The organism is Floridaenema flaviceps BLCC-F50 (assembly GCF_041929275.2).
Classification (GTDB): domain Bacteria; phylum Cyanobacteriota; class Cyanobacteriia; order Cyanobacteriales; family Aerosakkonemataceae; genus Floridanema; species Floridanema flaviceps.
On sequence record NZ_JBHFNR020000003.1, the window covers coordinates 344,953 to 402,623 of the forward strand.

50 protein-coding genes and 4 pseudogenes (2 of these 54 only partly in view) are annotated in these 57,671 nt (G+C 40.7%); 23 read left to right on the plus strand and 31 right to left on the minus strand.

All coding sequences use genetic code 11. The annotated features are described in order from the left end of the window. From ACE1CI_RS30665 to surE, 3 genes are all read right to left on the minus strand, one after another. Positions 1–207, minus strand: partial view of a hypothetical protein gene (locus ACE1CI_RS30665; RefSeq protein ID WP_413266814.1) — the 5' end (the start) only. It extends 213 nt beyond the left edge of the window; only the first 207 of its 420 coding nucleotides appear in the window; its start codon is at positions 205–207; its stop codon lies beyond the left edge, outside the window. Positions 208–547: 340 nt separating this feature from the next. After that, positions 548–1,480 (minus strand): NAD-dependent epimerase/dehydratase family protein, encoded by a 933-nt coding sequence (locus tag ACE1CI_RS30670; RefSeq protein ID WP_496615932.1) that lies wholly within the window; start codon positions 1,478–1,480, stop codon positions 548–550. A 76-nt stretch (positions 1,481–1,556) separates the two neighbouring features. Further along, on the minus strand, positions 1,557–2,234 hold the full coding sequence (gene surE, locus ACE1CI_RS30675) for a 5'/3'-nucleotidase SurE (protein WP_413266816.1): 678 nt from the start codon (positions 2,232–2,234) through the stop codon (positions 1,557–1,559). A 195-nt stretch (positions 2,235–2,429) separates the two neighbouring features. On the opposite strand from surE, the gene ACE1CI_RS30680 reads away from it, so the two are divergent. The 3 genes from ACE1CI_RS30680 to ACE1CI_RS30690 all read left to right on the plus strand — a co-directional run bounded on the left by ACE1CI_RS30680 (position 2,430) and on the right by ACE1CI_RS30690 (position 4,714). After that, entirely contained in the window at positions 2,430–4,046 is a 1,617-nt protein-coding gene (locus tag ACE1CI_RS30680) for a tetratricopeptide repeat protein (protein ID WP_496615933.1), read from the plus strand. 87 nt (positions 4,047–4,133) lie between these two features. Next, positions 4,134–4,502 (plus strand): GIY-YIG nuclease family protein, encoded by a 369-nt coding sequence (locus tag ACE1CI_RS30685; RefSeq protein WP_413266818.1) that lies wholly within the window; start codon positions 4,134–4,136, stop codon positions 4,500–4,502. A gap of 5 nt (positions 4,503–4,507) precedes the next feature. Beyond that, entirely contained in the window at positions 4,508–4,714 is a 207-nt protein-coding gene (locus ACE1CI_RS30690; RefSeq protein WP_413266819.1) for a hypothetical protein, read from the plus strand. Between the two features lie 159 nt (positions 4,715–4,873). Here ACE1CI_RS30690 and ACE1CI_RS30695 read toward each other — a convergent pair whose 3' ends face one another. The 5 genes and pseudogenes from ACE1CI_RS30695 to ACE1CI_RS30715 form a co-directional block, all read right to left on the minus strand. Continuing rightward, a complete protein-coding gene (locus ACE1CI_RS30695; RefSeq protein ID WP_413266820.1) occupies positions 4,874–5,110 on the minus strand; it encodes a hypothetical protein in 237 nt (78 codons plus the stop codon). A 116-nt stretch (positions 5,111–5,226) separates the two neighbouring features. Next, entirely contained in the window at positions 5,227–6,513 is a 1,287-nt protein-coding gene (locus tag ACE1CI_RS30700; RefSeq protein WP_413266821.1) for a pentapeptide repeat-containing protein, read from the minus strand. A 247-nt stretch (positions 6,514–6,760) separates the two neighbouring features. Continuing rightward, positions 6,761–7,265, minus strand: a pseudogene (locus ACE1CI_RS30705) (sugar transferase); the annotation flags it as partial. Positions 7,266–7,303: 38 nt separating this feature from the next. After that, positions 7,304–9,220, minus strand: coding sequence for a hypothetical protein (locus tag ACE1CI_RS30710; protein ID WP_413266822.1), 1,917 nt, complete (start codon positions 9,218–9,220; stop codon positions 7,304–7,306). 38 nt (positions 9,221–9,258) lie between these two features. Further along, positions 9,259–10,572 carry a hypothetical protein gene (locus tag ACE1CI_RS30715; RefSeq protein WP_413266823.1) on the minus strand — a complete coding sequence of 438 codons (1,314 nt, stop codon included), beginning with the start codon at positions 10,570–10,572 and terminating at the stop codon, positions 9,259–9,261. Positions 10,573–11,048: 476 nt separating this feature from the next. Here ACE1CI_RS30715 and ACE1CI_RS30720 point away from each other — a divergent pair, with 476 nt between their 5' ends. From ACE1CI_RS30720 to cobT, 3 genes are all read left to right on the plus strand, one after another. Beyond that, positions 11,049–11,729: a Crp/Fnr family transcriptional regulator gene (locus tag ACE1CI_RS30720; protein ID WP_413266824.1), complete on the plus strand. Its 681-nt coding sequence runs from the start codon at positions 11,049–11,051 to the stop codon at positions 11,727–11,729. Between the two features lie 25 nt (positions 11,730–11,754). Then, entirely contained in the window at positions 11,755–12,459 is a 705-nt protein-coding gene (locus tag ACE1CI_RS30725; protein WP_413266825.1) for a DUF2232 domain-containing protein, read from the plus strand. Between the two features lie 137 nt (positions 12,460–12,596). Continuing rightward, positions 12,597–13,712 carry a nicotinate mononucleotide-dependent phosphoribosyltransferase CobT gene (gene cobT / locus ACE1CI_RS30730; protein ID WP_413266826.1) on the plus strand — a complete coding sequence of 372 codons (1,116 nt, stop codon included), beginning with the start codon at positions 12,597–12,599 and terminating at the stop codon, positions 13,710–13,712. 18 nt (positions 13,713–13,730) lie between these two features. On the opposite strand, the gene ACE1CI_RS30735 is transcribed toward cobT, so the two are convergent. Continuing rightward, positions 13,731–14,102, minus strand: a complete 372-nt coding sequence (locus tag ACE1CI_RS30735; RefSeq protein ID WP_413266827.1) for a hypothetical protein — start codon at positions 14,100–14,102, stop codon at positions 13,731–13,733. A 307-nt stretch (positions 14,103–14,409) separates the two neighbouring features. On the opposite strand from ACE1CI_RS30735, the gene ACE1CI_RS30740 reads away from it, so the two are divergent. Continuing rightward, the gene (locus ACE1CI_RS30740; protein ID WP_413266828.1) at positions 14,410–15,606 is read left to right on the plus strand and encodes an extracellular solute-binding protein; all 1,197 of its coding nucleotides are present in this window, start codon (positions 14,410–14,412) and stop codon (positions 15,604–15,606) included. Here the strand turns inward: ACE1CI_RS30740 and ACE1CI_RS30745 are convergent. The 3 genes from ACE1CI_RS30745 to ACE1CI_RS30755 all read right to left on the minus strand — a co-directional run bounded on the left by ACE1CI_RS30745 (position 15,564) and on the right by ACE1CI_RS30755 (position 17,887). Further along, positions 15,564–16,079 carry a hypothetical protein gene (locus ACE1CI_RS30745; RefSeq protein WP_413266829.1) on the minus strand — a complete coding sequence of 172 codons (516 nt, stop codon included), beginning with the start codon at positions 16,077–16,079 and terminating at the stop codon, positions 15,564–15,566. The two genes, ACE1CI_RS30740 and ACE1CI_RS30745, sit on opposite strands and share 43 nt — an antisense overlap. Before the next feature lie 88 nt (positions 16,080–16,167). After that, on the minus strand, positions 16,168–17,292 hold the full coding sequence (locus ACE1CI_RS30750) for an aldo/keto reductase (protein WP_413266830.1): 1,125 nt from the start codon (positions 17,290–17,292) through the stop codon (positions 16,168–16,170). Between the two features lie 91 nt (positions 17,293–17,383). Beyond that, entirely contained in the window at positions 17,384–17,887 is a 504-nt protein-coding gene (locus ACE1CI_RS30755; protein WP_413266831.1) for a bifunctional nuclease family protein, read from the minus strand. A 340-nt stretch (positions 17,888–18,227) separates the two neighbouring features. Here ACE1CI_RS30755 and ACE1CI_RS30760 point away from each other — a divergent pair, with 340 nt between their 5' ends. Further along, positions 18,228–18,881: a riboflavin synthase gene (locus ACE1CI_RS30760; RefSeq protein ID WP_413266832.1), complete on the plus strand. Its 654-nt coding sequence runs from the start codon at positions 18,228–18,230 to the stop codon at positions 18,879–18,881. A 122-nt stretch (positions 18,882–19,003) separates the two neighbouring features. Here the strand turns inward: ACE1CI_RS30760 and ACE1CI_RS30765 are convergent, their stop codons facing one another. Together ACE1CI_RS30765 and ACE1CI_RS30770 are read right to left on the minus strand one after the other, a co-directional pair. Further along, positions 19,004–20,839: a peptidoglycan DD-metalloendopeptidase family protein gene (locus ACE1CI_RS30765; RefSeq protein ID WP_496615934.1), complete on the minus strand. Its 1,836-nt coding sequence runs from the start codon at positions 20,837–20,839 to the stop codon at positions 19,004–19,006. A gap of 35 nt (positions 20,840–20,874) precedes the next feature. Beyond that, positions 20,875–21,687, minus strand: a complete 813-nt coding sequence (locus tag ACE1CI_RS30770) for a biotin--[acetyl-CoA-carboxylase] ligase (protein ID WP_413266834.1) — start codon at positions 21,685–21,687, stop codon at positions 20,875–20,877. A 97-nt stretch (positions 21,688–21,784) separates the two neighbouring features. Between ACE1CI_RS30770 and pgeF the strand changes: the two genes are divergently transcribed. After that, positions 21,785–22,630 (plus strand): peptidoglycan editing factor PgeF, encoded by an 846-nt coding sequence (pgeF, locus tag ACE1CI_RS30775; RefSeq protein WP_413266837.1) that lies wholly within the window; start codon positions 21,785–21,787, stop codon positions 22,628–22,630. Between the two features lie 105 nt (positions 22,631–22,735). Then, positions 22,736–23,566, plus strand: a complete 831-nt coding sequence (locus ACE1CI_RS30780) for a DUF4351 domain-containing protein (protein WP_413268056.1) — start codon at positions 22,736–22,738, stop codon at positions 23,564–23,566. Positions 23,567–23,644: 78 nt separating this feature from the next. Here the strand turns inward: ACE1CI_RS30780 and ACE1CI_RS30785 are convergent, their stop codons facing one another. From ACE1CI_RS30785 to ACE1CI_RS30795, 3 genes are all read right to left on the minus strand, one after another. Then, entirely contained in the window at positions 23,645–25,102 is a 1,458-nt protein-coding gene (locus tag ACE1CI_RS30785) for a tetratricopeptide repeat protein (RefSeq protein WP_413268057.1), read from the minus strand. Beyond that, a complete protein-coding gene (locus ACE1CI_RS30790) occupies positions 25,099–26,493 on the minus strand; it encodes an AAA family ATPase (RefSeq protein ID WP_413268058.1) in 1,395 nt (464 codons plus the stop codon). Before ACE1CI_RS30790 ends, ACE1CI_RS30785 begins: the two co-directional genes overlap by 4 nt. A gap of 122 nt (positions 26,494–26,615) precedes the next feature. Further along, positions 26,616–26,792 (minus strand): hypothetical protein, encoded by a 177-nt coding sequence (locus tag ACE1CI_RS30795; RefSeq protein WP_413268059.1) that lies wholly within the window; start codon positions 26,790–26,792, stop codon positions 26,616–26,618. On the opposite strand from ACE1CI_RS30795, the gene ACE1CI_RS30800 reads away from it, so the two are divergent. The 3 genes from ACE1CI_RS30800 to ACE1CI_RS30810 all read left to right on the plus strand — a co-directional run bounded on the left by ACE1CI_RS30800 (position 26,784) and on the right by ACE1CI_RS30810 (position 28,837). Continuing rightward, positions 26,784–27,809: an XDD3 family exosortase-dependent surface protein gene (locus ACE1CI_RS30800; protein ID WP_413268060.1), complete on the plus strand. Its 1,026-nt coding sequence runs from the start codon at positions 26,784–26,786 to the stop codon at positions 27,807–27,809. The genes ACE1CI_RS30795 and ACE1CI_RS30800 overlap by 9 nt on opposite strands. 231 nt (positions 27,810–28,040) lie before the next feature. Next, a complete protein-coding gene (locus ACE1CI_RS30805; protein ID WP_496615935.1) occupies positions 28,041–28,535 on the plus strand; it encodes a C39 family peptidase in 495 nt (164 codons plus the stop codon). Between the two features lie 2 nt (positions 28,536–28,537). Continuing rightward, entirely contained in the window at positions 28,538–28,837 is a 300-nt protein-coding gene (locus ACE1CI_RS30810; protein WP_413268062.1) for a hypothetical protein, read from the plus strand. Positions 28,838–28,899: 62 nt separating this feature from the next. Here ACE1CI_RS30810 and ACE1CI_RS30815 read toward each other — a convergent pair whose 3' ends face one another. Next, complete coding sequence (locus tag ACE1CI_RS30815) at positions 28,900–29,862, minus strand: beta-barrel domain-containing protein (protein WP_413268063.1); 963 nt, start codon at positions 29,860–29,862, stop codon at positions 28,900–28,902. 171 nt (positions 29,863–30,033) lie between these two features. Between ACE1CI_RS30815 and ACE1CI_RS30820 the strand changes: the two genes are divergently transcribed. Next, a complete protein-coding gene (locus ACE1CI_RS30820) occupies positions 30,034–30,285 on the plus strand; it encodes a hypothetical protein (protein ID WP_413268064.1) in 252 nt (83 codons plus the stop codon). Positions 30,286–30,489: 204 nt separating this feature from the next. Continuing rightward, the gene (locus ACE1CI_RS30825; protein ID WP_413268065.1) at positions 30,490–32,634 is read left to right on the plus strand and encodes a peptidase domain-containing ABC transporter; all 2,145 of its coding nucleotides are present in this window, start codon (positions 30,490–30,492) and stop codon (positions 32,632–32,634) included. Between the two features lie 47 nt (positions 32,635–32,681). On the opposite strand, the gene ACE1CI_RS30830 is transcribed toward ACE1CI_RS30825, so the two are convergent. From ACE1CI_RS30830 to ACE1CI_RS30870, 9 genes and pseudogenes are all read right to left on the minus strand, one after another. After that, positions 32,682–33,137, minus strand: coding sequence for a DUF29 family protein (locus ACE1CI_RS30830; protein ID WP_496615936.1), 456 nt, complete (start codon positions 33,135–33,137; stop codon positions 32,682–32,684). Positions 33,138–33,153: 16 nt separating this feature from the next. Beyond that, positions 33,154–33,609, minus strand: coding sequence for a response regulator (locus tag ACE1CI_RS30835; RefSeq protein ID WP_413268067.1), 456 nt, complete (start codon positions 33,607–33,609; stop codon positions 33,154–33,156). 134 nt (positions 33,610–33,743) lie between these two features. Next, complete coding sequence (locus ACE1CI_RS30840; RefSeq protein ID WP_413268068.1) at positions 33,744–36,026, minus strand: ATP-binding protein; 2,283 nt, start codon at positions 36,024–36,026, stop codon at positions 33,744–33,746. A gap of 10 nt (positions 36,027–36,036) precedes the next feature. Next, positions 36,037–38,574, minus strand: a complete 2,538-nt coding sequence (locus ACE1CI_RS30845) for an ATP-binding protein (RefSeq protein ID WP_413268069.1) — start codon at positions 38,572–38,574, stop codon at positions 36,037–36,039. A 123-nt stretch (positions 38,575–38,697) separates the two neighbouring features. After that, entirely contained in the window at positions 38,698–40,293 is a 1,596-nt protein-coding gene (ndhD1, locus tag ACE1CI_RS30850) for a photosynthetic/respiratory NAD(P)H-quinone oxidoreductase subunit D1 (protein ID WP_413268070.1), read from the minus strand. A 263-nt stretch (positions 40,294–40,556) separates the two neighbouring features. Then, complete coding sequence (locus ACE1CI_RS30855) at positions 40,557–42,647, minus strand: NAD(P)H-quinone oxidoreductase subunit 5 (RefSeq protein ID WP_413268071.1); 2,091 nt, start codon at positions 42,645–42,647, stop codon at positions 40,557–40,559. A 315-nt stretch (positions 42,648–42,962) separates the two neighbouring features. Then, positions 42,963–43,491 (minus strand): annotated as a pseudogene (locus ACE1CI_RS30860) (RNA-guided endonuclease InsQ/TnpB family protein); the annotation flags it as partial. A 223-nt stretch (positions 43,492–43,714) separates the two neighbouring features. After that, positions 43,715–44,095, minus strand: a complete 381-nt coding sequence (locus ACE1CI_RS30865) for a thioredoxin family protein (RefSeq protein ID WP_413268072.1) — start codon at positions 44,093–44,095, stop codon at positions 43,715–43,717. Between the two features lie 385 nt (positions 44,096–44,480). Next, complete coding sequence (locus ACE1CI_RS30870) at positions 44,481–45,194, minus strand: NnrU family protein (RefSeq protein WP_413268073.1); 714 nt, start codon at positions 45,192–45,194, stop codon at positions 44,481–44,483. Between the two features lie 205 nt (positions 45,195–45,399). Between ACE1CI_RS30870 and ACE1CI_RS30875 the strand changes: the two genes are divergently transcribed. From ACE1CI_RS30875 to ACE1CI_RS30890, 4 genes and pseudogenes are all read left to right on the plus strand, one after another. Further along, the gene (locus ACE1CI_RS30875) at positions 45,400–46,425 is read left to right on the plus strand and encodes a LysR family transcriptional regulator (RefSeq protein WP_413268074.1); all 1,026 of its coding nucleotides are present in this window, start codon (positions 45,400–45,402) and stop codon (positions 46,423–46,425) included. Between the two features lie 41 nt (positions 46,426–46,466). Beyond that, a pseudogene (locus ACE1CI_RS30880) lies at positions 46,467–47,426 on the plus strand (protein kinase domain-containing protein); the annotation flags it as partial. A 34-nt stretch (positions 47,427–47,460) separates the two neighbouring features. After that, a pseudogene (locus tag ACE1CI_RS30885) lies at positions 47,461–47,922 on the plus strand (PstS family phosphate ABC transporter substrate-binding protein); the annotation flags it as partial. Positions 47,923–48,025: 103 nt separating this feature from the next. Further along, positions 48,026–50,623 carry an ATP-binding protein gene (locus tag ACE1CI_RS30890; protein WP_413268077.1) on the plus strand — a complete coding sequence of 866 codons (2,598 nt, stop codon included), beginning with the start codon at positions 48,026–48,028 and terminating at the stop codon, positions 50,621–50,623. Between the two features lie 131 nt (positions 50,624–50,754). Here the strand turns inward: ACE1CI_RS30890 and ACE1CI_RS30895 are convergent, their stop codons facing one another. After that, entirely contained in the window at positions 50,755–51,486 is a 732-nt protein-coding gene (locus ACE1CI_RS30895; protein WP_413268078.1) for a Crp/Fnr family transcriptional regulator, read from the minus strand. A 207-nt stretch (positions 51,487–51,693) separates the two neighbouring features. On the opposite strand from ACE1CI_RS30895, the gene ACE1CI_RS30900 reads away from it, so the two are divergent. Beyond that, positions 51,694–52,731 carry a DALR anticodon-binding domain-containing protein gene (locus tag ACE1CI_RS30900; protein ID WP_413268079.1) on the plus strand — a complete coding sequence of 346 codons (1,038 nt, stop codon included), beginning with the start codon at positions 51,694–51,696 and terminating at the stop codon, positions 52,729–52,731. A gap of 300 nt (positions 52,732–53,031) precedes the next feature. On the opposite strand, the gene ACE1CI_RS30905 is transcribed toward ACE1CI_RS30900, so the two are convergent. Together ACE1CI_RS30905 and ACE1CI_RS30910 are read right to left on the minus strand one after the other, a co-directional pair. Beyond that, complete coding sequence (locus ACE1CI_RS30905; protein ID WP_413268080.1) at positions 53,032–53,892, minus strand: Cof-type HAD-IIB family hydrolase; 861 nt, start codon at positions 53,890–53,892, stop codon at positions 53,032–53,034. A 262-nt stretch (positions 53,893–54,154) separates the two neighbouring features. After that, the gene (locus tag ACE1CI_RS30910) at positions 54,155–54,664 is read right to left on the minus strand and encodes a helix-turn-helix transcriptional regulator (RefSeq protein WP_413267578.1); all 510 of its coding nucleotides are present in this window, start codon (positions 54,662–54,664) and stop codon (positions 54,155–54,157) included. Positions 54,665–54,835: 171 nt separating this feature from the next. Here ACE1CI_RS30910 and ACE1CI_RS30915 point away from each other — a divergent pair, with 171 nt between their 5' ends. The 3 genes from ACE1CI_RS30915 to ACE1CI_RS30925 all read left to right on the plus strand — a co-directional run bounded on the left by ACE1CI_RS30915 (position 54,836) and on the right by ACE1CI_RS30925 (position 57,538). After that, entirely contained in the window at positions 54,836–55,804 is a 969-nt protein-coding gene (locus ACE1CI_RS30915; protein ID WP_413267579.1) for a serine O-acetyltransferase, read from the plus strand. A 77-nt stretch (positions 55,805–55,881) separates the two neighbouring features. Further along, complete coding sequence (locus ACE1CI_RS30920) at positions 55,882–56,763, plus strand: pyridoxal-phosphate dependent enzyme (protein WP_496615937.1); 882 nt, start codon at positions 55,882–55,884, stop codon at positions 56,761–56,763. Continuing rightward, entirely contained in the window at positions 56,756–57,538 is a 783-nt protein-coding gene (locus ACE1CI_RS30925) for an alanyl-tRNA editing protein (protein WP_496615938.1), read from the plus strand. Before ACE1CI_RS30920 ends, ACE1CI_RS30925 begins: the two co-directional genes overlap by 8 nt. Before the next feature lie 16 nt (positions 57,539–57,554). Here ACE1CI_RS30925 and ACE1CI_RS30930 read toward each other — a convergent pair whose 3' ends face one another. Continuing rightward, positions 57,555–57,671, minus strand: partial view of a hypothetical protein gene (locus ACE1CI_RS30930; protein ID WP_413267582.1) — the 3' portion only. The gene runs 60 nt beyond the window's last position; 117 of the gene's 177 nt are visible here — the last part of the coding sequence; its start codon lies beyond the right edge, outside the window; the stop codon is at positions 57,555–57,557.

Here is a 57,671-nt window from a genome sequence, read left to right on the forward strand (position 1 = left end):
CTTTGCAGTATTATCAGCTATTGTATCGACTGTGACGCGATTGACACTCAGTGCCGGACGACTACCTATTGCTAATGTTCCGCGTCCTGTAGCGACTGCTGCTTCTACAGACTGGGGAGTTGTGAGGATAATTGTAGCAGGTGCGATCGCAGTTATTCCTAGCAACATAGATGCTGCTACAGCGCCAAATTTGATATTCAATCCCATGATTTTCCTGTTAGTTACAAAACTCTTTATTTAAAGAATATCATTCCTCCTCTTTTGTTCCTTAAATTGGAGATCCCCCATTATCCCCCTTAAAAAGGGGGACTTAAAAAAAAGGGACTTAAAAAAGTGCAACTTAAACCAGTTTCAAGTTCCCCCCTTGGTAAGGGGGTTAGGGGGGATCAAGTTCCCCCCTTGGTAAGGGGGTTAGGGGGGATCGAGTTCCCCCCTTGGTAAGGGGGGTAAGGGGGGATCAAGCATTTGTCGCCAACTTTTTATATCCTGTAAAAAGGTAGAGACGTTGTATACAACGTCTCTACCTTTTTACGACGTTTCTACATTTTTAGGTTTGCAGTATTTCATCATCTACTGAAAAATCAATCTCAGATTTATCCCTTCCAGAGGCGAGAAAGTCATTTTCAAAGGAATCTTTTAAGCCGGAAATTAAATCATATTCTGGTTTCCAATTCAATTCAGTCATTGCTTTATTAATTGAAGCGAAAAAGTGCTGTAATCGTAATGGGAAACCTTTACGTTTGCCAAAGTCGAATTTTTTCGGATCGTAATGGACGATTCTTAAATCATCAGGTGATTTTCCGGCTGCAATTGCACAAGCACGGGCTAATCCATCAAAGGTAACGTAACGTTCACCGGATATATTATAAACTTGTCCGATCGCTTTTTCATTGCCTAAAACTGCTGCCATTGCGTTAGCTAAATCTTTGCAATGTCCGAGTTGAGTAATATGTAATCCGTTACCGGGAATGGGGATGGGTCGATCGCGCACTATGCGATCGAAAAACCATGCTTCCACATCATTATAATTCTGAGGCCCATAAATATAAGTGGGACGAATGGAGGTAAAAGGTAAACCTTTTTCTTGCAGATAAGCTTCGGTTTCAAACTTTCCTTTGTGGCGACTTTTGGGATCGATCGCATCCCCTTCAATGTGAGGTAATTGATCGGTTTTGAGATAAACTCCCGCCGAACTCATATAGACAAAATGTTTAACTTTGCCGTTAAAAATATCAGCTAAAGGTTGAGTATCGCTAAGTTCGCGCCCGTTGTTGTCAAAGATGGCATCAAACTTTTCATCAGCTAACTTTTCTTTGATTCTGTCAGCGTCAGTGCGATCGCCATGAATTTCTTCTATACCTTCTACTGGTGCGGGTTTATTGCCTCGATTAAATAATATAACTTCGTGACCTTGTGCCACCAAAATTTTAGTTAAATAAACTCCGATAAACCGAGTCCCGCCCATGATTAAGATTCGCATTTTGTCTCGTTCCCAATTGTCAACTATCTGATTTTACTTCTGATTGACTTTGCTTTTTCAAAAAACTTTAGTTATTTTACAACCTTAGTTGAGTTACGGCGATTTTCCCGGAGAAGCAGACATCGACATCGGTGTTGGGAGTGCGATCGCGATCGGCATATTTTCCGTAATAATAAAATTCATCATTTTCGATGCGATAATTTACAGGTAAAGGAGATTTAGAAGGCTCACAAAACACAATTTCTGGATCTGGTTCTCCCGGTAATAAATGGGGTAAATTGACATTCCAAAAACTTCCAGGTTCCCAAGGGCGATCGAACAAATCAGCTAATACTTTCGCTGTCCATCTCGCAGCAGTATCCCAATCAACATTTAGCTTCCCTTTGCGATAGTGAGAAACCGCAATTCCGGGAATTCCGAGAATTGCTGCTTCCCTAACAGCGGCGACAGTTCCCGAAATATAAACATCAACCCCTAAATTGCCCCCAGCGTTAATTCCTGAAAGCACCCATTTAGTATTAGGAAAAAGGTGACTTAAAGCAATTCTGGTACAGTCAGCGGGAGTGCCACCAATGGCAAATTCTGTTTCCGATCGGCGCACAACATTGATTGCGTGAGTGGTGGTAACTTGATGCCCACAACCTGATAAATGATCTTTTGGAGCAACAATTATTCCTTTGCCATTGACTGCTTTTTGTAATGCTTGAATGCCAGGGGCATCGATGCCGTCGTCGTTAGTCAGAATTAGAGTCATTTGTTTTAGGAAAGTATAAACAGATATCTTGCACAATTATCATTAAGTATCACAATCTGCAAGGTATGGTCATTATAATTTTTGAGGAAGTTTATCAGCTAGGATGAATATATCAAAGAAAAGTTAAGTTTAGAAGGTTTTTAAGATAACTATGATATTGTATTTATAAGTGAAAAAAGCGATTAGGCTCAAGATATGAGCAACGACAACGGACAAAACGAGGAAAGTACTGTTTCCTCAAGTAGCCAAAAACAAGGAAATTATTTTAACCACAATCAAAAACTTTCTACAGATGGTAATTTACCGTCATCAGAAACAACTAAAGTTCAGGTAACACCGGAGAAGTTTTTGCTCCGAGGTAAACAAAGGCTAGAGAGAGGAGACTATCGAGGAGCAGCGGAAGACTTTAACCAAGCTCTACGTTTAGATCCCAATTATGTTGATGCTTATCATCATCGGGGACAGATCCGTTATTTTGTGGGAGACTATTCAGGAGCAATTAAGGATTACAGTTTAGCAATTCGGATTAATCCTAAGTTTGCCCAATCTTATTTTCATAGGGTTTATGCTCGTTCGGCGTTAGGAGATTATTCAGAAGCGCTCAAAGATTTACACTTAGCGATTAGTATTAATCCACAATTCGCTGAAGCTTATATCCATAAATGTTATATCCTTAATCAACTAGGAGATTATCAGGGAGTAAAAGAAAATTATCGGCAAGTTTTACAATTTAATCCCAAAGACGCTGAAACTTACATTGCTAGAGGTACTGCTCGTGCTGCTTTAGAAGATAAAGAGGGAGCAATCAAAGATTTTACCCAAGCTCTAAGCCTAGAACCTAAAAATATAAATGCTTACATTAGTAGAGGGCTAACTCGTGATGAATTAGGAGATTATCATGGAGCTATAAAAGATTATAATCATGCTTTAAATATCAATCCTAAATCCGCAAAAATTTATACAAATCGTGGTCTTGCTCGTGCTGCAATGGGAGACACTCAAGGAGCAATAGAAGACTACAGCCGTTCTTTGCTGATTAATCACTATTTTGCCGCAGCCTATGTTAATAGAGGCATTGTTCGTAACACAACAGGAGACAAACAGGGAGCAATAGAAGATTACAACAAAGCATTACAAATAAATCCTAATTTCGCGGCAGCTTATATTAATCGTGGTGTTACTCGTGCTGCAATGGGAGACAATCAAGGAGCAATAGAAGATTACAATCAAGCACTAAAAATTAACCCCCATTTTGCTGAAGCCTATAACAATCGAGGTCTTGCTCGTGCTGCTTTACAAGACTATTTTGGAGCAATAGAAGCTTACGATCGAACGCTGCAAATTAACCCGAATTTAGCAGCAGCTTACAACAACCGAGCTATTGCTGCTGCTGCAATAGGAGATTATCCAGGAGCAATAGATAATTTAACCCAAGTTTTACGAATTAATCCGCAAGATGCTTGTGCTTATTTCAACAGAGGTCTTTTCCGCTCTAGTTTCAATCATCGACAAGCAATAGAAGATTACACTCAAGCTTTGCATATTAAACCTCACTATGCTGAAGCTTACTTTCAAAGAGGAAAAACTCGCTACAATCTTGGAGATACGCAAGGAGCTATAGAAGATTTTAATCAAGCTATCAAAATTAATCCTAATTATGCTGAAGCTTACGGCAATAGAGGTATTGCTCTTTCTGCCAATGGTAACAAAATAGGTGCTATTGAAGATTTACAAAAAGCTGCTAATTTGTATCTTGACCAAGGCAATATGGAGAAATACCAAAAAGCGCTAGAGCTAATAAAAAAAATCTAGATTATTCCTTTAAGGTATGGCTAATTGAATTGGGGAATGCGGGTAATACTTGTAGGATAGAAACACCGCTTGCGTCTCCCAATTTCCATGACCGATTCCATCCAACAACAAGCCCGCCAAATTCTCAATACTCTAGCATCAATTCCCTTTGAGCAATGCCAACCAATAACTCGCAGCTTTAACAACATTCCACCCCGCCCTGGACTCTACGCAGTCAGACATCGCACCGAAGGACTACTTTACATTGGCAAAACCAAAAGTTTGCGTGGGCGCTTTAGCGGTGGTCACAAAGCCTTCTTATGGGCATGGCTCGATCGATACAATGATGAAGATGTCCGTATTGCGATCTATTTGCTCTCACCTTGGGAAACTCCTGCGCTACTATTAGAGCTAGAAACAGTTATTTTAAGAGCAACTGAGCCACCCTACAACGTCCAAATTCCTCCAGAAAGTTAGATCCTATGCAGACTAATAGCTTAGAACAATTATCTGCTGCTGACGCTCAAGCTATCCTCGATCGCCTACCCGAACGAATCCAGCTTGCTTTAGTTGCACGCGCTGCTGAAATTGAATACCCGATCGAAACCGTTGTGGAAATGGCAATAGCCAGCTTTCTTGATTCTGAAGCATTGGGTTTTGCAGACTGCAAACCAGGGCGGGGTCAATAGTTGCCCTTTGGGATTTGTTAGTGAATTTTTAGTGCGATCGCAAATTCCCTAAAAAATAAATCAAATACTATAAACAAATAACAATTTATATAACCAGCACCTCTATAATCGCTGATTATTGAATCGCCAATCAAAACCAACTACCCACTACCCACTACCTCAAAACGGCATATCATCATCATCAAAATCTGGCGATATATCATCATTAATTTCTAAATTTTGCTGTTCATCTTCCATTTGCATATCAATCCAACGCTTTGCCATTTTCAGCGCTTCTTTGGCATTCTTAGCGTTGTGAACGGGAATAAAGCATTTACCACCAGCGTTCCAAACTTCTACGCAAAAAACTGGTCTAGCTTCAATGATCCAACCTTTGTAAATTTCTGGCGAACTCATAAATATTCATTCTCTACTAGGTTGCTAAGTCTATATTAAAATTTCACTGCCTCTTAAGAGTGTGTCCGGCAAATTCTTTGTCGGGGTGGGGAATGGCGATATGCAATCTTGGCAGGCTACGCCAACGCACTTCCCTCATCTAAAATTATCCCTGTACAATCTACTTGGGAAAAATCTACACCACTCAAATTCGCCCCTCGTAAATCCGCCCTCGTCAAATCTACATTACGTAAATCCACATTACTTAGATTAGCTTGATTTAAGCACACTCCCATCAAATCCGCCCCCCGTAAATCCGCACCTGTCAGATTTGCGCCGATTAAATTTGCCTTAGTCAAATTCACAAGGCGCAAATCAGCATTACTCAAATTAGCCTGTTTCAAATTTGCTTTAGTCAAATCCGCAGCTTTCAAATCTGCATCTTGGAGTTTTGCTGTTTCTAACAGAGCTTGTCGCAAGTTTGCCTTACTCAAGTCTACGCTCCTCATCTCTACGCCTGTTAGATTAGCACGACTTAAATTAGCACCTCGCAAATCTGCACCACAAATGTCTACATCACTTAAATTTACTTCTACTAAAGATACATCAGGCGCAATCAAATAAGCACCTAACTTGAGAGGATCAACATCATCAGAAAAACGAGTTCGCCGAGTATAAACAGCTTTTTTCAAAATCACTTCTCGTAAATCAGCGCCAGTTAAATTAGCCCCACTTAAATTTACCCCACTCAAATTAGCTGCAACTAAATTAGCATTACTCAAGTTAGTTTCTCTTAAATTTGCCCTTCGCAAATCTGTGCCTCGCAAATCTGTATCACTCAGAGCAACACCACTTAAATTAATCTGTGGTAGCAACATATTCGGGCCTATTAAATAAGCCCCGGCTTTAGCGATATCAAAACTTTCTGGGTAACGAGTTGCTAAGTTATAAACAGCATTTTGTAACTTTACTCCCCGCAAATCTGTGCTACTTAAATCTGCGTCACATAAATTTGCGCCACATAAATTAGCTTCTTCCAAATTAGCGCCCACTAAGTTCGCTTTGCAGAAATTAGCTCTTCGTAAATCTGCCTGATGCAAATCTGCACCAACTAAGTTTACTTTCCATAAGTTAGCTTCAGTGAGTACTGCTCTCCTCAAATTAGATAAGTTCAGACAAGCTTCGCTTAAATTAGCTAAAGTAAGACAAGCCTCACTCAAATTTGCCTCAATTAAATCGGCGAAAGTTAAGCAAACTTCCCGCAAATCCACTTTTTTTAATTCCGCTTTCCTTAAGTAAGCGCCTCTGAGATACGCACCCCGGAGATCAGTTCCTTTGACATAAGGATTAAGAGAATTTGCACCGATCGATCCTTGCCAATTACGATTTTCTTTACTAAATTTGTCCCCTCGTTGATTCGCCACAATTTTCGGTAGTCGTACTAGGTTGTAAGTTTGCCAATTTAACAAATATTAAGTAATTTCTTTACTAAGTTAAATAAAGAAAAAGCCTAAATCATCACTCACTAAATCTTATATTCAATCTATCTCACTTTATCATGGCAAAATGCCACAGTGAAAGTACTTAATATTTACTAATAATTTATATAGTGTCTGCGTAAATTTGAGGTAGTAAGCACCCTGAATGCTGCCATCATCTTAGTTAAAACACTTAACAAGCACCTTTTTTAGCCAAAACTACCCAAATTGTCTGAAAAATTAAATAGATATCATAAGCAACCGACCATTTGCGCTGATAGTCAACATCCATCCGCACAATGTCCTCAAAGTCTGGTAGAACGACCATTTGCTTGCCATTCGCCTGTAATACCGGGTTTAACTTGCAACCTTTCCCAGTGGTGAATTTCGTATTTTTCCACTTCATCAACTGTGGGTGGACGAGTTCCGACTAAACTCATATCTCCTAGTAAAACATTCCAAAATTGGGGTAATTCATCTAAGCTAGTGCGGCGCAGGAAACGACCAACTTTGGTGATGCGGGGGTCATTGTCATTTTTGAAGATGTGACCTTTGGCTTGATTTTTGACTAAATGCTTGAGGTTTTCTGCTTCCACTACCATTGAGCGAAATTTCCAGATGCGGAAAATTCGACCGTTTAAACCACAACGCTTTTGACTGTAAAAGATCGGCCCCGGATTGTCAAACTGAGTTGCGATTTGGCAACTTGCGTTAGTCGGATAAATTTCCTATATATTTACTTTTCTACGGTTGCCAACCAGTAAATTGTGTATGGTTCTTCTAATTTTTGGTAAGTACGAGCTAAAACCGCAGTTAAATAACCTCGTAAATGTTGAGCATAATCAGAATTTAGGGAATATGTTTGATTTTCCAGATCTAAAAACAATTTTCCGGTTCTAATGGCTTGATAATCTCTATTTCGCCAAGATGCTTCTGTTAGTAAACCTGCATCTAATTCTGTAGGAACTAAACCTGCGGGAAGTTCACCCGATAAAAAAGCAAATAACCTTTGTTGACAAGCACGAATATTAATACCTTTACGTTCCAATAAGTTGATAATTTTACCAATGGAAAGTGGTGTTTCGCCAAAGGTACGTAAAAGTTCCAAAAGTAAGAAGTAATCGTTATACTGCTGTCGAGAATTGTCTATAAGTTGTCCATAAAGTGGTAAAATAGCCAATCCTGTAGCCACTCGGTTTTCTGGTTTGATTGTTGATTTTATTTCGGCTTCTTGGATGACTTTAGCATTAGGAAATTTTTGGCGTAACCAAGTAGTTAAACCGGGAAACATGGTAGTTTTACCTGTACAAATAATTTGGGTTATTGCTTCGACAGAACTACCACCTTGGGTTAAAAGTGTGTTTAATTCTCGATTTAAGCTTTGGACAAAACGAGTAATTACACGCTTTTGTAAATCTTGTTTCCTGATTTCTCGATCTTCTTCTCCTAGAGTGAAAGTGAAACTATCTTCTTGTGGTAAAGTTACTTTTAAATAACTCGCTGCTGACAACAATGTTTTTCCCCATTCGCTACTTGACAAGCGCATTTGTAATTGCTGGCGAGTTAATAAGTCAGGTTCACCGGGTAAGGGTTTTTCGATTTCTGATTCCCCATTTAAAAGTAATTGACAAACAATGTCTTGATCGAGGTGATTACCTGCGTAGGGAAAACTGCGAAGGGTAAAGTCTTGGTAAGTTAAATATTGCAGTTTTTCTGGTAAGTCAACTAGTGCTAATTCTGTGGTATTAGCTCCAGAATGTATGACTAAAGTTTCACCTTGCCAACGAAGTGGGTAATTTCCTGAGTTATATTTGGTAGTAATATCGGCAATATTTTCTGTGGTTGTTAACTTGTTTGCCTGAAAATGTAGTTCTGTTAAGAGGGATGCGATCGCTTCCTCCACAAAACAAATTTGCTCCCCATTATTCACCAATCCAGATGCTAAAATCCCTTCTCTAATATTAAACCGATAAGCTTCTGAACAATTAGCCGGACAACTTACAAAAATTCCCGCCAAATCTGCGATCGCCGCTGCCAAATCTTCTGCTGCTAACCCTTCAGCAAAGCTACCATTAACCAAATTACTTGATTGGGACGGCAAATTTTCCCGGTTTTCACCCGGATTCAAATATGACAACAGCACTGTTATTTCTGAAATGATTTCCCTTAATTCAATCCCTGGAATTTCTGGATAAATTGCCTGTTCTAAAGCTAAACTCTCACTTTCTTGAGGTTCTGAGTACTTAAATACTGGTTCGGATTTTCCCGTTTGCTCCGAGTAATAAGGTAGCGCAACGTTTAAATAACTTTTAAAGTTTTTTGGTAATGCTTTCCCAGCAAAATTGATTGGTAAGCAAGCACAATTTTTTGATAAATCTGTCTGTTCTGTAACCAACCAACTAATCGGATAAACTTTTTTAGTAGACTTGTTGAACAACACAGCAGCAAGTCCTGTCGTACCAATATCCATTCCTAAATACCAAACGCTAGGCAAAGCAGCAGGTAAAGGAGGTAAAGGACGCAAAGACAACAGAGAAGCAGGAGTAGGACGAGAAATTAATCTTTGTTCTATTTGATGAGCCAGATTTAATGAACCTGATTCTTTCAAAGAATTTTCTGCATTTGCAGCCAACATCTGCGGCTCATTTTTCACTTTCTCTTTTCGTTTTTTCTTACTGGGCGACTTGGATTTTAGTTTTTTTTTTCCGCCTCCACAGATTCTTGGTTAGGTGCTAATTCTGGAGTTTCTGACGGGTTTAATTCTGCATTAATTACCGCCATAGAACTGCTATTAGAATCACCAAATAAGTCTTCAAACTCTGCCAAAATATCTTCGGGAATTGCTGCATTTATTTTTTCTTGTTCCTGTTCCACAGCAGCCGCCAAATCAAAATCGATACTATCAGTAGCATCGCTAATAGTTTCTATAATATCTTCTAGTGGGAGAACCTCCAGTTGCTCAACTCCTCCTAATTCATAAAGGTCTTCATTTAAATCTAAATCATTACTTTCAGTAGCAGATGTAATAGTTTCTATAATACCTTCTGGCGGGAGAACCTCCAGTTGCTCAACTGCTTCTAATTCAGAAAGGTCTTCATTTAACTGTTCTACAATATTATTTCCTAACCAAAGGTCTACTTTTGGTTTAGTAACTGCTAAGTCAGTTGTCAGCAAATCTTCTTCTGGCGATGCCGTAGTTTCAGCTGCATCTTCTATTAAATCTGTCAAAGCAGAAATTGTATCGTTCTGCTTTAATTGCGATATGATAAAATCTGCGTTTTCTAGGTTTTCACTAATTTCTGTTGTCAACTCCACACCATTATCAGGCAGTGCTTCGACTGATGCTGTACTAATTTCTTTTGTCAACTCCACACCAGCATAAGGTAGTGGTTTGACTGACGCTCCGATTAATTCCAATTCAGGATTGATTGCTGTTGTTTCTAATTCAATAAATTGCAGTTTTGGCGATTCTGTTTCCTGCTGCCAGGTAGTTTCTACCTCTTGATTTAGCAACTGAACAGCTTGAATTTTCTCTAGAGTTTCCGCCAATTGTTGATTGACAGTTTCCTGCAATCGGTTGATTAATTCTTGGGAGAATTCTGTAATAAATTGTTGTTGCTCAACTAATACTTCTGGCTCAATTAATGCTTGTCGTTGTTGCTGTAACTGCCGAATTTCATTTAATAATTCTTGCTTTTGTTGCTGCAATAAGGCAATTTCTGTCTCTAATGATTCTGATAATAGCGATCGCTCGTCTGACGCATCAGTTTGCTCTACCCAAATTTGGTAACTGGCGATTTCTGCGACTTGAGTTTCCGCGCCCGTAGCTTGTACTATGGTTAATTGTTCCTGCCATTTTTGCAGCTGTTGGCGAACTCGCTGCAACATTTGCCGATCGGCATTCCCATCCCCCACCAACCAACTAAAGCGGAATTTACTATCTTTGCTAAGTACTGCATCAATCTCAGCAATCAGTGCTTGGATTTTAGCTGTTTGGAACGTCATTCGATTTTCGATTTTAGATTTTAGATTTTAGATTGACTCCACAGGTTAGTTCAGTCTTTGCTTCTATCCGGGAATTCCTCGTTGTTAATCTTAATTTACTTACTAGTTACAATCAAGATGCTAGGTAAATTTATTGGGTTTTCCTGTTCTTCTTTACCATAAATTTACAAAAATTGCAAGGATATATTCAGTGTGAGGCCAAAGAGCGATCGCTCTTAAACTAACCATCTCGTTGTTTTTCGTGATAATCTCTATAGAGTGCTGCAATCGTACTGAGCGTGTCAATTTTAGACACTAAACCATAGTTCTAGGCGGAACTCCTGTTCCCCGAAGATACTGCGGTCAATTAGTTATCATTGATTTGCAGTCCTACTAAATCTGATACTATGCCAACTTATCAGCCTACCAAACTCTAATCAGCCCCTATTGATTTTTAGTTTATTTACTCAACATAGTCTTAGTGAAAGAATGGTCTGATGGAAGACCGAAACCATACTCTAATCCGTTCAACGCCTTTTTTCAAAGGTTTACCAGAAGGTACCGTTGAAAATGCTACAGCCCACCTTGTTACCCGTAATCATCCAGCAAACCAAGTAATTTTGCTAGAAAATGACTGGGGGAGTTCAGTTTACTTCATTCTCGAAGGTTGGGTGAAAATTCGCACGTACAATCTAGAAGGCAAAGAAGTAACCCTGAATATTTTGGGGAAAGGAGAAATCTTTGGTGAAATGGCGGCACTTGATGAAGTGCCTCGTTCCACCGATGTCATCACCTTGGCTCCCACAATAATTGGCAATATGCCTGCTCAGGATTTTGTCAAATTAATTTATTCCGAGCCAATGGCAGGAGTTCGTCTGGCACAATTGATGGGGCGGCGTTTGCGCCAAGTCAATCGCCGACTCCGGTTAAGAGAGTCTGATAGTATGTCACGAGTAGCCGACACAATACTATTCTTGGCAGATGGGCAGGGAAAACAAACTACTGAAGGGGTAGAAATTCCCAACCTCCCACACCGAGAATTGAGTAGCTTGAGTGGACTAGCAAGAGAAACTGTCACCAGAGTATTGACGAAGCTAGAAAAGAAAGGCTTAATTAAGCGGGATCAGGATATTCTGAGAATTCCTGACCTAAATGCTCTGGAAAAAATGATTGTTTAAACCTGCTTACCTTTTGGCAATTTGCATGAGTGAATCTTTCCGAGATCCCGCAGATGAAAATGCTGGTAAATCTAACTCTCCAACTGGGCTACCGCAAACGCAAGTGCAGTCAACTGTGCCCTTGGCATTGGTAGAAACGGCATTTTTAGCTAGTACTGCCAGCTTAATTTGGTTAGTCAATTTTTACTTTCCTTTGGGCCCAGTACTGCGAATCTTTTTCCCAGTTCCCATTGCTTTAGTTTACCTGCGTTGGGGAGCAAGAGCCGCTTGGATGTCGGCTTTAGTTTCTGGGTTATTATTATCAGTGTTGATGGGACCGCCTCGCAGTATTCAGTTTTTCATTCCCTTTGGGTTGTTGGGTGTCCTGTTGGGTGCTTGTTGGCGGCGCAGAACTAATTGGGCAGTATCAATTTTTTTAGGCGCACTCTTAGGCAGCATCGGTTTCTTTTTCCGATTTTGGCTGCTTTCGGTGCTTTTAGGGGAAGATCTCTGGGTTTATGGCATTACTCAAGTAACAAATTTTTTAGATTGGGTATTCCTCAAATTGGGACTATTAATAGAACCAAGTATATTTTTGATTAACGTGATTGCGATCGCAATGGTCTTCCTCAGCAACTTAGTCTACCTCTTCGTCGTCCATATCGCCTCCTGGCTATTACTACAACGCTTAGGCAACCCCATCCCCGAACCTCCCCATTGGGTACAAGTGATTTTGGATTATGAAGAGTAGAGGCAGGGATTGGGGACTAGGGCGGGGTTAGGGGTTAGGGGTTAGGGGTTAGGGAAAAACTCCGTAATCTCCGAAAGCTCCCCAGTCCTGTAGGACAGGCATCTTGCCTGTCATTCCCAGTCCCCTTGATTAAAACTATGATTAAAATTTACACGCAAGAAGAACAGGGAAAAGGTTGGTTGCAAAGGTATCGCGGTTGTCAACCTGTGTTTGCTTGTGTGTTGGGATTTACGGAAACTGGGTTAATTCCGGGAATTTCTGCGGCGGGGGCGACTCCTTGCGATCGCAAATATACCGCCCTAGCTGATGCAGAATTTTTATATAATGGCCCTTCACCAGGGCCAAAATATCCCTTGCCACCATTGCACGCAGGCGCTTCTCCAGTATTAATTTCTCGTGCTGTGGTTGAGTCTCTTTCCTTGCCTCTCTATATATTTAATGCAGGTTTACTGCAACCACCAGCGATCCCAACAATTGATTTAGGAGGTGAAGCGGCTAATTGTTTAACTACAGGAAAAGCCCTCGATCTAGCTATAGTTAAAAGTTTGCTAAATCAAGGGTTAGTTTGGGGAGAAAAGTTAGCCACCCTACATCCATCAAGTTGGCTAATTTTAAGTGAATGTGTAGTTGGCGGAACTACTACTGCATTGGCAGTACTCACTGGTTTAGGTTTTGCTGCTGTTGGTAAAGTTAATAGTAGTCACCCGCAATGTAATCATCAACAAAAGTGGGCGGTGGTACAGCAGGGACTAAAAGCAGCTGGTTGGCTCGATTTTGACAAATTCCCCACTGCTTTGGGGGCACTGCAATTAGTAGCAGCTGTTGGCGATCCCATGCAAATTGTAGTTGCGGGAATGGCGATCGCCGCTAGTAGAATTTCCGGGGTAATGCTCGCTGGAGGTACCCAAATGTTAGCTGTTTATGCCTTAATTCAGGCTATAGTCACAGAATTTTCTTTACCTTGGCAACAGGAACAAATAGTCGTCGGTACAACTCCCTGGGTAGCAGAAGATCCTACAGGTGACACAATAGGTTTAGCTCAAATTGTTGGTTCAGTTCCTTTGCTGAGTAATAACTTCAGTTTTGCTAATTCTTGCTATGAAAAATTACGAGTTTATGAGCAGGGATACGTCAAAGAAGGAGTCGGAGCAGGTGCAGCTTGTATTGCAGCTGAGCTTTATGGAGGTTGGAATCATAGCCAACTTCTCCACGCTGTCGAACTTTTAGCAGCACGGTTAGAACAAAATCAGTAAAATTTCACCGCCAAATCGTTAATAAACTCTTTTAGCTAGTAATTGTTCTTCTAAGGCAGCAATTCGGTTGTATGCTGCTGTTAGTTGTGCCGTCAAGCGTTGAATTTGAATTTCCGGCCCTAACTCTTTTTCCCGATTTGCTGAGTTCGAGTCTGAGTAGCTGTTATCTATCAAAATATCTTTGTGTGCTAAGGCAGCATCTACTCTACTCAAACTACTGTAAGATGGGCGTTCTCCGACTCTACCAATAAACTGATCCGTATCTTTTGGGGTCGATCTCTTGATTTCTGACAAAATTTCCCCCATCCTCTCATTCAAATGTTCAACCAATTGGCAAAGAGTATCTATCTTGTCATTCAATCCATTAACTTGATTTTTTATCGAATCCATCTTATACCCCCATGATATTAAGTCTATCCCTCTATCCTACAGAATAAACTCTTAAAATTTGGCTGGCTTATGAATCATTTAACTTTTGCCAAACTCCTTACGCAATCTTTCTCAGGTGAGGGGAAATTTTACTCATTGGTTGCTATTGCCAGCTGCAAAACCAGATTTTCCCCAGGGAATTATGTTAACTTAATTAAACTAGTTACTTTGTTTGTAGCTAAGGTAAATTCACGGTCAATTAAACATCCTTATTGACAAAAATCCCCTTTGGAAAAATTAACTAGCAAAATTGCCAATTTAAGGTTAAATGAAGCGACGCGATTTTTTATTAGGTACTAGTACTCTAGCGATTTCCAGTTTAGTCACAGGTTGTAGTAGTCCCCAACAGGCAAGTTTAAGAATTAGACTGCTGAAAGATTCTATTCCGGCTCAGCTATTAAATAAATTTCGCCAAGAATTTAAGCAGATAGGTGAATTAGATTTAACGGTAGAAGCACAACTAATTAGCTTGTTCACTAGTTTACAAGAAAAACCAAAATCTCAAAATTGGTGGTCAAGGCTTCCTCTGTTAGCTGGGAGAGAAAAAGCGAGTTCGATCGCAGATTTAGTCACTTTAGGAGATTATTGGTTAGCATATGCGATCAAGCAAAAGTTAATTCAACCTTTAGATCCCACTCAATTGAAACAATGGGAAAAATTACCTCCCCAATACCAGCGATTAGTGCGCCGCAATCAACAGGGAAATATTGACTTAAAAGGACAGGTTTGGGGTGCGCCTTATCGTTGGGGTACGACAATGATTGTTTACCATCGGGATAAATTTAAAGCTGAAGGTTTAAATCCGCCTCAAGATTGGAATGATTTATGGAAAGAGGAGTTGCGCGATCGCATTTCTTTACCCGATCAACCCAGAGAAGTCATCGGTTTAACCTTGAAAAAAATTAATCCCCAATACTCTTACAACACTCAAGAATTAGCTAAAATTCCTCAGATCAAATCAGAACTCAAGGCACTCGATCGACAGGTAAAATTTTATAGCGATAATACCTATTTACAACCCTTGATTTTGGGAGACACTTGGTTAGCTGTGGGTTGGTCTACAGATATTTTACCGATAATTCAACGCTACCCAAACATGATTGGAGCAGTAATTCCCCAATCGGGAACCTCTCTCTGGGCAGATTTATGGGTTCGTCCAGCTAAAGCTAATGATAATTTTAGTTTAGCTAGGGATTGGATTGATTTTGGTTGGCAACCAGAAATAGCAACTTTATTCTCCCGCTTTGGGAAAGCTGCTTCCCCAATTTTTGCTGGCGAAAGTTTGGATGAATTACCAAAAAGTATCCGCCAGAGAAAGTTATTTTTCCCCTCTCCAGAAGTTTACCAAAGAAGTGAATTTCTCTTACCACTTTCCGAAAAAGTGCAACAGCAGTACTTAAAATTGTGGCGGGAAATTCGGTTTCAGGGTTTAGGTTTAGGCGATCGCAAAGGCGGCGGCGCATAATTACCAAAACTTTCCACCCACAAATTGCAATTGTTGGGATTTCCACTATAATCACATCGATAAGCCCCTAAATTTTCTAATTGGGGATTTAATACTTCCACATTGTATCCATCCGGGCGGGAATAAGTACCAAAATGATTCACAAATGCGTATCTTTCTACATAATTTAGTGAATTCCAAATTTGCCGATTTACTATTAAATATACCCGTCTTTGTCCGGGACAAGTAAACCAAAAGTCTAACAACATCGCACCAAATCTTTGTGCAGCCCACCAAATACTAGGCGGTGTAAGACGAGTTTGGGAAATCTCATTTTCTGTAATTGGTTTAGGGCAGATATTGTTTTGTATTCTTTGCTCAAGTCTCTGTCGCTCTTGCGCTTTTACGGGGTGCAAATTAAAGCAAGCTAAGAGGAGAATTAGCCAAAATGTTAGATTTTTCCCGGAAATTTTAACTAATAATTGAGCAATCATATCCAGGTTCGGTAAATTACTTGTTGCTTTCCAGATTTCCCAGATCCCCGACTTCTTGAAGAAGTCGGGGATCTAAAGGGATCTAAAGTTATTCCCAGAGTCGGCGGCGACTAGGGCCATTTAAGCGTTGATGGGTATCATTTAACAGAGAGGGAATATCCAAATTTTCTGGACAACGGGGGAGACATTCACCGCAGGAAGTACAGCGGTTAGCTTTAACTCCGGGAAACCAATGTCCAGCATTTTCAAACATTCGATAACGATATTGACCATAATCTGTCATATCGTAAGCAACCGCAAGATTTCGCAGCCGTAAAACTTCAGGAATGTTTATATTTTCGGGACAAGGGAGACAAGCATAACACTGGCTACATTTGTCTGTTCCCAGAGTAGCTGATTGATGGGTTTGCAGACCCGCTAAAATTTTTAATTCCTCAGTTGTCAGAGGGTCATCTCGATCTGCTATACTTAAAGGCTGTGATAGTTCGCTGGGATTAGCGGCTCCTAGACTCAGGGTAGTAATGCGACGATCGCTCAACAAAAACCGATAATTTAATGCTAAAGGAGATAAAGGCGCACACAAATCTTTTAACTTTGGTGGTGGAGAAAACAAGCGTCCGCCCTTATCAGCAGGTGAGATAATAAAAACGCCCAAATCCTTTTGTGCTGCTAATTCTACGGCGGCGGCGTTCCGTTGGAAAAAGTAATAATAATGCAGATTGACAAACTCAAATAACCCAGAGTCGATCGCCTTCAAAATCAATTCTAAAGGGCCGTGAGTAGAAAAACCAAAATGTCGTACTTGACCATCTGCGATCGCTTGCTGTACCGCCGAAACACAGCCATTTTCTACCCAATCTAAATGTTCCCAAGTATTTAACCCATGAATCGCCAAACAATCCACATAATCAACTTTCAACCGCTCTAAAGACTCATCAATATAGCGGCGCATGGTATCAGCCTGGGCTGTGGGCCCAATTTTACTAGTGATGTAAAGTTGGGAGCGTGGTAGATCTAAACCAGCGCTTAATGCTGCTCCCAGATACTCCTCACTTTTTCCATAGCCTCTGGCTGTTTCTATGTGATTAATTCCTTGCGCCACAGCAAGCTGTACAGTTTCGATCGCATTACCCTCACACTCCAAGTAGCGCATAGTCCCCAGAGAAAACACTGAGAGCCAGAGATTGGTTTTACCAAAACGCCTATATCGCATAGTTAGTCATTTGTCAATTGTCATTTGTCATCTGTCATTTGTGATTTGTCAAAAGGGGACTAATGACATCAGACTAGTGACATCAGACCAGTTAGGCTTCTCCACTGCTGAAGCCACGTCGCTGAATCAAATCTTCGGGTCTAACATTTTCCAGAAATTCCCGGAAAGCCCTTTGTTCTGCTTCATCAGCATCTCTATCTACAGGAATAGAAGCATCAGCAATCACCTCTTCCATCACCCAGATGGGACTACGGGTACGCAACGCCACTGCGATCGCATCACTAGGACGAGCATCAATATCTTTTTTGACCTCGCCTTTGCGAACAGTCAAGATCGCATAAAAAGTATTGTCCTGTAGGGAGTGAATAATAATTCGCTCCACCTTCATTTCCCACGCTTCCAACATATTTACCAGCAAATCGTGGGTCAGAGGTCGGGGAGGCGGTTGATTTTCCAAAGCAGCGATAATTGACTTTGCCTGATCTTGACCGATGTAGATCGGTAAAGCTCGTCGCTCAGTCCCATCTTTCAGGAGTACAATTGGGCTGCGCGTGATTGCATCAACTGCAATTCCAGCGACTTTCATCTCTATCATTGGTTTAGCCTATAGAATACCTTTGGCAAAGGAGATTACATTTATACGATAATCTGGTACTGAACTTTTTAAGGTTAGTACCCTAGAGTTTAGGGTTTGTGAGAGTTACCGATGCAACTCAATACTGGCGTTATAGCCAAGTAAAGTCAAATCGATACCATTCAATAAGAATGTCTTTACATTCCCAGTATGCCCTGCTCTTGACTCTGATCCTAACCGTGCCTGCAAAATTTTCACATTTCCCTAAAAAAATTACATTCCTCAGCTGGTTGGACAAGTAGGTTTGAGAGGCATATATACCATAAAATTAGGAACCAAAAATAAAATTTTTCTTAAAACCGTGTTTACAGGACTAATTCAGAGCTTAGGAACGATTCAATTTCAGAGTGGCGATCGCGTCAGCATCACCTGTGCCCAACAGACAGCAGATGTGATTTTGGGGGATTTAGCGATCGGAGACAGCGTAGCCGTAGACGGCATCTGCCTCACCGTAGAAGAAATACTAGCCCAAGGATTTCTAGCCACCGCCTCAAGAGAAACCCTCAGTCGCACCCGCTTAGGCAAAGAAAAACTAGAATACAACAGCGTCAACCTAGAAACCTCACTTCGAGTCGGAAGCAAACTAGGCGGACACTTCGTAACCGGACACATTGACGGAGTAGGTTGTCTAGAAACAGTAGAACAAACCGTCAACTCTTGGGAAATGGGTTTTAGTGCCCCCGAATCAGTCGCCCGTTACATCGTCCCCAAAGGCAGCATCACAGTAAACGGTGTCAGCTTAACCGTAGCCGAATCCAACACAGACGGCAGATGGTTCAAAGTCGCAGTCATTCCCCACACCTACGCCCACACCAACCTCTACCTATTAAAAAACGGTAGCCCGGTAAACCTAGAAGCCGATATTTTGGGCAAATACGTCGAAAAACTCGTAAATTTCCGCACATCACCCCAAAGCATCACACCCGAATTCTTAATCGAAAACGGGTATGTTTGAAGACTGAGGACTAGGGGTTAGGGGGTAGGGGGTAGGGGTTAGGGAAGAACTCCGAGAGCACCTCTGCCCCTGTGCCCCTCTGCCCCTCTGCACCTCTGCCCCTGGAGCTCCCCTGCTAGAAATCACTCGCCAGCAGAAAACAGTGGAGGCGGTGCATCCGTTCCAGGTATGGCGATTACAGGTAACTCAGCGCTAGGTATCGGAACTTGGGGCGATAACTTTTCTGTTTGTAAGGTATTTGGTGGCACCTCATAAGGTTGGACTTCCTGTGGTAAAGTTGCCTGACCACTTTGGAAAGCCCGTACCAATCGAGCTAGAGAATATTCCAACTGCACTCCGGGGTCTTTAGCTACCCAACCTTGGGGTGTTTGTTCCCGAACTTCAAAATGCAGGTGAGGGCCATTTGAATGACCGCTCTCACCAACTCGACCGATAACTGTGCCCTGTTCTACCCAATCTCCAGGTTTAACACTAACTTCGGATAGATGACCGTAGCGAGTTTCTTGTGCATCTTGATTGTGACGCAATACCACCGCCAAACCGTAACCGCCCAAGAAATCAGCAAGGGCTACCCTACCCGCATGAGCCGCTAACACAGGTGTTCCCATCGGTGCGCCAATATCTGTGCCAGCATGAAAGCCCCTCTCGCCTGTAACAGGGTGGATTCGCCAGCCAAACATAGAAGTAATTTGGGCGGGAATAGCCAAGGGGAAAATCATGGCTAGATTGGTACGGTTGGATTCGTTATCTGATGAATCGCTGGGGTTGATGGAGTTGTAGTAATAATTTAAAGCCCGATTAGGAGGAATTTGATTGTTCCTGGAACCACCGATTAACCCATTGATATTAGTGCTGGCAATTTGAGTTTCACCCCTTCTAATCACTCCACTGCGACTCATCCTGATGCCGTTGGGAGTTACCTTAATTGGGCCTACTCTGACTTGATTGGCAGCTGCTATGGTTGTACCTCGCCGTCGCGTTGCTCTAGCTGTTTCGGTATTCTGTATTCCTTCATCGGAACGTTTTCGGGAAACACGGGAGTTTGAAGGTTCTATAGTTATGCGCTCAATTTCATAAGTTCTGGGGGCGCGACTGATTTCGGTAGAACGAGTGCGTCGTTCGATTTGATAAGTTCTAGGGGTGCGACTGATTTCGGTAGAACGAGTGCGTCGTTCGATTTCATAAGTTCTAGGGGCGCGACTGATTTCGGTAGAACGAGTGCGTCGTTCGATTTCATAAGTTCTAGGGGCGCGACTGATTTCGGCAGAACTTGGGCGCTCAACGTCGAAAGTTCTGGGGGCGCGGCTAATTTGAGTGCGGGAAGTATCACGACGGCGAGCAGTTACAGTACTTCTTCTGGCTCTGGGTCTGACTGTTGCTACATCTGCGCTAGGCTCTTCAATAGTGAATTGTTCTCGAACTACTCGCTGACGTGGTTTGTTACGTTCCCGGAATACTACTGCGCTGGGTGGTTGATAGGAACGTCCGGGGAGATCTCGTCTAGTAGTTGCTCCTATGCTGTAATCTGTTGGGTCAATGTAGGAGTTGGTGCTGTTGTTGCCACTGTTGTTCCGAGATTGAGAAACTCGGTTTTGGGAGGGAGTTCTGGTGCTGCTGGGTGAAGGGTTGGGGGTGCGTCTAATGAATACTGGCTCAGGCGCTTTTGTTGCTGAGATGGGAGCGTCTGGCACTGCTTTGGGCATGATATCTGGGATGTCAGGTGCAGCGAGGGCTGTCGGGGAGTGAGTATTGTCTACCCAAACTATACTACTGCTAAGAAATGCGATCGCGAAGCGTGCCGTTAGGCTTATCGCTCCCAACCACCCTAAACCATTCATCAGCAAGGAACGTTGCCAAAAATCAGCAGCATTAAGCGAATCACTTACTGCTGTTTCCGTTGGTTGATTTTCTGGGTTGGTTACTTTTATTTGCTCGTTTTCGTAATCTGGTTTTTCCATTTCCATCACACCGTATTAATTAGTCACAAAATTTTTTAAGAATAACCCAAATTGATTGTACCTACTGGTAGATGTATTTCCGAAGCGGGGGTTTCCCCAGCATTATTTAAGCAAACTCGCAAGTCCCCATTTTCAGAAACACCAACTATCACTGCTTGCTGTCCATTAATTTCTATTGGACACCATAAGTTATTTAACAGTTTTTCGTAAGCGGGCAACAGAGCACTTACTCCTTCCTGCTGCCAGTAATCGTATGCTGATACTATTCCTATCAGGGTGAGGGCAGCTAACATTTCTAGTGAAGATATTAATCCAGGATGATTTTCTTGCCAAGTTTGCAGGTTAATGCCTGTTTCTGGAACTGGGTTAACCCAATTGATACCAACACCAATTACTGCTTTGGTGATGCGCTCTTGCTGCACCCTGGTTTCTGTAAGAATGCCCCCAAGTTTATATTTAGAAATTACCAGATCGTTAGGCCATTTGAGGTTGACTGGGATACCAAATTGGCGTAAATTTTGCGCTATTCCCCAAGCGCTACTCATGGTTAGTTGAGCACCCTGTTTTACTGGTAAATTGGGAGCTAATGACACTGATAAGTATAATCCACCAGGGGGCGAATACCACTGCCGACCCCATTGACCTTTGCCTGCTTGTTGTTCGGTAGCTATAACGACGGTTCCCGGTGGTGCGCCAATTTCAATTAATTGCCAAAGTTTTTGATTGGTGGAAGGGAGAATGTCAAATAGGTGAAGTGTAAAGGTTTGGTTGTTGACAGGTTGCTCTTGATGATATTTCTGTTTTACTGTGTCAAGAGCTTGGGTGAACTTTTGGCGATCGAATCCCACAATCAATTTGCGATTTTTGAAAAGGCGATTTTTGATTTAGTAAATCTTAGTATTAGGTTAGCATAGAAGGCGCTGTTGTTAAAAAAGTTTTGTGAGCGTGATTTCTCCCCAAACAACTGAACTGGAACTAAACAATTCTGCTAATTCTTTCCATACATGGCAATGGTGTTTTTGGGAAGGGTTGCCTTATTTAACTTGTAGCTTGTTGGCAAACTGGCAGCATGGCTTTTTTACCCGACAGTTTTCGCCCCGCTTTCCGGTAGATTTGGTACAGGTTTTGCACAAGGATGCTCAGTTTTACCGGGTAAGACAGGTGCATGGTAGTGTTGTGTTAACTCCCAGTGAAGTGACAGAGTTTTTAGGTGAAGAAAAAGATGCGGGAACGGCGGAGTTTGAGTCTTTACCGCCTGCTGATGCTTTGGTGAGTGAACGGGAAAAACAGGCGGTTTGGGTTTGTACTGCTGATTGTACTCCGGTTTTAATTGCTGATGAAACAACGGGACAGGTGGCGGCTATTCATGCGGGTTGGCGGGGTACGGCTAAGAGAATTGTACCGTTGGCGATCGCACGTCTAGTATCTCAAGGTAGCAAATTAGAAAATCTTCGCATCGCAATGGGCCCAGCAATTACCGGAGAAGTATATCAAGTTTCTCAAGAAGTAGCAGCAGAAGTAGGCGCTACCGTTGTTTCTGCCAACTCGGAAACAGCAATTTTAAATGCTTTACAAGAGTTACCAAATTCTCCCATTCTCCCAGATTCCGCACCCGGAAAAGTGCGTTTAGATGTCCGTCGAATCAATGAATTACAGTTAAACCAAATGGGAATTGCTGAAGAACAAATAGCAACCTCTCCCCATTGTACCTATCAACAACCTGATTACTTCTTTTCCTATCGCAGAGATCAGTTAAAAAAAGTGCAATGGTCGGGAATTGTCAGTAAATAACGCCTGTTGCTAGTTATGATAGTTAATATTAAGTACGTTGTTGCGCTGAAGCGCTAACAAGAGCGCTTCAGCGCAACAACGTACCTATTTCTGAAGTAAAATCAGATGCAATTCGACAATTTATGTAAGTATCTAGCCGAGAAGTATCCTGACAAATTCGCAAGTTGGTTATTGGGACAACCGACAACTAGCGTCGAGGTGTTAAAAACTGAATTAAGTTTAGAACCAATTCGGGCTGATTCTGTCACTTTCCTACGCACTCAATCACAAATTTTGCATTTAGAATTTCAAGTACAAGTACCAAGTGGTAAACCCATGCCACTGCGAATGTTAAATTATTTTGTCCGGCTTTATTGGCAATATAATTTACCAGTGACACAAGTGCTGATTTGGTTGCAACAAACTACTAATTCAGCAGTATTTGAAACCCAATTTCGTCAGGGATTAACCAGTCATGGATATCAAGTAATCCGAATGTGGGAACAACCCCCAGAACCATTATTACAAGAACCAGCACTTTTACCAATGGCTGTTTTAGCTGCGTCCGATGATACTACCAGGTTGTTAAATCAAGTAGCATCAGAAGTAGCTAAAATAGACTCAAATACCCAACGCAAAGAAATTTCAGCTTCTACTGAAATTTTAGCGGGTTTAAGGTTTAACAAAGATTTGATTCGCAATCTTTTTCGGGAGGGAATGATGCGGGAATCGGTGATTTACCAGGATATTTTGGAAGAAGGAAGACAAGAAGGAAAAAAAGAAGAAGCCTTAGCGATGGTGATGCGTCCGCTGACGCGACGTTTTGGTGTGATATCACCTGATTTACAAGCAAGAATTCAGGTGTTATCTGTGGCACAATTGGAGGATTTGAACGAGGCTTTGTTTGATTTTTCTGAGGTTTCGGATTTGGTGAATTGGTTGGAGTCAAGGCGGTAAATTTAAAAAGGTAGGGACAGGGCATTTGTAATTTTTGGGCAAGTTGTCAAATATTAACTATGCCGTGTCCCTACTATTTCACGGATTAAAAATATTTAAAAAATGTTTAATGATTGTTGCCAAAAATTGGTCGATCGTCTTAATTACTGTATTGAATAGTACTTTACCATTTTCACTTCTCCAAGGGGGAAGAATTATGATGGCGATCGCTGCTAAGAGCAAACTACGCAAATATTTTTTATTGTACCAGTAGGCACAAGCAAACATAACTATAGATGTGCCTTTTAACTGTCGATCGCCAATTTCACAAGCAATCTTCATCACCGATTTAGCATATATTATCGCCTTTTTATCCTGTTTTGAACATCCGTAACAATAAGAAATATTCGCTCTAGCAAAACCTTCTAAGTAGCGGTTTCCAATTTTTTGAGTAATCGTTAAATGTGGTTTAAAGTAACTAATTGCCATATCATATTTTCCCGATCGAGCGTACATAGCACCGATAGCAGCTAAGGTATGACTTTCTCCAAATTTATCGCCAATTTCTTGAATAATGTGCAAAGCTTTTTCCAGGTATTCTATGGCATTTTGATATTGATTTAGAGTAATGTAAATAGTACCCAACTCCTGTAGGATTGACCATTCTTGACGGCGATCGCTAATCCGAGCGTAATTATCTAATATTTGTTGAAGAAATTTCAATCCTCGATCGGACTGTCCCATCAATCTGTAAGTGCTACCTAAACTCTTTAAGATAATTAACTCCATGTCTATATCTCCGATTTGACGAGATATAATCAAGGCTTGTTGAAGATATTGAATCGACTTTTGGAATTTGCCGAACATGGTATAAACATCGGCTAAACCATTAAGTGCTTTTATTTCTTGTTTTTGCTCTCCGATTTCACGAGCAATTTTTAATTGTTCCTGATAGTGCCCTAGTGCAATCTCGAATCGATCTAAACACCAATAATAGATTCCACCTAAGCCACCTCTGGCTTGCGCTTCTGCTTTACGGTTTTGAATTTCACAGGCAATTGCTAATAGTTTTTGATGGTAATCAATAGCAGGATGTGGCTGTCCTAAATGGTAATAAGCCCAACCTAAGCCATGCAGAAAAACACAATCTAAATCTCGATTTAATTTGTCTAAAAGTCTACTGTAAAGCTCTATTTGTTCGCGATAGTAACCGCAATTACCCAGTTGTTCGTGTAAGGGTTTACTGCTATAATTGTGGTTAATAAAAAGTATCCTACTTGCTTTTTCCCAATCAGAAACTTCGCAAAGATGGTGGAATGCTTCCAAATATCCCTGGACTTGTTCTAGGTAAGAAGCATCGGGTTTAGGTTGATATTCAGTCAGCCAATTTTCTATAGCCATGTAATGAGCAAATTCCCAAGGAGAAAGATTGAGCAGTTGAGATGTTGACAAATCAATACCCAACTGATGCAATACTAATTCGCCACCAGTAGTCAAGTTAATCTCTTTGAGAGATGCTTGATTTTTAAGTTCTGATTCCGGGAAATAATTTGTCATAGTTGCCCCTTAGTTTTCCAGTTTTTCAGGTGAGATAAGGCTACACTGCGAATTAAATTGTGTTGTCTGAAAAGCAAATCATCGTTAATTACTTCTTCTTCAAGTAAGTAGCGATCGCGCAACGCATCTAAAGCTATTTCTTGTCGCTCTCCATCTAACCCGAAACCTGCCAAAGTTTTCAGATAAAAACTTTCTGGTACGGCGCGACGATATACGGAACTAAAGCTTAATAGTAAATAAGCATGGGGGACATCTTTAGCTAGGCGATCGAAGGTTTTTTCAATTTGCAGTTTTACTGCTCTTTGTAAATTGCGATTGTAGCGATCGAGCTTTAGAGAATCATCTGCTGATTCGATTTCTACTTGCTGTTTGATATTCTCAACTTCTTCTATTTCATGCCCATATTGTTTCCAATATGCGATAACATTGCGGTTGAAAGGATGGTTGATAATTTCTCCGGCGATCGCTCTTAATGCTAAAGGATGTCCTTCATAAGCAGCACCGATTCTTTCTAAATAAGTTTTGGCAGGTGATTCTGTGCTAACATCTAACCCAGTTTTGTGAAAAAACTCTAACTGTTCTCCTTGCGTAAATCCGCTCAAACATTGACAATACCAAAAGGTTGGATAACGCAAACCAACAACTTCTAATTGGCCTGGTAAATCTTGAGATGTGAGAATGATGCGACTCTGGCAAGAATTTGTAGATAGCAAACTTTGAAAAAAATTCTCCCACCACCGATCCTTAAAATTACTCCATCCCGTTTCTGCATCTCCTTCTAATATCAGTTCTAGTGAATCGATGACTAATAAATAGCGATTTTGCCGCAACTGACTGACTACCCAAAGGAGTAACTGCTGTGGATCTTTACGATTTTCTGGCGTGACAGTTTCTCCCCACCCGGTCAGTAATTGATCTGCTACATTAATAAAATCTGTATTTTCCTGATTGTCAAAATTTATGCGGAATACTTGGGGGAAATCGCCTTGTAACTGCATCGCCAATCTCTGGGCTAAAGCGGTTTTTCCGATGCCAGTAATGCCAGTGAGGATGAGGATTCTACAGGCTCCTTGAAGTTTAGCACTTAGCTGGGTAAGGAGTTGCGATCGACCCACCCAGCCATCTTCATCATTAATGTATGCGCTAATCTTAGTTGAATAGTGAATTGGACTACGATCGACAATTTCTTCCCAGTTATCCAGTCCGACAGCTTTACAAATATTGCTAAAAGCGGCTTCTTGAATTGGTATCCTTCTCCAAAATCGTTTTAAAGTTGCCTTGGAAGTATTAGCCAATCCCCACCAAGCATCCTCTGTTTTTGACCAACCTCGCTTTTGTCTCAATTCATCAACCCTTTCTAGCCCTTGGATAGATGCCCTGACAGTATCCATCACTCTCATCTCCTAGCAGGCTTTTGATTAACTTCTATTGTGGCTCATGTTGGCTCACCTTTAACTTGATGGCAAATTGAGCCAAATACTGAACCATAAAGCTTTGTTCGCTAGTGCTGTAATTAAGTAGAAGCCTTAATGAAGTAAATAATAATACTACCCTTTTTAAGGGTGTAGAAGACATTAACGGTTTTTTTCTCATCAAAAATGCTTGCCGAGGCGATCGACAAATTAACTAAATCGATCGCAAACAGAAGCTCTGTTTTGCCTAACCAGGAAATCAATCTACCATGAGTCAAATAAAAGTTCGCTCTCTGTTCTTAACTTCAATTATCACAACAATTTGCTCCTTATCTGCAATCAATAAACCAGCTGAAGCTGGTACTTTGTATAGGGGTTGGAATTATGCAATTGATTCCTTTAACGATGCTACAGCACGCCTTTGGTCTGGAGGGCCTACCGACGTGGGCGGCAATATTTTTGAAATCTTTGGTCTTGCCATTAAAGATGATGTTGCTGCGGGTAAAATTTCCGTAGCTATTAATGCTAACCTACCCAAACAAGGAGCTTGGGTTCCCTATGCTACAGGCTCCGGTCACACTGGCTGGGGAGATTTGTTTTTTCACACTCGTAGCGGCACATTTGGGATTAACTTTACTACCAACAATGACTCTGCTGCTAGCACAACTGGTGTGTATAAAAATGTCACCGCAAAAAGTGTTGCTTTAGCCAATGATGGTTGGCCTACAAATAGCGCTTATACTAATTTTGTCAACAGTCATGGGGGAAGAGCAACAATGGGAGATTTAGCTCAAAGCGCTTCTCCCTTTGGTAATTCAACTAAAAGTTTGATTGCTTCTGGAAACAAGATTGGTGATATTTTTGCAGCCGATTTTAGAGGTCTTGATTTCGGTCGCTTCGGAGCCAGAGGAACCCACACTTTTGGGTTTAGTTTTGCCCGGTCGCTGTTACCTACTGGTGACTTTATCGCTAGCTTGTTTCAAGAATGTTTTAATGATGCGATCGCATTGAAGGGATTTTTACCTACAATAAAACCACCAGTAAAACCTAAACCACCTATTAACAACAATCCGCCTATTAACAACAATCCACCTATTGACGATAATCCGCCTATTAACAATAATCCGCCTATTGACGATAATCCGCCTATTGACGATAATCCACCTATCAACATTGACCTAGAACCAGTGAGCGTACCTGAACCAAGTTCTATGCTTGCACTTGGTGCTATGGGCATTATTTTATTATTACAAATTAAAGGCAAATTAACTAACAGTGATACTAGCAAAGCGTAGTTAATTTGTAATCTTTGAATTACGAGTAGGTACAAAGCATCATGAAGATTTTCCACTTGTTCAAAATCTCTATGATGCCCTGTCCCTACAGATGTTTTTCTGTGTTGAAAAAGAGCGATCGCATTTCCCCTTTCCTAAGAATGCGATCGCTCCATTTAATTTCCATATTCCCAATATTATCTTCAGCACCTATACTCCTATCAGTATCGCAATCGATAGAAGGCGTATAGAATGTATCCCGAACAAGCTGGTGCTGGTGGTAATTGGCCTATTATTGATGAGATTTTTGATCCAGAAGTTGTACAGCAGCAAAACGATTTATCTTGCGGTTCCGCTTGTGGTGAAATGTTGCTCAAAAAGCGTGGCATCAATAATATCAGTCAGGCTATGATCGCTAATGAAGCTGGAGTCCCAGTAACTTGCCGAAATTTGGCCAATGTACTTAACACCATCGACTTTCCAGAAGGGATTCAACAATGGGTAGGAGGCCCATTGGTTATCCCAGGTGCAACTGACTCTCAACTCTTTGAAACCTTAAATAACACGGGTTCTTGGGCAGCTTTACTTTGGGAAATTGGTGCCGGTATAGGACACATGGTACTCGTTGATGGTCTGGATGAAGCCGGATATGTTCTTATTCGTGACCCTTGGGATGGCACAAGCTATAAAATGAGAAAAGATGACTTTCTAAAATACTGGACTACTCAAGCTGTTTTTCGGAGTTAATAATGAACGTAAAAGTGCTTTCAATTGAACCTGCAAAAGAAACAGGGACGTTCGATGTATTAGTTTTAATTGATACAGATGAACACCACTTCAAAATGACAGTTGACAGCCATATAGTTGCTGGCAAAGAAATTCAAGTTACCAATGGCGACAAGCATTTCTCGCAAATGTTCAAATTTCACCAAATGATTGCTCTGAAAATATCGAAATTAGTCTCAAAAGTCTACAACAATCAGACTATCGACCTACCATTAGATGTTGACGAATCTTATTACAAAGATATTGCTTTGTATGCGTCATAAAGTACGATCGCCCTTCCAGCCATCTAAAACAACAAAGAGCGATCGCCCCCACTACCACTCCCCTACAAATTGGTAGTCAATCTAGCTTGTCTGAGAATAAAATTGAGAAAAGTTTCTTCTTTAGAAATAATGTTAGCAGTGACTTCCATTCCCGGTTGTAGGGGATAATAGCGATCGCTTTTCACCAAAAAACTTTTTTCCGGTTCAATCGTCACTTCGTAGTAAGGAGAAGCTGGATCTGCACTACTATTTTGTGGTGTAATTGCATCAGCACTAATTGAAGTAATTTTTCCGCGCAAAATTCCATAATCCGGGTAAGGATAAGCTGAAATTCTTAATTGTACAGTTTGACCGATTTGTACGCGAGCAATATCTTGTACCGCCACTCTTGCTCTTACCAACATGGCAGTATTAGCGGGAAGAATTTGCGCCACTTGTTGACCAGTTTTTATCTGTTGACCTATACTTTGTAACTCCAATTTAAGAACTTTGCCAGAGATGGGAGTACGTACCACAGCATTATCTACCATTTGGGAAACTTGGTAATATTGGCTTTGGGTAGTATTGAGTTGTTCTTCCAAGTTTTTGTAGCGACGGAACAAGTACCAAATGTTACTAGAATTGGGATTTTTGGCTCTATACTGATTTATTTGCGTACCAAGTTGGGCAAGTTGAGCACTTAGTTGATCTACTTGCTTTTTCAGGTTGTTTCTTTGGTTTTTTAAGGGAACATCATCTACTTTTGCGATCGAATCTCCCGCTTTAATATCCTGATTTTCCTTAACTTCAATACTTTTCACCTTTCCCTGTGTTGCTGACTCCACAAGTTGCAGTTCACTAGCCGGACGAACCATTCCCATTGCATCTACAGTTGTGTTGTATTTAATCACCGCAGATAACCCTAGTGCTGCACCAAATGTAGCGGCTAAACACAACCCTGTTAACTTCGCCCAACGACTAATTGGAGGTAGAAATTCATCGCTTTCTAAAGGATTGAGTAGGTTGGAATCAAATCTATTACTCATGATGGTACTCAGTTAGTTTAGCTGAAAAATTTTTTTTTAACTACCCGCATGAACCTTCCGGATGGGAGTGGGTAACGCAGGGAATCTGTAACTGAATTCGCAAGGTAGAGCAACAAATCAGCAAAACTACTAAGCGACTTTTCGCCCTTGTCATCTTATATGGAGTTACTCATGGATAACCAACAAATTGAAAAACCAGAACTTTTTACTGAGTTAAATTCTGAAGAAGCTGCTAGCGTTAATGGTGGTTACTACGGTTGCGGCTACGGCTACGGCTACCGTCGCTACCGTCGTTCCTACTACGGCGGCTACCGTAGTTACTACCGCCCCTACCGCGTATATTATCGCAGCTACTACTACCGTCCACGCTACTACTCCTACTACAGCGCTAGCTACGGTTACGGTGGTGGCGATTGCTGGTAAGCCTGGATGTGTGAGTTAGAAATTTGAGCAATCAGGTAGTTTGCAGACTTTTTAAAATTGCCCAAATTTCTATACGGATGTAACTCGGAACGGGACTAAAAACTCACAAGAACACCCATATCTATGATGGGTGTTTTTTTCTGATCTGTGTTGGGTAGCGATGAATAGCTGATAAGAGCATCTAACACTAATACAGATTATCCGATGAAATACTCAGTTGTTTTACAACATAGTGAAGAAGATTGCGGTGCAGCTTGTCTAGCTTCTGTTGCTAAGTCTTACGGGCGTTTGTTAACTTTGAACCGCATTCGAGAAGCAGTTGGTACAGGCAAGTTGGGAACTACCTTGCTAGGTTTAAGAAGGGGTGCAGAAACTTTAGGTTTTAATGCCAGAACTGTAAAAAGTTCTCCCGAAATTCTAGACCAGATGAATGATGCGCCCTTACCAGCTATTATCCACTGGATGGGAACTCACTGGGTTGTTTTGTATGGGGAGCGAAAAAAGAAATATGTAATTGCCGATCCGGCTGTAGGAATTCGCTATATTACTAAAGAGGAATTAACAGAAAACTGGGAAGATTGGGTAATGCTTTTGTTAGAACCCGATCCTGTACGCTTCTACAATCAACCGGAAGAGAAAATTCGTGGTTTTAGTCGCTTTTTTGAACGGGTTTGGCCTTATCGCACTCTATTATTGCAAGCATTACTGCTAAATATTGTTTTAGGTTTTCTGTCTTTGGCTTCGCCTTTTTTGCTGCAAGTTCTCACCGATGATGTATTAATTCGGGGAGATATGCAGTTACTTACTGGAGTTGCGATCGCAGTTATAGTCATGAACCTTTTTAGTAGCGGTTTAGGATTACTGCAATCTAATTTTATCGCGCATTTCGCCCAAAGATTAGAATTAGGCTTAGTCTTAGAATTCGGCAGGCAAATTCTTCGTTTACCTCTGGCTTATTACGAAGCTCGTCGCAGTGGTGAGATTGTTAGTCGTTTGCAAGATATTCAAGAAATTAACCAGTTAGTTTCTCAAATTGTTGTTACTTATCCCAGTCAGCTATTTGTCGCCAGTATTTCTTTTATTTTCATGCTTGTCTATAGCTGGAAATTAACCATAGCTGCTGTGATTCTTGCTGCATTAATGACTGTTTCTACTATTCTGTTCCTGCCTAGTCTGCAACAAAAGACTCGCAATCTCTTAGTTCAAGAAGCAGATAACCAAGGTGTTTTAGTCGAAACATTTAAAGGCGCACAAACTCTGAAAACTACTAACGCTTTTGCCCAATTTTGGGAAGAAATTCAGGGTAGATTTGGTCGGTTAGCAAATCTTTCTCTCCGCACTACTCAAATTGGTATCGTTAATAATATATTTTCTTCATTTGTTTCTGAAAGTGGAGCAGTTTCTTTACTTTGGTTAGGTAGTTTACTAGTAATCAACAAAGAGTTAACTATTGGACAATTACTAGCATTCAATAGTTTAAATCAGAGCTTTACAGGTTTAATTACTACCACTATTGGATTTGTTGATGAATTTGCTCGCGTGCAAGCAGCTAGCCAACGTTTAACAGAAGTCATTGATGCTACCCCGGAAGCTGAAGGAGATCAGAAAAAACCGGAAGCAATTATACCAGGAAACTCTGATATTATTTGCAGTGATGTCAATTTCCATTATCCCGGAAAAATAGAATTACTGAAAAAGTTTTCTCTCACAATTCCTGGGGGGAAAGTAGTTGCGGTAATTGGTAAATCTGGCTGTGGTAAAAGTACTTTAGCGAAAATTATTGCTGCGTTATATACGCCGCAATCTGGTAATATTCGCATTGACATTTATAATATGCAGGATTTAGCTTTAGAATCTTTCCGTCAACAGGTGGTTTTAGTTCCCCAAGATGCCCATTTTTGGAGTCGTTCAATTATTGAAAATTTCCGTTTGGGTTCACCTCAAGTCACTTTTGAACAAATTGTTAAAGCTTGTCGCATTGCTGGCGCTGATGAGTTTATTAGTCAGTTACCTGACAAATATCAAAGTGTTTTAGGTGAGTTTGGGGCGAATATTTCTGGGGGACAAAGACAAAGATTAGCTATTGCAAGAGCGATAGTAAACGATCCATCTATTTTAATTTTAGATGAGTCAACGGCTGGTTTAGATCCGGTGAGTGAGGCGCAAGTTTTGGAGAATTTACTAAGTCATCGTCGGGGAAAAACGACTATTTTAATTAGTCACCGTCCTAGAGTTATTAATCGTGCTGATTGGGTGATTTATTTGGATCAAGGACGATTAAAGTTACAAGGTACTTTGGAGGAATTACGCGCTAAACGTGGGGAACATCAGGGATTTTTGAACCCTTAATTTTGGCTTTACAGATCCCCGACTTCTTCAAGAAGTCGGGGATCTGATTAAGAAGTCGGGGATCTGAGGTTTGTGGTTTCTGAGGGTAAGATTAGGGTTAGGGCGCGATCGATAATTTCTGCTTTATCAACTAATTTAGCTAATTCTTCTGTTTCATAAAGCCCTTCTGCTACTTCTAAGGAAGCTTCATCAATAGCGTTCAAAAAAGCTTCTTCTAGTATTTCATTTAATTCTTCTGGAGTTAAGTAATAACCTCCAGCTTTACGGCGTTTATTTTCTCTTTGAATTTCCCTAACGGAATTGCGGATAGAGACTTCCCAAGAACGGGTTGTCCGCTTTTCTGCTTGCTGTTTAATTAGATGTAAAAGTAAAATTATTGCATAACTACGAATGGTTTTAATTATGTCTTTTTTGCTCATTTCCTCAAGTTCTTCAACAATAGTTAACGATCCTTTGATGTCGCCTTTTAGCAGGAGTTGTTTTAGTTCGAGTAATTCTTCCATAATGTTCTCCATTACCTCATTTATTAACAAATTCTGCTAAAGTGTTAGCTTCAAACCAATACTCAATCAAAAGTTGAATGCTACGCATTAATTTGTTAACATTAATTGGTTTAATAATGTAGCTGTTAGCTCCCTGTTGATAGCAAATTTCCACATCTTTGGGATTAGAAGATGTGGTAAAGACAACCACAGGAATCATATTTAGGTTACTATCTTGTTTAATTTGAGCTAAAATATCTCGTCCATCAATGCCTGGTAAATTTAAGTCTAGTAAAATAATTGAGGGACGAGGTGATTTTTCTGGGTCTATATATTGACCTCTGTGATAGAGAAAGTCTAACGCTTCATCACCATCTGAGCAACGGTAAATTGCTTGAGTAAGTGACAATTTTTTTACTATACGTTCAAAAGCGAAAAAATCTTCATCACTATCTTCAACAACTAAAAAAGATTGATTTGTAGTAGTATTCATGAGATGAGATTTGGTTTAATTTTTAGCTAACGATCAATCAATTTCAGAGCCAGACATCTTAAATTATACTCTAGTTAACATCAGAGGCTTGTTTTTTTATTTTAAATACAAAATCGAAAATGGGTGAGATCAGTTTATCTTGGTAAGGTAAAGTAAAAAGTACTGCCTTCACCAAAGATAGACTCTACCCAAATTTTACCGCCATGTCGCTCAACTATTTTCTTGGCAATAGTTAAACCTGCACCTGTTCCTCCACCGTATTTTTTTGGGCCATGTAGACGTTTGAAAATCCGAAAGATGTTTTCCAGATGATACTCGCGAATACCGATACCGTTATCGCGTACATAAAAAACGATCGCTATTTCCAAAGACTCGTCTGATTCATAACGAGATTGATTCTCAATATCTAAAAAGCCAATTTCTATCCATTTCTCGGTGCGATCGTTATATTTAATCGCATTGCTGAGTAAGTTACTGAAAACTTCGCTCATTTGGATGCGATCGCATCTTACTCTTGGTAAAGGTCGAGGTATGCGAATTTCTACATTAGACATTGGCAAACTCAACTTCAATACATCAATGACATTTTTAACTAAATCATTCAAATCCGTTTCTTGCCACGCTAATTCTACCCGTCCCAGTCGGGAAAAATGTAGCAAAGAATCAATTAAATCCTCCATTCGCTGCGTCAGACGGACTAATGTTTCTAATTTAGAAATACCTTCTTCATGTAAAACTTGACCATAATCTTCTATTAAGAAACTAGCATAGTTATGAATTCCCCGTAATGGTTCTTTTAAATCGTGAGAAGCAATATAAGCAAAAGCATCTAGTTCATTATTACTACGTTCTAACTCTACGTTAATTTTTGCTAGTTCATCGGCGCGACGCAAAACAATTCCGACAATGGCACTACGCAGTTCTAAAACTGCTTCAATTTCACAAGGTTTCCAGGGTAAAGATTTGCCTTTTACTGTTTCTTGCCAAAGGGCGAAAGATTTGCGGGGAGAAAGGTGTAAAACATTATCTTCTTTTACTTCTACAGGTTTGTTAGGATTACCTCCCCAGTTGACAGTTTGAATTACTTCTGGACGAAACCACAAGATATAATTACGGTTAACTTTCGAGATTGCTAAAGCAATTACTCCGCTAACTATTTGTTGATATTTTTCCGCTTCGGGAAACTCTTGAGATAAAGCATCTGTGTGAAATAAATTACCGTCAATTTTGCTTTCAATCCATTGGAGTAATGTGTCTAAATCTGTAGTTTCAGGAGTTTGACCGATCGCTATCCATCGATCGTTCTGACAAATAGCAACTCCCCCAGCACTAGTTAAGGCTAACAAATCTACTTCTGATTGAGTTAAACCATCTATAAAATCATTATTTTGGGGAATCGATTCCATAAATCTACTCAGAATCGATTTTAATTTTATTTTATAATCTAAGTCTTCGTTATCTTCTTTTCCTCGCAATTCCCAGGAGACAACCTGACCTAAAAATTCGCAAGCGGTGCGGATTTCATAGCTAAGATATTTGGTAGTTTCATGATGGCAAGCGATTAAACCCCAAAGTTTTTTGTTTTTAATTAATGAAATGGACATCGATGCACCAACGCCCATATTATGCAGGTATTGAATATGAACTGGTGAGACACTGCGAAGGACGGCGAGACTTAAATCTGTGGGGGAATTAGTCAGGGGATTTAGTTGGGGAATTAGGGGAACAGGTTGATAGTTAGCATCGGGAATTAAGCGCAACCAATTGCTAGTGTAAAGTTGTTTTGCTTGCTTGGGAATGTCTGATGGAGGATAGCACAAACCTAATAAAGGTGTGCAATCTTCTCGTTTCGCTTCGGCAATTACGGTTCCTGCGCCTGTGGCATCAAATTGATAGACCATTACCCGATCGAATTCCGTAATTTTCTGCACTTCTCTGACAATAATATTACACATCTCTGATAATTTCGATGTGTTTTGTAGTTTACTGATACTGTCTCGAACTAAGTGATAAAATCCTAAAAAATCAGGATTTTTTTTGGTCTTTGTGGGTTCTAATTCTAAAAATACAACGCCATTAAGACGGTGAAGGATGCCATCGAAAGTGACAATTTTACTTTTCTTTTTCAGTGTTAACTTCAAGGGATTAACGTTTTCAAAATCCGATTCTAAGCATTTTTTTATTGCCTCTATTTGTTTGGGTACTAGTAATTCTTTTAAGTAAGTGTTTAATAAATTTTCTGGCTGTTTACCAATAAATTGAGTTGTATTTGCACTAACTTGAATTATTTTTAGTTCTGGTTCTTGTAAAATCAACATAAAACCATGAGGTTGAATTGAACCAGGAATGTGAATTGGTTCGCGATCGCAATTAGTTAAATCAATGCTTTCAGAGATATTAGTCGAATTGTTACTCATTTTTTAATTACTAATTATTGGTAATCAAATTTTCGCTTTGGGAAAGTGGCAGTGTAACTGTAAAAGTCGCACCTTTTCCTTCTCCGGGACTAGCAGCTGTTACCGTTCCGTTGTGTAGTTCAACTAAATGATAGACGATCGCTAATCCTAAACCTACCCCATCTTTAGAGGATTTGCTACTGCTATTTTCTTGCCGGAAATACTCGAAAACATGAGGTAAAAAATCTGCACTAATTCCTTTACCCGTATCTGTAACTCGAATTTCTGCATAACCATTTTCTGCGCTAGTTGAGTCTTTTTCTCCCTGCTTAGTGACAACTGTAAGTTCAACTTCCACTCTGCCACCATTAGGAGTAAATTTAATGGCATTAGTCAATAAATTTGTCATAATTTGCTGCAATCTATCAATATCCCCAAAAATTTGCACATCTCTATTCGCAATTTTCGAGGTTAATTTAATATTTTTTGTTTCTGCTGATAATTGTAAATTAGTAATAGTTGCATCAATAATATTAGCCATATTAACTTGGTTAATACTAATATGTAAATTTCCTCGGATAATGCGTGAAAGGTCTAACAAGTCGTCAATTATTTTATTTTGAATTTTCGCATTACGTTCAATTGCTTCTAGTGCATTTTGTATTGTATTTTTATCCAAATTCCGAGTTCTGAGCAAGGTAGCCCAACCAAGAATTGTGGTCAGTGGGGAACGTAATTCATGAGATACGATCGCTAAAAACTTATCCTTAGTAAGATTAGCAATTTCCGCCTCCTCACGGGCTGTCTGTGCTTCTAATAACAGCTTTTCTCGTTCTTGTTCTAACTGCTTTTGCTCGCTAATATCTAGTACAAAAGCCACGCCGCGATCGCGAGATCCTGGTAAATAGGCAACAGCCAATAAAATTGGTAAGCGTTTCCCATTTTTACAGATATATTCTTTAGCAAATGGCACACAGGAACCCGTTTTTTGTAAACACTCTAATTTTTCAGCTTCTAACTCTTGATATTCCAGTGGTGTAATATTATGATAGTAAATTTTTTCAGCTATTAATTCTTCTCGACTGTAGCCAGTCATCCGGCAAAATTTTTCGTTAACATCCAAGATTTTTCCAGTATTATCCCAGAAAAAAATCCCCATTATATTCGATTCAAAAACACCGCGAAACAATGCCTCACTTTGCCGCAAAGCTTCTTCTGTCCGCTGACGTTCTCTTAATTCATTGTACATTTGTTGATAAAGTTCTGATTGCTTAATCGCAATAGCAACTTGAGTGGCTAATTGCTGTAATAAAGCAATTTCTGAAAGTTGCCACTCTCGCTTTGTTGCACAATGATGAGCAATTAATAATCCCCATAATTGACGATCTTGCAGAATTGGTACTACTAAGTTTGCCCGTACCTGAAATTGACTCAGTAAATTTAGATAACAAGGCTTAATTCCTTTCTGGGAAAGATCGCTTTTACTGGTGACTAAACCCTGTTCGTAAAATTTAATATAGGTTTCCTTAAAACAGGGGTCGTATATACTTCTATAAAGGATGGAAGCCCATTCAGAACCAACCGATTCTGTAACTACAATACCACTACCATCTGGTTGTAAACGGAAAACTATGACGCGATCGGTTTGCAGAAATTTTCGCACTTCCGTTACAGTAGTGTTAAGTACTTCTTCTAAATCGAGGGATTGCCGAATTTGTTGAGCAATTTGATTAACTATTCTTTCCCGTTCTATTTGTTGTTGTTTAGCTATTTCTGCTTCTTTACGGGCGGTAACATCGCGCCAACAAACAACCATTCCATCACCTAATTTACTGATTCTAGTATCGAGGAATTTTGTTGAATATTGTTTACCAAAAACATCTGAATAAATCTGAGATTCTTTAATTAACGGGTTTCCCGTTTCCACAACTTGACAATATTCGGCAAATAATTCACTTTTATATTTATGAGGGAATACTTCGCAGAGAAATCTTCCCACATCCTTGGAAGTCATTTGATTACTTGCTAAGGCAGCTGCATTCAAATAATCAATCCGAAAATCTACTATTTGCCCTGACTCATTCCGTATTGCTGAGTAAATGCCAAAGCAATCAAGCATATTTTCGACAGATGTCTGAAAACGCTCTTCACTGGCGCGTAGTTGGCGGCGTAATTCCCTATTTTCGATCGCCGCATTGATCGCTAATCTTAAACTATCGGGCGTAATCTGCCGTTTAACTAAGTAATCTTCAGCACCGCATTTAATTGCTTTAGCTGCTACCGCTTCATTACCCTGCCCAGTTATCATAATCACTGGTGGAGATTGGTCGCCTACTTGGGTTTGCAACTGCGTCAAAAACTCCAACCCATCTAAATCTGGCAGTAAAAAATCTAACAATATTCCATCTATTGTTTTCCTTTTACACAACGCTAGACCATCTTCTGCTAATTCTTCTTCTAAAATGATGTAACTATGAGTTTGGTCTGCTTCTAAGTACCTGCGATAGGTTTCGCGATCGTGTTGTGTATCATCAATTATCAAAATAGTGCGTTGCTGTTTTGGACACATGACTTTTTATTAAATGTCAAATATTAGTTTATTACCAAAAAAAAATTAATATTTGTTAGCAATTGTACCAAAGAAAAAAGCCCCTGCAAAGGGGCGGAATATACTGAAAAATCAAATTTTCATTCACTTACCAATTTTTGGTGCAGAAGTGAATTTCTGAAGCGCCATTGGCAAAGGATTTACAGGTTGAGGATTTTCCACTAATGTTGGGACTGCTGCACGTAACCTTGCCGTTAATTGTTGAGTAGTTGCATCATAGATTTGCGTGAGCATTTTGGGATAGAAACCAATCCCAATAATGGGCACCAACAGACAAGAAATGATAAATACTTCTCGCGGTTCGGCATCAATTAAAGCTTCGTGTTCTACTAACTCTTTATTTTCCGGCCCATAGAAGATTTCCCGCAACATTGACAGCAGATAAATTGGTGTCAAAATCACACCAACTGCTGCCAAGAAAACAACAATTACCTTGAAAGTCGGATTATAAGCATCGCTAGTCGCAAAGCCTACAAACACCATTAATTCTGCCACAAATCCACTCATTCCTGGCAATGCTAAAGAAGCCAAAGCACAAGCAGTCCACATGGAAAACATCTTCCGCATTTTCTGACCAACACCACCCATTTCATCTAGCATTAATGTGTGAGTGCGGTCATAAGTTGCGCCGACTAAAAAGAACAAACTTGCCCCAATTAAACCGTGAGAAACCATCTGCAACATTGCCCCACTCAAACCTAAATCGGTAAAGGAGGCAATCCCAATCGTCACAAATCCCATGTGAGAAATTGAAGAGTAAGCAATCTTCCGTTTCAAGTTTCGTTGGGCGAAAGAAGTTAAAGCGGCGTAGATAATATTTACCACGCCCAAAACTACCAACACAGGGGCGAATACAGCATGGGCTTCAGGCAACATTTGAGCATTCATCCGAATTAAGGCATAACCGCCCATTTTCAAGAGAATACCAGCGAGTAGCATGTGTACTGGTGCAGTAGCTTCGCCATGTGCATCCGGTAGCCAAGTGTGGAAGGGAATAATCGGCAGTTTGACGGCGTAAGCAATGAAGAAAGCCGCATACATCCATAATTGGAAGTTGATAGCGAAATCTTTAGCGGCGAGGGTACGCATATCGAAAGAAACGTTATCGCCGTAGAACGCCATCGCCAAAGCTGCGATTAAGATAAACAGGGAACCACCAGCCGTGTAGAGGATGAACTTGGTAGCGGCATAGAGACGTTTTTTCCCGCCCCAGATTGCCAGTAGTAGGTAAACTGGAATCAATTCCAATTCCCACACCAAGAAGAACAGCAACATATCTTGGACGGCAAACACGGCGATTTGCCCACCGTACATCGCCAGCATTAAAAAGTAAAATAGCTTTGGTTTCCAAGTTACAGGCCAAGCTGCTAAAGTTGCCAGCGTGGTCATAAAACCAGTGAGTAAGATTAGGGGCATAGATAGCCCATCTGCACCCACTGACCAATTTAAATCGAGTTGGGGAACCCAAGAATAGCTTTCAAACAGTTGTAAACCGGGTTTACTTAAGTCGTACCCGGTGTAGAAAGCGTAGGAAATCAGGGCAAAATCGATTAGCCCGATAATTAAGGCGTACCAACGTACTGTTTTGCCCTCTTTATCGGGGATGAAGGGGATTAGTAGAGATGCTGCGATCGGAAACAGTATGATCGTCGTCAGCCAAGGAAAATTAGCTGTATTCATTGCTAGTCAGGTTATTAAATTCCTAGAACTTAAAGAATGATCTCGTCTGATTTGAGTTAAAACAAGATCGACTCTCGTCCATACCATTTTTAGTACTAAGTTACGAAATATGCTTATTTCTTTGGTTTTAATTCCAGAGTTTTAGGGATTGGGGGTTAGGGATTAGGGGTTAGGGAGGAGGGAGAGTTTTAAGTTAATTAACTTCCCCTTGTCCCCTAGTCCCTAGTCCCCAGTCCCCAGTCCCTAGTCCCCAGTCCCTACTGCTAGGTGACGCTGAAGGCGATAACGCCGACTAAAACAGCGGCGAAAACGATAAGGGCGTAGAACTGTGCCCTTCCTGTTTCAAAGTATTTCAGACCTTCGCCGGAAAGTAGAGTGACTAAACCTGTGAGGTTAACTAAACCATCTACTACTTTTAGGTCTACTTCCATGACTGCCCTGGCTAGGCGACGGCTACCTTGGACGAAGAGGACATCGTATACTTCGTCGAAGTACCATTTGTTTTTGGAGAGTTTGTAGAGTGAGGGAATCTTGGCTGCGATCGCACTCGGATCAATTTTACCCCCCAAATACATCAGCGAAGCCAAAGTAATCCCAATCAAAGAAATGCCCACAGAACTACCAGCCATAATCAGGAACTCTGTAAAACCTTCCTGTGCTGCTTCTGCTGGTACTTCCGCAACTAACTCACTCGCTGGATGGATGAATTCTTCAAAGTAATTGTGGAATGGTGTTCCTACTAAACCAATTAACACCGAAGGAATTGCCAAAATCACCAATGGCAAAGTCATGGTGATTGGTGATTCGTGAGGTTCATGGCTATGATGACCTTCACCTTCATGAGCTTCATGATCGTCATGACCTCTAGCTTCGGCAATAGTCAATTCTTTAGGGTTCATGGCACCGGGGCCAAAAACTAACCCTTGACTTTGCAGAACTTCCGCTTTAATGGTGTTCTTCACGCTGGCTTCATTCCCCCGAAACTTGCCTTCAAAGGTGGTGAAGTACATACGGAACATATAAAAGGCGGTGATTCCCGCAGTCAACCAGCCAACGAGCCACAAAACTGGATTAGCAGCGAAAGTAGAACCCAAAATCTCGTCTTTTGACCAAAATCCGGCGAAAGGAGGAATCCCGGAAATTGCTAAAGTGCCAATCAAAAAAGTGATGGCGGTAATGGGCATAAACTTCCGCAAACCGCCCATCATTCGCATATCTTGAGCATAAGCGGGGTCGTGACCGACTACGCCTTCCATGCTGTGAATCACTGAGCCTGAACCAAGGAATAGCATGGCTTTAAAGTAAGCGTGGGTCATCAGGTGAAATAGTCCAGCGCTGTAAGCACCGACTCCCATCGCCATCACCATGTAACCAAGCTGAGACATGGTGGAATAAGCCAAGCCTTTTTTGATGTCATTTTGGGTAATTGCGGTTGTTGCGCCGATAAAGGCGGTTACAGCCCCCGTCCAGGCAATGACATTCATTACTACCGGGATGCCTTCAAACACGGGGTACATCCGGGCGATTAAGAATACGCCAGCTGCCACCATTGTTGCGGCGTGGATTAACGCAGAAATGGGGGTAGGGCCTTCCATCGCGTCTGGTAGCCAAACGTGCAGGGGTACTTGGGCGGATTTTGCCACTGGTCCCATGAACACTAAAATGGCGAATAAGGCGGCTAATGCGGCGGATAATTGTCCAGATTCGACGCTGGCTTGCAGGCGTTCGCCCATGATGGTGAAGTCAAAGCTGCTCGTTGCCCAATATAAGCCGAGTATGCCTAATAACAGACCAAAGTCACCGACGCGGTTGGTAACGAATGCTTTTTGGCAAGCGTCTGCTGCGGCTTTGCGATCGAACCAAAAACCTATCAGCAAGTAGGAACACATCCCCACGAGTTCCCAGAAGATATAAACTTGCACAAGGTTGGAGCTAACTACCAGACCTAACATCGACGAGCTAAACAAGCTGAGATAAGCATAGAAGCGTACATATCCCGGATCGTGTGCCATGTAGCCGTCGGTGTAGACCATGACGAGGAAGGCTACGGTGGTGACGATCACTAACATGACTGCGGTTAGGTGATCGATCGTGTAGCCCATCGACAAATGAAAATTTCCCGCCGATGCCCACTCTAGAGTCTGAGTGTAGGGTGCATGACCAGTAAACTGACTCCAAAGTATCGCAAAGGAAAGGGTCATTGCGGCTCCCAATAGGGAGACGATAAACACCGCGTTTAACTGTCGGAGTTGGGTGGTAAATTTGCTAAATGAAATTAGCCCGATGCCGACTATCATCGCCCCCAAAAGCGGTAGGACGGGTATTAGCCAAGCATACTGATATATCAGTTCCATCACTGATGCCTACTTTATATAACTTAACTTTTTGCTGAAACTGTGAACAATTGTGACACACAGTTGATAGGTTCATTCCACCATAAAATAACCAACAGGGGGAAATCCGGGTTGGCTTAAGGAAAAATTCATACCATTGGTACCCTAGTCAGCAAAAAACCTTTCTTGGGAAATAGGTCATTTGGTACAAATTTTTGACTGTTTTTTGACTGTTTGACACTCTCACCGCTAACCGCTGGCGCGGTGTAGCGGGAGATTCTTGCTTCATACCCACTTAACTAGATTAGTGTTACCATTAACCCCCGTCAGTAAGAGTCAGCAAGCATTTTTTAACACCGTCTGCAAGGGCGGCATTTACACCACGATTTCTAATTACCTGAGCCGCAGCGACATCACGATTTGTTGTGTATCCACATTCAGGACAAGAATGTATTCTTACCAACAGTGTTTTCTTTCCTGTATGTGCATCACAATTGGGACAAGTTTGGCTAGTTCCATCTTTGTTAACCTTGCCAAAAAACTTACCTCGCTTACTCGCTACATAACTCAATATTGTGAAGAATTGACCAAAGCCAGCATCAAGAGTATGCTTGCCAAGCATACCTTTAGCCCATGTTCTAAAATCAATATCTTCAACAAATATTGAGTCTCCTTGAGCACAAATCCTCTGTGCTGTTTTCAAATGAAAATCTTTTCGAGTGTCAGAAATCTTTTGGTGTAATCTAGCTATCTTTAAGTTTAACTTCTGGCGGTTATTAGAACCTAGTTTTTTATTTCTCAATCTTCTTTGTAGCAATTCCAGCTTACGTTGTAGAGATTTAAAAAATAATGGTCTAGCAATTACTAGTTATTGCTGCTACGCTAGGATACTCATTCAAGACAAGTAGCTATGAATTACGAGGTAAACTATTGTTGCTGGAATGCCAGTTAGTTGGTCGGATTTCATCCTCCGCTAAATTGCCTGGTAACGGGGGATGAAATCCGATATCTTAGGTATCGATAAATCGGCTATCTAAATCTAGCTCTTGCGCTTCATCCAAGGTCTGTACTGAGTACTCTAAGCAAGCTCAGGAATTAGTATGACACGATAGAGGTTCTAGCAATTGATAGTTGCTTGATTTTGTATAGCTTTGCAAAATCAACTTTAATGCTGCATCAAGATCGTCTCTACCTCGAAAGTTCTCGAAGCGATAGAGAATCTGACCTGCTTCAAACAAAATTAAGGTAGGTAGACTTTTTAACCGATATGTGTTAGCAAGTTTAAAATTTTGGTCAGCGTTGATGTCCACTAATTTAAACTTGCCTACCGATTCTGCCTGAAAACGAGTCAATTGGGGGTTAATCAGGCGACACAAACCACACCAAGGAGCCCAAAAATGAACTAGTACTGGTGTGGGAGACTCTAAAACTTCTGGTGTAAACGTCCGCTCGTTAACTGACAGTACCATGACCCTCAAGATGATAACGTATAGGTTTTTTTTATTTGTCTTGGGATCATGCTACATCGATTCGGGATCGTCTGACTCAGAAGTTTTGATAAGCAATTTAAGGTTTGGGGATCAAGGTATCCTGTTGAAGTGCTAGGAAACTAAGGGCTGGGCTAAAATTATGAGTTTTGAGTTATGAGTTTTGAGTTAAGAATTTTAGGGACTGGGGACTGGGGACTGGGGACTGGGAGACTCTTGGGACTCTTGGGAAGCTCATTAACTTAGAACTATTTCCCTAACTCAAAACTCTCTCACTCAAAACTTCCCCAACTCTTCCCAACTCAAAACTCTCTCACTCAAAACTCAAAACTTTTCCCAGTCCCCAGTCCCCAGTCCCCAGTCCCCCTTACCAAGCAACCCTAGCGGTGGCGTTAATTAATATGGGATGTAGCCACCAGAAGAGGAGGACGAAGGCGGCTACTCCTGCGTATGCGGGGCACAGAAATTCTTGCCATTTTAGGGTTTGTTTGCCTTGGACGATCGCTAAAAATGGCACGATCGAAGTTCTTTCTTTCACGGCTGTAAAAGCTGCGCCGTATCTGGCTAGTAGTCGGCGATCCCCGTGCCAGACTCCAAAGCAATGGTGTAAAATCAAGCCGATTGACGTAACCAGGGTAAAAGTGGTACCAATCCAGATGGTGTGAGCAATGCACCAGATTATCTGTCCGACCATCTGGGGATGTCTGGTGATCCGAATAATGCCTGTTTCGTAAAGGTGTACTTCTGGTTTTTGAATGGCGGCAATTTCCAGTAGGTTAAAGGTTGCAGGGTACAGAAAAAGGAAAGATACGGCAGATAACACCCAAACTAAGGGTTCTACTCCGGGTATTCCTTGAACCTGCCACATCTGTAAACCGTCATACCTATGGTTGAAAAAGTAGATGATTAACACAGTGGCTAGGGGTAAGCTGACTAGGGCAAATAATATGCGGTACATTCTTGGGCCAATTAATTTTTCTCCCCAAGGACGCAATGCTGCTAACCCACTGTGAGCGATCGCAAAACTTAACAACAGTCCCAGGATGATTCCGTGACTGGGTGTGAACCAAGTAAATAACATTACAGAGTTTGAAGAATTATCAATCGATTCAATTACAGCACAAACCATGTCAGAAATAACTCGAAAGAAGACTTTTCTTGGGCGGTATTACTTCCTATATGTACCTAAGATCTCTAAACTGTATTAGTAATTAAGCGTTTGAGTCAAACCCAATTTAACGGGGTTTGTCGTCTTCTGGCTCCTTTTCACATTCAGGTTTAGCCGTATGACCGACCTTCCTTTTACTTTAGATCAGTTGCGTATTCTCAAAGCGATCGCCGCAGAGGGAAGTTTCAAACGCGCCGCAGATAGTCTGTATGTCTCCCAACCCGCTGTGAGTTTACAAGTGCAGAACTTGGAAAGGCAGTTGGATGTGCCGTTGTTCGATCGCGGTGGGCGCAGGGCACAATTAACAGAGGCAGGATATCTCCTGTTAAGCTACGGCGAAAAAATTCTCTCGCTTTGTGAAGAGACTTGTCGTGCGATCGAAGATTTGCAGAATCTCCAGGGTGGTACCCTGATTGTGGGAGCCAGCCAAACAACTGGAACCTACCTGTTACCTCGGATGATCGGAATGTTCCGGCAAAGATATCCAGATGTGTCGGTACAATTGCACGTTCACTCCACAAGGCGCACGGCTTGGAGTGTGGCTAATGGACAAGTGGATTTGGCAATTATTGGCGGCGAAATTCCCTCGGAATTGAACGAATCTTTACAAATCCAACCCTATGTAGAGGATGAGTTAGCGTTAATTATTCCGGTGGTTCATCCCTTTGCTAAGTTGGAAATTATCCAAAAAGAAGATTTGTACAAGTTAAATTTTATTGCGCTCGATTCTCAATCAACAATTCGTAAGGTAATCGATCAAGTCCTGACTCGCTGTGGTATTGATACTCGCAGGTTGAAAATTGAAATGGAACTTAATTCCATAGAGGCAATTAAAAATGCTGTACAGTCGGGTTTAGGTGCAGCTTTTGTTTCAGTTTCGGCGATCGAAAAAGAGCTACAAATGGGAATTCTCCATCGTGCCAATATTGATGAAGTGGTGGTAAAACGAATGCTGTCGGTAATTTTTAATCCCCATCGTTACCGTTCTAAAGCAGCAGAAGCTTTTAGTCAGGAAATTTTGCCTTTGTTTGCCATGCCGGGATGGAGCAAAGAAATTGTAGAAGCTACCGCTAATCTGGCTAATTCTCACAAAACTGCTGTGCTTCCTCAATCTGGTAAAATTTTTCCGGCTAATGGTTCATAGCCTTTGCGGTTGCCAAAAGCTCAAATAAACAATCCACTTTCATGGAACTTTACTGTACTCGTTCAGGTTGTCCCCGTCCGGTAAATTATTTCCCGGAACTCGACGATTTAACTGTTCTTAAACGAGTGTCACAAAAGTATTGCACTGCTTGTGGGATGCCGTTGATTTTAAGAGATCGTTATTTACCGGGGAAATTGTTGGGTAAAGGAGGATTTGGGGTGGCGGTTTTAGCACGCGATCGCGATACTCCGACTAAGCGTAGTTGTGTGGTAAAAGTGTTTCGCCCTCCTGAAAACTTAACCCCTAATCAACTCCAAAAAGCACAAAATTTGTTTGAACGGGAAGCAGCAGTTTTAGAACAGCTGGGAAATGAACATCCACAAATTCCAGATTTATATGCCTTTTTTGAGTTAACTGTTCTCAATCGAAGTTTGGGAAAAGAAGAGCAATTTTTTTATTTGGTACAAGAGTTTATCAACGGTCAAACTTTAGAAGAAGAACAGAAACTAAAGGGGAAATTTTTGGAAGATGAAGTGGTAGAAATTTTGCGGGAAATTCTCCCGGTTTTACAATTTGTGCATGAAAAAGGGACGATTCATCGCGATATTAAGCCTTCTAATATTATGCGCGATCGCCAAGGTCGTTTGCATTTATTAGATTTTGGCGCAGTTAAACAAGTAACAAGCGTACCGATTTCGGAAAATTCTCACAAATCTACAGGAATCATTTATACTCAGGGATATGCTCCTCCAGAACAAATGAGTGGTTTTCAAGTTTATCCAGCGACAGATTTATATGCTCTTGCTGTGAGTTGTTTAACTTTACTTACTCGTAAATCTCCTGGGGAGTTATATGATTCTTACAACAATGAATGGCGATGGCGAAATTATGTGCAGGTGAGCGATCGATTAGCTAATATTTTAGACCGAATGCTTTTACCTGCACCCCAGCAACGCTTTGCTTCCGCAGAAGAAGTACTAACAGCACTTAATAGCAAATCTGCTTTAGCATCAATTCAATCGCAAGTAACGCGATCGCTCTTTTTCTCGTCCTAAAGGTTCTGGTGGAACGGTAGATATGTTTTTAGAAGAAATTCTTAAGGAGAAAAATTTTACTCCCAATGTGGAACTTATTGACACGACAACTCAAGCTTTACGGAAAATTGCTAATACTACGGGTGGAATTTATTACGCTTCTGCACCAGAGGTAGTGCCGCAGTGTACTGTTAAATCAATACCTATAGGTCGCAAACAAGGCGAATTTGTCGCACCTTATCAAGAACCGTTTGTACCTTTGTCTCAATGTCCAACTCGACGCAATCAGTTGAACCTTGCTGCTTTTCAGCAAGGTAAATATCCTTTAACGCGCAATTTGTTTGTGATTGTGAAACAAAATGGTCAAATAGAGCAGCAAGGGGGTGAAGCTTACGCTAATTTGTTGCTTACTGACGAAGGTCAAGAATTAATTGGCAAAGCTGGTTTTGTACCTATCCGTTAGTCGAGATTACTTTAAGAAATTAGCTTTTAAAGATGATAAAGATGTTTTATATAAATATTTGTCTACATTTGGGAAATAAAGACTAAATAAAATCATACTAGACTTGAGTAATGCTGATTTTTACACTTGTTTATCAGCGGTGATGGTAGGTGTGGCAGAGTGCGATCGTCATGGTATGGCGTTAGCAATTGGAGAAAATGGGGAATTTCAACAGCTATGCACAGAATTAACAGCGCAAAGTTTAATTAACGACACTATTTTATGGCAAAAATTGTGGTTACAATTATTACCATTAGCCAAAACTTCTGCTAGTGGAGCCAGGAATGGAGAATTAAATATGGTACATCGAGAGTGGAAAGAGCAAGAGAGGGGAAAAATTGCCAAAGTTCTATGTTCTTTTCCCACTCAGCAGGAAAACTCCCAAGAGGAGGAGATCTTATTTTATGAATCACCTGTAGGCATTTTCTACATGAGTTTGGATGGTGGTATTATAAAAGCCAATCCAGCAATGAGTAATTTGATTGGTTACACAGAAGCACAGTTACGTCGTTTAGATTGTCGGACAATTTCCCATCCAGATGATTTTACTGATGACATGAAGTTTATTCGTCAATTACTTAATGGCGAGTTACCAGGAAAATGTTCTTTGCAAAAGCGTTTTATTTGCCGCAATGGTGCGATCGTCTGGGCGGAAGTAACGATGTTTTTGCGGGGGAATTTAGAAACGGAAGATAGCTATTTGTTGGTGTTTGTTAATGATTTAAGTTATATTATAGAAGCAGAAAAAGAGATTAAAGAAAGACGGGAACGAGAAGCATTACTAAGTGAAATTGCGGCGACAATTCGCAACAGTTTTAATTTTCCCAAGATTTTGGAAATTGGAGTGACAAAATTACAGGCTGCTTTGAATGCCGATCGCGTAGTAGCTTATCAGTTACAAGCAGATGCTACTGGTATTTGTACATCGGAAGCTGTAAAACCAGCATTTAAATCAATTAAAGGAAAAAGTTTTCCAGCTGATTGTATTCCCCAACGTTATTTACAAGCTTACAGTCAAGGTAGACTTTGGCATAGCATAGATGTTCGCACTGAGGAATTGTCGGAATGCTATCGACAAATGTTAGAACAAATGGAGGTGCGAAGTATTATGGTGGCGGCGATTCAACAACGCAAAGATAATTCTTTGGAGTTGGAGCAGGGGAAACTTTGGGGTTTGTTGATTGTTCATCAATGTCGCTTACCTAGAAAATGGACGGAAGATGAAAGACAGTTGGTGCAAGCGGTGGCGAATCAAATGGCGATCGCTTTTGAACAAGCAAGTTTGGTACAACAATTGCAAGCTTACACTCAGGAATTAGAAGAAAGGGTGAAAGAACGGACGCTGACTTTAAATCGATCGCTACAATTTGAGCAATTAATTCGTAAGTTAACGGTATCACTACGCCAAGAACTGAAAGAAGATCAAATCCTGCAAACAGCTGTGGAAGGTTTAGTAACAGCTTTAGAAATTGATGGTTGTTGTGCGATGCTGTTCCAAGCAACCGAAGAAGTATTAGAAGTAGAACATGAGTATTTTAAAGATGAGCAATCTTCTGAGATTATTAATAACCAAGTCTCACTGGTAGGGAAACGCTTACTACTTAAGGAATTACCAGAAAATTGTCGTGCTGCATTGTTAGCGGGAAAAACTTATTTGGGTTTAATTCCCTTCAAGAATAGTCAACCCGAAACCAGAGCAAATATGGTGTTGATTAGTCCAATTTGGGATACCCAAGGTTTAATTGGAGGAATTGCTTTATTGCAATCTCAACCCCATCATTTTAGCCAAGATGAAATTCTCTTAATTGAGCAAGTAGCGAGTCAATGTACCTTAGCAATTCGCCAATCTCGCCAAGTGCAACTTTTGGAAGCAAAGAATCAAGAGTTGTCAACTTTAAACCGGGTAAAAGGAGAAATTATTGCTAATACTAGTCATGAGTTACGCACGCCTTTAACGGCAATTTTGGGCTTTTCTAGCGTGCTGTTAGAACAATGCTTTGGTCAACTCAATCCTAAACAAAAGGAATATGTCGATCGAATTTATAGCAGCGGTCAGTATTTGCTGGAATTGATTAATGATATTCTCGATATGTCTCGGATTGAGGCTGGACGTTTGGAGTTAGATCCGCAAATTGTGTTTATTCATGAGATAACAGAAAATGTAATTGGTTTAATCCGGGAACGAGCGATCGCTCAAGGTATATCTTTAGAAGTAGAAGTGGCTAGCGATTTAGAATTCTTGGTTGCCGATCCGATTCGCCTCAAACAAATTTTAATTAACTTACTCACTAATGCAGTGAAGTTCACGCCAAAAGGAAGTGTTGGTTTAAGAGTTTATCGTTCTCGGGAAACGGTTAACAACTACACTACGGAAAATGTAAATTTTACCGTTTGGGATACTGGGATTGGGATCGATCCTAGTGACCAAGTAAAACTATTTTCTCCGTTTTCTCAGATTCACACTTCTTTATCACGGAAATTTTCGGGAACTGGTTTGGGTTTAGCGATCGCCCGGAAATTAGCAGAACTTCATGGTGGATCAATTACCCTAGAATCGCATCTGGGAAAAGGTGCCAGTTTTACTCTGCAAATGCCACTTTTTGCCACCTCTTCTTCAACTTACGAATTAAGTTATAAAACGGATGGAGGGCAAAGGAGTTAGTTTTGAGCATCAAGTTATGAGTTTTGAGTTAAATTGCAAAGAAAACTCAAAACTTAAAACTTAAAACTCATAACTTTTCACTTTTCCCTTCCCTCACCAAAATTTCCCGCCTGGGCGATCCCATAGCCCTTCTAACGACGTAGTGCTGTATCCGCAGGCAAACAGATGAGGTTATCATCTTGGGTGAGGATTAATCCGCGTTGCCGTAGTTTACCCATCAGGCGGGTAACGGTGACGCGAGTGGAACCGATCGCGCTACCAATTTGAGCATGAGTTAATGTCCAAGGTAGACTGTAACCTTGTTCTGCGGGTTCGCCGTATTCTTCTATTAACAGTGTGAGGAATCCTAAGAGGCGATCGATCGTCCGGCGCTGTCCCAAAGTACTCAACCACAACAGTTTCCGTTGGTGCTGATAGCGAAATGCGTCTAACACTTCCCGGCGAAAATGAGGCCAATTATCTAAGTCATGCCAATACATCCAAATTACCGAAGTTTGGTCAATGTGAGCATAACTATGTAGGGTAAAAGGCGATTGAGCTACAATTTCAAAAGGTTGTCCCGCACCAATGAAACCTAAAAACGCTTCTTCCTGGTTCATATTGGCGATGGCGCGTGCCCCTTGATTACGATGAGTTGCACTAACTTGGGCAACACCTACCATTCGCACTGCACCTCGCTGCACTAAGTAAAGTAGTCCCGGACGGGCGGGAATTTTTTCATCTTTGCTAAAAGTCCGGCAGCGATAGTGTTCATTCGCCCAGTCAAGAATGCGCTGCCATGTCAGAAATGGGCGTGCTGGTTCAGGACGTAGTGCTTCTGAATTTAAAGTGTTTGGTTCTAAAGAAACAGATTGTGGGAGCATAGCTTTGAGTGTCAACTAAAGAGTGTATTATTATTGCCTTCGTCATCGGCGAGATTTTACTGTTCAATCTTGGTCAAATTAATCTCATTTGACCAAGCTTGATTCATACTATCTTTATATAAGTTTTACTAGATTTTTAAAGTAATAAAAGATACTTTAGAATGAATTAATCAATCTGTAATTTGACTTTTATATTTGTTATATTTGATGCAATCTACCTCTGTAGATAGATGGCAAAAAAGAAAGGTAAATTTGCTGTGGGCTTGCTTGTTCATGAATCAGAGTTTACTAACCACCAAGTTCCCCGCCGCTAAACGGTTTTTGCTGTTCTGGCTGAAAAGGACAATTAATACAGTACCACATCAGCCAAATTTAATACCTCCGCTACTTTTGGCTGAAGAACAGAACAACATCAGCCAAAAGGATGATCTTGATACTTCAATTTTAGAAAAAAAATGTAGTCAGATTAGGGAACAATTAGTTACAAAAGGTAATCTTTCTTTGACCAGAGTACAGAAGGATACAGTAGTAGTTTACATTTGTGCGATCGCTTTCAAAGAGTCCCAATCATGGGGAACATCGCCAATAGATGTTGCTACCCAAATAGCGGATCAGTTTTCCTACTTATCGAGTCAAGAATTATCTGATGACCCCAAAAAATATTTCACACTCAAAGTAGTACCTCCTGGTTGGCTGCACTTACAATTAACTGATTTAGGAATTGCTACTTGGTTGCAGAGTTTAGCAGAAGGGCAGGGGGGAGAAGAGGACAAGGGGACAAGGGGACAAGGGGACAAGGAGAGTTCTTCTTTCTCTGCCTCCACTTCCTCCCAGTCCCTTTTCTCTGTGCAATATGCTCATGCGCGTTGTGGTTCGCTGTTGCGGTTAGCCCAACGGGAGGGTTCATGGGGAGCGATCGCACCTGATGCGATTCCCTGGTTAAATGAGAAAGGAGAGTTGCGATTAACCCATCGGGCAGAACGCAACTTAATATCTCAACTCTTTTCTGCCTTAGATGAGATGTACTGTCCCGCATCATCAAAAAAGTTGAATTGGGAAAAACTCGCACAGGAAATTAGCTTCTCCTGGGAAAACTTTTATCGCCAATGCCGCATTTGGGGCGAGGTAAAGACAGAAGTTCCAGAACTAGCCCAAGCAAGGTTAGGTTTACTCATGGCTACCCAAGCAATTCTACAACTGCTGTTGGAAGACTATTTGGGTGTTCCAGCACCTTTGGAATTGTAGTTGGTGACTGGGTACTGGGGAAGTTTTGAGTTTCTCGTTTAGAGAGTTTTGAGTTAATTAATGTGCCCTTGTCCCCTCTGCCCCCCTGCACCCCTGCACCCCTGCACCCCTGCACCCCTGCACCCCTGCCCGCTTGCCTTCCCCCAAAGGTTCTATGCCTAAAGTATGAAAATTTTCTTAAAAGGGGTGACAAATTAAAATACCTCCTGTATAGTTACAGATGTGTGAGGAGCGAACCAGCAAGAGAACCGAGACGAAACACGGCCAGTCGTCGGTTCTCTTTCTGATTTAAGGGTATTTCTAAAGGATGAATTTCTCGATCGCAGCAACCACCCCATCTTCTTCAACGCTGGGGGCTACCCAATGTGCGATCGCTTGCACCTCCGCAGGGCCGTTACCCATCGCTACACCGATACCTGCATATTCCAGCATTTCTACATCATTGAAGTTATCACCCACTGTCATGACATTGCTAGCTGGCAATCCCAAGATTTCTTCAGCTAAGTAACGCACAGCTGCACCTTTGTTTACCCAAGGGTTAGTAGCTTCAAAAAAGGTAGCTACTGATGTGGTGAGGTAAAGTTCTGCTGGGGTGTATTGTTTTCTGAGCGTACCTAAAAGACGTTCGATTACGTCAGTATCGTCACTCAATGCTAATATTTTTGTTGGTTCATTCTCCGTATCTAAAACTTTTCGTAAGTCACCCACTGCTATTGCTTTAATATTGGAACGTGCGGCATAAATTTGAGTTTCTGGGGTAATTTCCCGCACATAAAGTTGATCGTTGATATAAAAGTGAACGGAAAGTAGCGATCGCAGTTCTGGTTGTTCAAAATAATCTAATAACCGCAATGCCAAATTTTTAGATACAGGCCAATGTCGTAAAACTTTGTCTGTGGCAGGATCTTTGATGAGTGCGCCTTGGTATGCCATGAGTGGCAGATCGGAATTTATATCTTGATGAAAGCGTAAGGCGGAACAGTACATTCTGCCTGTGGCGATCGCAACTTTTACGCCTTTAGCTTGGACTGCTTTTATTGCTTGTTTGACAGGTTGATTAATTTGGTTAGATTCTCCGGCGATCGTACCATCAATGTCGAGAACTAAGAGTTTAATTTCTGTGTTTTCTGCTGTTAATCGCTGGTTAATTTCTCTATTCATGATTTAGTTGTCGGTTGAGCTTTATTGTAGGGTGCGTTAATAACGCACCATCCGCTAAATTTAACGCAAATTGGATTAGATAGATAGTAAGTAGGTAGATGTAAATAAAGTGAAAACCAAGGCGGGCAGGATGCCCACCCCACAAGAAAGCTGTAATTCTTGTGGGGTGGGCATCCTGCCCGCCCCATCCTCATATAACTATTATCACTTTATTTATTTGCACTTACTTATAGTTTTTTTCTATTAGTTGATTTGGGGGGAGTTAGGTGCGATCGATCTTTCCCATCTCTTCCATTTCTTGACATTCTGAATCTGATGGAAGTGATACTCGGATATTGATATCAATTGTTCCTGTATTGTAATCAAAACCTATATTAACTATCTTTACTGATGGTTCTAAAGGCAAATTATTATTAAATTTAGAGTTAAAATATGGCTTAGTTTTAGTTTTATATCCCGCATCTTCTAACCAGTTATTGATATTTCTCCAATTTCCTAACTTTTCGTTAGGCGAATCAGCCATCCTTTTAAAGTATTGGTATAAAGTTTTGCAAACATAAACCTCAACGCCCTTAGAACTCTGTAACAATTTGCGTGCCATTTCCGCCGGACTATAACCGCACAGCAGCCCCCGCAAATAAAGCTTTTCCCTCTCTGTCAGTCCCTTTCTAGCACGAGGAGCAAATTGCCGCTTGGCTTCTGCTAAGTCTCGGTACAGTCTTTCCAAATCCCAATTATTTGCAGCCTCAGCAAACATCTCATCGTTAGACATGGCAAGCTTTTTGAGTAATTTGATAATGTAATGCTAACACATAATTATAGCATTTGTTAGTCGTCGTATAACTGTAGTTATTGTATCATAGTGATGAATACAAATATTTATGGCTAAAGTAAAGTAACTTCATGTTGTTAATTAATCAAGAGTATATTTAAGGATTCAACTATGACAGATGTAAATTTGTATAGATCCATGTTGCTTGAGGAGATCCATAAAATTCTTAATAAATTTCTAATAAATTATACTATTGTTAGAAGTTTGAACATGGAAAACATTATTAATGATGTGCTTAATTTAAGCATTGCTGATCTCCGTAGCTTTGTTCAACGCGATCCATCAGCAATGGGAAGTTTTGAATGTGTAATTAGTTCTTACCTTTCTTTCAAAGCAGTAATGTATTATCGTTTAGCAAATAGGATATTTTACTCTTTACCAAGCACCAGTAATCAGTGTATATATCTACAGGCAATTGCCAGACAAATTTCAGAAGAAGCAAAACTTTTGACTGGGATTGAAATTCATCCAGCTGCTACAATTGGTTCCGGGCTAGTCATTGATCATGGTCTTGGCACTTTAATTGGAGAGACTTGCGAAATCGGAAATAATTGCTATTTGCTTCAGAGTGTACTTTTAGGAGCAATAGGTATAGCAGATAATGAGCGAAGAAAGCGTCATCCAACTTTAGGCAATAACATTAAAGTTGGTGCATTTGCAAAAATTTTAGGTTCGATAAAAATCGGTGATAATGTAGAAATTAGCCCTGGAAGTATTATTTATAAAGATATACCTTCTGATACACGAGTAATTGTAACCAACGAGTTGCAAATACATAATACAACTGAGAGCAACTTGCAAATATACGGAATCATTTTAGAGAATGACGGAAAAGTATGTATAGCTGGCAAAGGTCTGGAGAGTGCTAATTTTTATCTACTGGATATAGATAATATAAAATTTGAAGGGTTAGCGGTTCAAATTTATGAGAGAAACGATCAAATGGCAAAAATTTGTATCAAAAACAACTGTAATATAAATAGGAAAATAAAAAAACTGAGGTTATGTATTCAGAAGGGTGCTTCAGAAATAATTATTTCTAACTCTTTAGCACTTAGAAAACTGGGAATAAGCGACTAAATTGGAAGAAAAATAAAACAATCGAATTTTAGAATAGGTTTTTAGATTACTTGAAAACTGTAGCTTAGACTAAAGAAATGTTAACACCTATTTACAAGTTAAACAATGGGGCTTATTTAAAATTAGAAAATATGAATTTCGGTGGTAACCATAAAGTGCGGTCTGCCAAACGCATGATTGAAGATGCTATTATTTCAGGTTCTCTCATTAAAGGATCAGGCCAAATTATTATTGAGAAAACGGGAGGTAACTTAGGAGTAGGGTTAGCAATCTTTGCAAATAAATACGGCTTTGAACTAGAACTCGCTGTTGGACTTAGCTATAGCTATGCTAAAAGAAAAATGTTAGAAATTTATGGAGCCAAATTAATTGGAATAGAGATGCTGGAGAGAGGGGCAAGACCTAAAGATGTAATAGAGCATTATCTGGTAAATGCCAAAAAAATGGGGAAAAATTACTTTTATGTCGATCAGTTTAATAACCATTCTAACTTTTTAGCTCATTATGAGGAGACTTCTAAAGAAATAATTGCTTATGCAAAATCTTTAATGTTAGTAAAGGATAAGAAAATAATTTATGTCGGAGGAGTTGGATCAGGAGCTAGTACAAGTGGAATAGGATTAGCATTGAAAGAACAGTTTGATGACGTTGAAATAATTGTGGTTCAACCAAAAGGCTGTGATATTGAAAAAGAAGTATTTGTAGAACACAATCTACAAGGAATTGCAGTAGGGGTAAAACCTGCCATCTATTTGTCAAATATTGTTGATAGATATATAGTTTGTTCAGAAGAGGATGCTTACAGATGTCAAAAATGGCTAGCAAGAGAACACGGGATATTTTGTGGCAATTCAAGTGGAGCTAATATTTATGCTATAAAACAAGTTCAGAAACAGTACCATCAAGAAGAAGTAATTGTTTTTAGTCTTATTTACGATTCAGGTGATTGTTATGTATAAAGCGCCAAATTTGCTAGGAAGATCAACAAGAAAACTCTACTATGAAGACAGCTTTTTGAAGTCTTGCACTGCCCAAGTTGTCAAGGTAACAGAAAACAAGATTGAACTTAGTCAGACTGTCGCTTACCCAGAAGGCGGTGGACAGGAGGGTGATATTGGGACTATCCAAACAACTACAGGTTTAGTAATCAGATTTACTGATACTCAAAAAATGTATGGACGGAAGTTATATTTAGATGATTTTCCATCAATTAATGTAGAAACAATAATTCATCACATTGTTTCTGATGAAGATATTCATCTTTTAAACTCTGTTTCAGAGGAAGATAGTGTGGTAGTAACAATTGATGCTCAACGTAGGGAAAAGTTGTCTATCAGTCATACTGCATCACATTTGGTTTTTATTGGTGTGGGTGAAGTAATGCCAGAGGCTATCAAGAATGTTAAGGGATGTCATATAGACGAAATCAGTGCTCGCTTCGATTTCTATGTAGACAGAAGATTTACTCAGGAAGATGTAATAAAGATTCAGGATATTGCTAATAACATGGTCAGAGAGGATCATGTTATAAACACCTATCACCATCCAGAGGAACCGGAGGCATGGTATTGGGAAGCTAAAGGTTATGTTATTCCCTGTGGAGGAACACATTTAAGAAAAACATCATCAATAGGTGAAATTTTAGTTAGAAGGAAAAATATCGGAAAAAATGTAGAAAGGATTATCATAACCTTTCCTAATGCTACTGTTAACGAGTCACATTATCACAGTTAAGGTAAGCATTACCTCCTCACAAATGCGATCGCCCTCTCATCCCCCCATCCCAAAAGCGATCGCACTCACTCTCTCCTATTTGTGCGATCTCTCTTTTTTTGCAAATGCGATCGTCCTGACTATTTCTACAAAA

Bases quoted from the DNA above. Each gene is read 5' to 3' on its own strand.
- ACE1CI_RS30900 (WP_413268079.1), top strand. From the start codon at position 51,694: ATGCAATCTACCTCTGTAGATAGATGGCAAAAAAGAAAGGTAAATTTG.
- ACE1CI_RS30800 (WP_413268060.1), top strand. From the start codon at position 26,784: ATGAGTCAAATAAAAGTTCGCTCTCTGTTCTTAACTTCAATTATCACA.
- ACE1CI_RS30750 (WP_413266830.1), bottom strand. From the start codon at position 17,292: ATGCGATATAGGCGTTTTGGTAAAACCAATCTCTGGCTCTCAGTGTTT.
- ACE1CI_RS30755 (WP_413266831.1), bottom strand. From the start codon at position 17,887: ATGATAGAGATGAAAGTCGCTGGAATTGCAGTTGATGCAATCACGCGC.
- ACE1CI_RS30735 (WP_413266827.1), bottom strand. From the start codon at position 14,102: ATGGATTCGATAAAAAATCAAGTTAATGGATTGAATGACAAGATAGAT.
- ACE1CI_RS30685 (WP_413266818.1), top strand. From the start codon at position 4,134: ATGACCGATTCCATCCAACAACAAGCCCGCCAAATTCTCAATACTCTA.
- cobT (WP_413266826.1), top strand. From the start codon at position 12,597: ATGATTAAAATTTACACGCAAGAAGAACAGGGAAAAGGTTGGTTGCAA.
- ACE1CI_RS30815 (WP_413268063.1), bottom strand. From the start codon at position 29,862: ATGAGTAATAGATTTGATTCCAACCTACTCAATCCTTTAGAAAGCGAT.
- ACE1CI_RS30855 (WP_413268071.1), bottom strand. From the start codon at position 42,647: ATGGAACTGATATATCAGTATGCTTGGCTAATACCCGTCCTACCGCTT.
- ndhD1 (WP_413268070.1), bottom strand. From the start codon at position 40,293: ATGAATACAGCTAATTTTCCTTGGCTGACGACGATCATACTGTTTCCG.
- ACE1CI_RS30870 (WP_413268073.1), bottom strand. From the start codon at position 45,194: ATGTTATTTACTTGGTTCACACCCAGTCACGGAATCATCCTGGGACTG.
- ACE1CI_RS30720 (WP_413266824.1), top strand. From the start codon at position 11,049: ATGGAAGACCGAAACCATACTCTAATCCGTTCAACGCCTTTTTTCAAA.
- ACE1CI_RS30865 (WP_413268072.1), bottom strand. From the start codon at position 44,095: ATGGTACTGTCAGTTAACGAGCGGACGTTTACACCAGAAGTTTTAGAG.
- ACE1CI_RS30740 (WP_413266828.1), top strand. From the start codon at position 14,410: ATGAAGCGACGCGATTTTTTATTAGGTACTAGTACTCTAGCGATTTCC.
- surE (WP_413266816.1), bottom strand. From the start codon at position 2,234: ATGACTCTAATTCTGACTAACGACGACGGCATCGATGCCCCTGGCATT.
- ACE1CI_RS30825 (WP_413268065.1), top strand. From the start codon at position 30,490: ATGAAATACTCAGTTGTTTTACAACATAGTGAAGAAGATTGCGGTGCA.
- ACE1CI_RS30845 (WP_413268069.1), bottom strand. From the start codon at position 38,574: ATGTGTCCAAAACAGCAACGCACTATTTTGATAATTGATGATACACAA.
- ACE1CI_RS30925 (WP_496615938.1), top strand. From the start codon at position 56,756: ATGTATAAAGCGCCAAATTTGCTAGGAAGATCAACAAGAAAACTCTAC.
- ACE1CI_RS30780 (WP_413268056.1), top strand. From the start codon at position 22,736: ATGCAATTCGACAATTTATGTAAGTATCTAGCCGAGAAGTATCCTGAC.
- ACE1CI_RS30830 (WP_496615936.1), bottom strand. From the start codon at position 33,137: ATGGAAGAATTACTCGAACTAAAACAACTCCTGCTAAAAGGCGACATC.
- ACE1CI_RS30745 (WP_413266829.1), bottom strand. From the start codon at position 16,079: ATGATTGCTCAATTATTAGTTAAAATTTCCGGGAAAAATCTAACATTT.
- ACE1CI_RS30805 (WP_496615935.1), top strand. From the start codon at position 28,041: ATGTATCCCGAACAAGCTGGTGCTGGTGGTAATTGGCCTATTATTGAT.
- ACE1CI_RS30835 (WP_413268067.1), bottom strand. From the start codon at position 33,609: ATGAATACTACTACAAATCAATCTTTTTTAGTTGTTGAAGATAGTGAT.
- ACE1CI_RS30810 (WP_413268062.1), top strand. From the start codon at position 28,538: ATGAACGTAAAAGTGCTTTCAATTGAACCTGCAAAAGAAACAGGGACG.
- ACE1CI_RS30920 (WP_496615937.1), top strand. From the start codon at position 55,882: ATGTTAACACCTATTTACAAGTTAAACAATGGGGCTTATTTAAAATTA.
- ACE1CI_RS30670 (WP_496615932.1), bottom strand. From the start codon at position 1,480: ATGCGAATCTTAATCATGGGCGGGACTCGGTTTATCGGAGTTTATTTA.
- ACE1CI_RS30690 (WP_413266819.1), top strand. From the start codon at position 4,508: ATGCAGACTAATAGCTTAGAACAATTATCTGCTGCTGACGCTCAAGCT.
- ACE1CI_RS30820 (WP_413268064.1), top strand. From the start codon at position 30,034: ATGGATAACCAACAAATTGAAAAACCAGAACTTTTTACTGAGTTAAAT.
- ACE1CI_RS30715 (WP_413266823.1), bottom strand. From the start codon at position 10,572: ATGACGTTCCAAACAGCTAAAATCCAAGCACTGATTGCTGAGATTGAT.
- ACE1CI_RS30790 (WP_413268058.1), bottom strand. From the start codon at position 26,493: ATGGATACTGTCAGGGCATCTATCCAAGGGCTAGAAAGGGTTGATGAA.
- ACE1CI_RS30840 (WP_413268068.1), bottom strand. From the start codon at position 36,026: ATGAGTAACAATTCGACTAATATCTCTGAAAGCATTGATTTAACTAAT.
- ACE1CI_RS30915 (WP_413267579.1), top strand. From the start codon at position 54,836: ATGACAGATGTAAATTTGTATAGATCCATGTTGCTTGAGGAGATCCAT.
- ACE1CI_RS30695 (WP_413266820.1), bottom strand. From the start codon at position 5,110: ATGAGTTCGCCAGAAATTTACAAAGGTTGGATCATTGAAGCTAGACCA.
- ACE1CI_RS30785 (WP_413268057.1), bottom strand. From the start codon at position 25,102: ATGACAAATTATTTCCCGGAATCAGAACTTAAAAATCAAGCATCTCTC.
- ACE1CI_RS30910 (WP_413267578.1), bottom strand. From the start codon at position 54,664: ATGTCTAACGATGAGATGTTTGCTGAGGCTGCAAATAATTGGGATTTG.
- ACE1CI_RS30905 (WP_413268080.1), bottom strand. From the start codon at position 53,892: ATGAATAGAGAAATTAACCAGCGATTAACAGCAGAAAACACAGAAATT.
- ACE1CI_RS30875 (WP_413268074.1), top strand. From the start codon at position 45,400: ATGACCGACCTTCCTTTTACTTTAGATCAGTTGCGTATTCTCAAAGCG.
- ACE1CI_RS30680 (WP_496615933.1), top strand. From the start codon at position 2,430: ATGAGCAACGACAACGGACAAAACGAGGAAAGTACTGTTTCCTCAAGT.
- ACE1CI_RS30725 (WP_413266825.1), top strand. From the start codon at position 11,755: ATGAGTGAATCTTTCCGAGATCCCGCAGATGAAAATGCTGGTAAATCT.
- ACE1CI_RS30765 (WP_496615934.1), bottom strand. From the start codon at position 20,839: ATGGAAAAACCAGATTACGAAAACGAGCAAATAAAAGTAACCAACCCA.
- ACE1CI_RS30895 (WP_413268078.1), bottom strand. From the start codon at position 51,486: ATGCTCCCACAATCTGTTTCTTTAGAACCAAACACTTTAAATTCAGAA.